This window comes from Olsenella kribbiana, from assembly GCF_036408795.1.
In the GTDB taxonomy this organism is placed as follows: Bacteria; Actinomycetota; Coriobacteriia; order Coriobacteriales; family Atopobiaceae; genus Olsenella_L; species Olsenella_L kribbiana.
Genome location: NZ_JAZGJP010000006.1, coordinates 1 through 55,821 on the forward strand (window position 1 = coordinate 1; position 55,821 = coordinate 55,821).

Consider the following 55,821-nt stretch of genomic DNA (forward strand, 5'->3'; position numbering starts at 1 on the left):
TGCATGTCCCGCTCTCCGGCATCGCAGCCACGGCCACGGTCCAGCCGAAGCTTCCTGCGAGCTTGCCTAAGCCGTTTGCAGTTCAGGGAGCCTAACTATGCCGGAGGTACTCAGCCATTATTGATTATTGTATCAACCCCCTTTGTGACCCGCTAGGACCATGCTCCCGAAGAGACGTCGTCGAGGAGGATGGCTTGGAGTCGGTAATCGTGGCACTCAGATACGGCGGCGTGACGCTTGCCGGGGTCATCGCCAGCGACTCGAAGTCGCGCGCGGTGATGGAGCGGAAGATCGACGAGCTCACGCGCAGGGTAGAGAAGCAGAACTGCCTCGTGGAGCACGTACCTGCTCGCGCGCAACGTGGCGATCCTCAAGAACGACGTCGACGGCCTCGAGAGAAAGGCGGACAGGGATGGCTGAGTTCCTAGGAGGAAACGAGTGGTACTGGCGCCTCACGCGCACGGTGGTCCATGGCGTCCTGGGCGTCGTCGTGGCAAACCTGGACATGCTGGTGGGGGCGGCCACGCTACTGACGGAGTGGAGGGCGCTTGTGGTCGCCCTGGTGATGGCGGAGCTCGGCAAATGGCTCGAATCCGCTCATGCGCCCTCCTTATGCCGCCGGCGTCTTGAGGACGGCGATGGCCTTCGGGTCGATGACCGCCTAGGCAAGCATCATCTCTGTGCGGTAGGCCAACTGGTTGTGGGTCTTGCGGTCGGAACCGCTCTGGTCCGGGTCGCCGTACTCGATAATTTCGGCCATCATGTCGCGGACGATGCCCCACTTGATGGTGAAGAAGTCGCCGCAGAATGCGAGGACGTGCGTGTCGGCTTTTGCAAGCGCTCCGTTCACGGTGCCGGAGACGGAAGCCTTGATGCCGTCGAGGCTCCCTACCTGAAGGTTCATGGGCACCTCGGGATAGAGGCGTGCCATCGTGTTCGGGATGCGGACCTTGCGGATATCGGATGCGAACTTCCTCGCGAGCGCGATTCCGTTGATGTCGTAGACGGAGTTCACGGCATCGGCGAGGCTGTCGAGGTTCGTCGGCACAGCGCTCTTGGAGTCATAGGTGACCTGAGTCGCGGTATCGGAGAGCTTCGTGTAACCGGTGAGCGCGGCCTTGGTCTTCGGGTTGATCGCATGGTACACGACGTAGTCCAGGGCACGGCCGAGCGCCTCCGCCTGGTTGTCCTGGATGCGGGAGACGATCTGGAGCTTCGCATCGTCGTCTGCCCACTGGAGCTCGTTTGTGACGCGGGTCGTCACGACGAGCTTCACGCGCTTCGCCGTGACGGAGCCAAGCTCCTGCTCGTAGGAGCCCTTGACGGCGCCCTCGTCCACGACCTCTGCCTCGGCGACGCCATCGAAGGTGATGTACTCCTTGTCGAGGAAGAGCTGCGGCTCGGACGGGCTGAGCTGGGCGATGGTGGAGGTGCCCTTTGCCTTGCTGACGGTCGCGACTGCGACGCTCTTCGGCAGTGCGATCTTTGCTGCTGTAAGCGGCATTGTGTTTCCTTTCGTCTTCTATTTCTGTCCGAGGAGCTGGTTCACGAATTCGAGCTTCTCGTCTGTGCTGCCCTTGGAGGCAGGCTGCTTTCCGGTCTCGCCGAGCACCGGTGCCGTAGGCGCCCGGTATGCCTCGGCGATGGCCTTGGCCGATGCCATGAGGGATTCCTCGTCGGTCCCTCCGAGAATCGCCACGATCTCGGGAGAGACGCCGGTCTCCTTGGAGACCTTCTCGCGCACCTTCTGCAGCTCGTCTGCTGCAGTCCTCTTGGCCGCTGCATCCTCGAGCTCGCCGATCTTCTTCTCGGCTTCCTCGAGCTTTCCTGCCTTCTCCTTGAGGCTGTCATAGTCCGCATACTGCTCGCGGACCTTGGTGCGCTCTCGCTCCAGGCGTGCCTTGATGGCGCGGTCGAAGTCTTCCTGAGTCTCGATAGGCTCGAATTCCATTCGGTTCCCCTTCCATGTCCCGTCCGCTCGGACGTGATCGAGCCAGGATTGTCCGCCCCTGGCAGCGTGATGCCATGGTCACCGCCCATGGCGGCGTATATAGAAGCAGCCACCGAGAGGTGGCTGTCTTCGTCGTATTGATTTGTCATCTGTTCGGGCTACGAAAAACTTGCTAGAGGCTTTCGGTATATCTGTTCAAGCGCAGCGTTGCAGCGTCCTCGCAGAATCGAAATTCTTGGCATTTATTCCTTGAGGTTTGAGTAATCGCCAAGAGTCAGCGGCGTATCATCAGGAACCTCTTCGAACTGGTCGACTGGGAATAGGCCATCATCGTCGATATGAGGAGATGTGATGCGGTATGCCTTTCCACGAGGAGTGTCCTCGACGCCGTCGACCTGATAGACGCCATTCTTCGCCAGGACGACCTTGTAGTAGCTTCCGATATAACGCACTCTAGTCATTTCTCCTGCGCGCCCATCTCTTGAAGTAGAATTCCTGCCTGCCGATATCAGGATGTTCCATCCAATGCACTTCTGCTAGCGCAATTCTACCATTGTCGTCTGGATCGAATATCCATCCTTCGCCAGCAACATGAGACCACTCCTCAGGCTGACCTCCGTACTCGTCAGCAAGCCTCTGGGCAACTCTCAGCTCCTTGCTTGGACTGCTTCCACGTCCGGCAAATACCTTCTTTATCTCTATCTCGCTTCCGGGGAAGAACACGGTATCATGGCCGCTTGGCATGTGCACAACGTAGTCTGTTGCCGCTTTTGCTCCGACTGCCCTTCCTGCTATGAAGCTGAGATCAAGCCCAGAGGATACAAACGCCCTGAGCGCTCTCTTCTCTGCTGGTTCGACCTGCATTGCTTCTATCTTTTCAAAAGCCTTCCATTGCTTGAATAGTGAGTCAGGGTCATACCCCTCTACGCTCGTATCGAATCCGCGTGTCACATGCACGCCATTCTTCCAGTAGTCCCTTATCTCAGGCACTCCTGGCACGACCTTGCAGCGGCAGTCAGCATGCCAGTGTGCAAAGGCACCCGCAGTTTCCTCTGACCAGTAGATGAAGCCTCTCGAGGCAAGCATCGTGCAGAAGGCACACGTGTGGTTCCCCATCGGAACCCTTGCAAACCTGACTCCGCTCTTCCGGTCACGCTTGACGTTGTCCATCACCGTGTCGTTCGCCCTGCGTGCCACCTGGTTCTTGGCAAGCCTTCCAAGCTCCGACTTCATGCTGTCTTCTGCAGAGGGCTCCGGGAACTCATCGGATACGAGCTTCATGACCTCATCGGTCGCATACCGGATCCTCCGGTCATTGATGGCCTTGCCTGTTACAGTAAAGTACCTTCCATGGTTGTAGATCTCCAAGCCTTTGGCATGGTTGGCGCGGCCGATGGCGCCTGTCCTCTCGGGACTTGCTCCGCAGATGATATGGATGCCTGTACCTGATGGGCTGATCTCGGTGTAGCTGTCTATGCTATCAACAATGTCCTGCGCCCACTGCTCTATCTTTCCGTCGTGCACGCAGTCATCGAGATCGATTCCGACGAGCCCTCCATCGAGCTCGATGCCCAAGCCTGTATATCCGTTGCTGTCTGCAGCCTCGATTGCTTCGTCGAGGGTTCCCCAGGTGCTCCTGTCATTGGCCTTGGCGTTTCCGCCATGAGGAGACCTTGGTATCTTCCTGCCGTTGACGTTGTCCCAGCACACCCATTGCGCCAGGTCTCCGAGCGCCTTGAGAGCGTCTGGCAGGTCCGTCATATCGCGCTCCCATCGTCCTCGTCGGCGATGAGGCCGGCAATCCATCTGCATTTGCGGTCGATGGCATCCCTCGTCTCGTCGGTGACGTCCGGTATGGATGCCGGATCGAGGCTGGCTGACGAATTCTCGACGCACTGGTCATAGAACCTAGCACCGAGCTCGCACGCGGCATTGCCATATGAATCGAGCTCTGCCAGGACGATGGCCTTCATCTCTTCGCGGATCTCCGCGATTGATGCATGGAGGTTCTTGGCCCTCCATGCATCGAATGCAGCCTCTGCGCTCTTCTGCGCCTTCAGCTCAGCCTGCGAGAGGGCGCTGTCATATTCCTCAATCTCCTTGCGGCTGATGGTGCTCATAAGCCGATCGCCGTCTGTGCAATGAGCTGGCTGGCCTGCGACCTCTTGCGGTCGCTCCTGAGCCTCTGGATCTGCTCGTCCGTGAAGCCGAACTCCTCGAGGGCCACATCGGAATCGGCAAGCCAGGGAAGCGCCGATATCATCTTCGTCATCGCGTCTGCCTGGCTGACGATTGACGGCATGGCAGGATTGCGGAACTTCGGCTGGATCGTGAGCCCGCGTGCGAGCTCCGTCCTGAAGTCCGTCCCTTCATGGATTGCAAGCGCCATGAGCGCCACGTTCCTGAGCGCCTCCCCGTTGTCGGCATTGAGGTTCTGCGCCTCGATGACGAGCGGCTCCTTGGCTGCATAGATGGCCTCAGCGCTCGATGGGTTGTCCTGGACGATTCCGAGCTCGGAGACAGGGACATTCGTCTCTCCAGAGAACCTCGCCGCGAGGCTCCTCATGTAGTCGATGTGCGGCTGCATGCTGCCCTGCGCGAGCTGCCCGAACTGCGGCACGTCGCCGTCATCGTCCTTGCGCACTGCGAAGATGTTACCGATATAGGCATCCCACTTCGACTTGCCGTCGAGGCTGTCCTTGTCTGCTCCCAGCAGGTACTTCTGCGGGGAGGTGAAGAACTCATCAGAGATCTCCGAGCGCACGGAGGAGCGCATGGCATCGTCCGCGATGTTCATCACGCTTCTCGTGATGCGCGACCTGCCGAAGGGATGGTCGATCGTGGCGTCGAACGCCATGGGCTCGATGAGCGGGCGCCCATGCTGTGCGGGATGTACTGCGCCACCCATCCGGCCTGTCCGGGCGTCCTCACGATGCGGATCACGTTGGCATCGGTGAAGATGTCCACCCAGGTGGACTCGTGCTGGCTCCTCGGGCTCGGGTCGCGGTCAACGACCACCATGCCGGCCCTGATGCGCTTGGGCCTCCAGTCCCAGAGGGCGGAGGCGCTCGTCGCAGGATGTGCCGTCACGATGGCCTCGGGCTCTCCCCTGGAAGCGTCCCCTGCCGTGACCGAGAGGAACGCGCAGCACAGCTTCAGCTCCTCGCGGACGGCGCGGCGGTAGTACACCTTGAGCTGGTTCTGCGCCACCAGCCGCTGTAGGTACGCCGAAGCCTCCTCGTCGTCGCATACATAGCCGTCGAACTGGCTCCTGTCGGATAGGGCGGTGACCGCCTTCGCCGGCCATCCTATCACCTGCTCCAGGCGGGCGAGGTTGGGGGGACCGATATTCCGAGGTCGCGCGGCATCTGGTGCATGGAGTAGTAGCCATCCCGCAGCCAGTTCCTCGAAAGGTGCCGGTGCCATGTCAGCACGAGGTCGCGCGCGGTCTGCCGATCATCGTCGAGGAGGCCGTCCGCTGAGGCTATCTGGTCGATGTAGCGCGAGCTCACCATACGGTAGCCCTCCATCCAGGACGCCTCTTCGTTGTCATCGCTCTCGAGAGCGCAAGCGATGCGCTCTCGAGAGGCGCCGATATCGCGGCCGACCCATCTCCGAAGCCGAGGCCGCCGGCAGAGCCGATCTTCCTTCTGATTTATCTTTTCGCAGAGGCATCGAGCGCCTCGCTGGCCAGATGCCTTAGAACTCCCGAATGCACCGCGTCGGATAGCAGCGACGATGCCCTTGCCTCGCGTGCCCTGCGGTCGACAGATGATGTCGAGCGCCCGAGGTTCTGCGCCATCTGCCTGACAGACAGCTTCCCGCAGTTCTCGCGGATGTATGCCAGCTCGACGGCAGGCCATGGCCTCGGTGACCCTCTCGTATGGGACATTTCCAAGCCTCCTTTGTGTAAAAGCCTCAATGCGCACTTAGATTTCTAGCGGAGATGTTGTATGGAGAATCGCATCAGGGAGCTGAGGGAAGCACGGAACCTGACCAGGAGGCTGTTAGCCGATTGCGCCCATGTGGGCTATGACGCCCTTGCCAAGTGGGAAGAGGGCGAAAACGAAATTGCGCTGGATAAGGCAATCTCGATTGCAAAGACACTGTATTGCAAGCTGTCTAATCTCGTCTATACAGCACCCAAGCACGATTACCAGCTCGACCGGCTCTGCCGCAATTACCGCGACATGTCTGATGAGGGCAAGCAGGCACTTGCGGCCACCAACGACGCATTGCTTTCGGTCTTCGAAAATCGTGCGACAGGGGTCGCTCCATTGACCCATCCGATTAGGATACAATTTAGGATGATGTTTCTGATATTTGGACATCGTCCATAAATTTCGGCATTATTTACCGCTTTGCTGGATATACAGCCTGGAAAGTGTGCCGCCTTGCAGTAGTGAGCGGTAGTGTCCCCTTTCTTTGGGAGGCAATATGGATGCGTCGATCATAAAAACGGGCATGACGCTCGGATGGGGCATGCTGGATGATGATGCGCGTGCCTATCTCGAGCTGGAGAAGATATCCGCAACAGGGAACACGCGATTCCAATGGCCGCGGCCAGGAGGAAAGCTTGTCATAGAGCTTGAAGCCAGGGACGACCATCGGGACAGATTCTTTCTCGATATCGGAGAATGCAGGAGGACTGCCACCATCGCTGTCGGGCTCCTGCCCGAGAGGAAGTCAAAGATGCAGACGAGATCAGCCGACAGGCCGCTAATCCGCATTGACTATGCAAGCGATCCCGACATGCTCGTGCATACGAACCCGGACGGCAAAGTGATTGTAGGAAGCCATATGCACATCGATGTAGACAATCCGAATCGCATGTCCTGGGCATTTCCTCTGGACCACCAGACTATACTTAGCCCAGATACCGATATTGGCAGCGTCGCAGGAATCTTCTTCGCATTCATGGACGCATGCCATATAGACAAGTCCATTAGCGTGGAGCAGCTGCTGGGGGTGTGACATGGACGTCAGGGAAGCCAACGCAATCATCGACGATTATGCAAGCCGTCTGCGCAAGGGAATGTCTGTCGCGCAGCAGGGCGATGGCGTCTGCGTTGTCACACCCATGCTCAACCGCAACAATGACAACTTCACCATCTATATCGCCGACCACGCAGACCATGGCTATGTGATGACGGATCTTGGCGAGACGATGGAAGATCTCGAGTTCTCCGGATTCAAGTTCACCAACACCAGGATCGAGAAGGTCGATTCCATCCTGAGAAGCTTCGGAGTCGCTCGGAGCGAAAAGAACGAGTTATTTGTGACTGGCTCCAGGAGTACCATCCCCGCACGTATGAATATGCTCATGCAGGCAATGGCGTCTGTCGATGACCTGTATGTCACATCTCGCTCCCAGGTAAAAAGCATGTTTGCGGAAGATATCGAGGATTGGCTGATCGGCAATGATATCCAGGTCGTGCCATCTCCTTCCTTCACAGGCAGGTCCGGGATGGAATCCAAGTTCGACCTTGCCATCGGAAAGAGCAAGCGCAGCAATATGCGCCTCATCAAGGCTGTCAACAATCCGCAGAAGAGCGAGATCCAGAATGCGCTCTTCCTCTGGCAGGATGTGAGCGCATGCAGGACCGACTGCGACGGATATGTATTCATGAACTCGTTGAATACTTCGTCCGGATCCGTGTCCGATGAGGTCATAGAGGCCGTGAAGGCATACGATCTCGTCCCCGTGATCTGGGGTGTCGATGAAGACAGATACCTCGATGCCCTGGCTGCATAGGCTGCAGCAGTTCGTAGCAAGTACGCAGTAGTTCGCATTAATAACAAGCAATGCAAATGATGGAAGGCCCATGCATCCCGGGGGCCGGCGCAAGCATACCAAGGAGGGGCCATGAGCAGGCATGTGGGAGTACGCGAGCTGAGGCCGGGAGTCTGGGAGGTCTACGCGATTTGCGGATACACCCAGACAGGAAAGCGCGGGCGTATATCCAGGACCATGATGGCACCGAGGCGCAGGCGGTCGAGGCAAGGTCCAGGCTGCTGGCCGACATGGACAGGTACCCCACCCTGGGCGACCCGATGATAATGGACGAATACTACTGGAGCTATTTCAACCCCAACCGGCACGCCACGACGACGGCAGTCAACGCGAAGACCCACGATTCCATCTACCGCGTGCACATCTCGCCGCTCCTTGGCAGCATGGATATCGGATCCATCACCTACCTCGACGTGAAGCGCTGGATCTCCCAGCTCCCTCCCCAGTCGGCGCTGAATCATGTCCGAACCTTGAGGAGCGTGCTTGCACAGGCGTCATATGATGGCATCATCCCCGAGTCGCCAATGGAAGGCAGGCGATTCAGGATGCCCATGGGCCGGGATACCACGCCTAGGCCGGTCTGGGTAGCGCGCGAGGTGATGGATGCGCTGTCGCGTCCGGCATTCAGGCAGTCTCAGCTCTTCGGGCTCTGGTGCCTGATGTGCGGAGGCGGTCTCTCGAGGTCCGAGGCGCTACAGGTCCGTACCGATACCGTCCGCCTTCGCCGATTATCTCCATGAGAGAGCGGCCACAGGCCCTGTCTGCCAGAGCATGCGGCACACGATGGCAGGGCCTGTGCCGACAGGAAGACGGCTCACGCCCGACCGGGTGCCGGAGCGCTGGAAGTCCTACTTCACGGAAGGCGGATGCCTCCACGGGCTCCCGTTCGTCTGGATCAACAGGATGCGTGCGACCTATGCGACCCTGATGCAGGGAGCAGGGATAGACTCAATCCTCATCAATGCGCTCCAGGGAAGGTCGCAGAATTCGGAGGTCCTCGATGCGAACTATCTGAATCCCTACCATCAGTCCTTCCTGTATGCATCACAATCGCTCAACCGCAGGCTCGGCTCCGGATAGCGGAAACGGAACGTTCCGTGCAAGCTCGCGGCCGATTTTTCAGGATATTCCGGTCTGGTACGGTTTTCTTGTCAACAAAAAAGCAGGCCGCTCGGGGTAACACCCCTTGCGACCTGCGGTTCTTCTGGTCGGGTGGACTGGATTCGAACCAGCGACCCCTTGACCCCCAGTCAAGTGCGCTACCAAACTGCGCCACCACCCGTTTATGTGTTGTGCCACTCGCTCGCACAGCTCTGCTATAGTAGCATGAAATCTGGAAAGCGCAAAGGACTTTTTTGATTCCTTTCTATATGACTCCCGTGAAGCTGTCGAGACCGTAGGTTCCGAAGATGCGCATGCGCTTGAGCTGCATGGGATTGTCTCCTGGCTGTACCAGGCCATACTGTGTCGTGAAGGCAAGCTGGAAGCCGGCATCCTTCACTGCCTCAGGAGCGATGTCGGATACATCTCCGAAGGGATAGGCAAAGGCATCCTTTGTCTTCAGGATCTGGGCAGATCTGTCGAGGTCGGCCACGATATCTTCTTCGCTCATATCGAAGATTCTCCCGCCATGACCCTTCTGCGTATAGCCAGCGCGGTGCATGTCATATGAGTGCGACTGGAACACGACATAGGGGCTTGCATGCTGCGACAGCTTGTCCTGGACATCTGCATCTGAGCAGATGAGGAAGGACGTAGCCGGAATCTTGTGCTTTTCGAGCTCGGGTATCGCGAGATTCAAAAATCCCTGCGTTCCGTCATCGAATGTGAGCGCGCAGGACCTGTCAGGCAGGGAGTGCTTCCCCTCGATGTAGGCTGCAAGCTCTGCCCAGGACGGATAGTAATAGCTGTGGTCATTCAGCCACTGAAGCTGCTCGTCGAGGCCTGTCGTGGAGATCATGTTCTGGTTCGTCGTGGCACCTTCAGGAGGGTTCGCCGGATCGTAGACATCGTGGTACATGAAGACCGCTATGCCATCTGCATCCCATCCCCCATCGACTTCATCCATCACATGGACCGTGCGGGTCGCCGTCGCGACATATCCCGCTGAGTCTGAAACCGTGTAGGTGATGGTGTAGTCCCCTGCCTTCTGGGCATCCACCGTCCTTGACGCCGTCACCTTGTCCGTGATCTGTCCATCCGCAGCGTCATGCGCGTAGCAGCCGCCCTCGACATAGCTCTCGCCGCGCTTCACATAGGTATCGGCAGAGCCGGCAAGGGTCATGACGATACGGCCGTCATTGGGAAGGCCTGTCGAATCTTCAGAGGAATCTTCGGCCTCATCCGTCGTCTGCTCTTCGGCAGCTGTGGTGTTCTGCTCTTCCGGCTGCTTGCCTTCGTTCTTCATCAGCCCATGGCCGGCAGCCACGACACAGAGCGCTACCGCGACGGCAGCAATGATGAAGGCAGCTATATGCCTGCGCCTTCTGCTTTCCTGCTTGACCCTGCGCTCTGCATAGCCCCTGGCCTCCTCTGCACGCGAATGCCGGGGCTCATACGGCTTCTCATCCGGACCTGTCTGCCTCATATGGCTAGCTGCCATGCTGCGTCTCCCATCCTGAATGCACGCTGACAAGCTTCATGATAGCGGGCGCAGTTGGCCATATCTAGCCATGCCGCCAGGCTGGCACAGAGGGCAGGGCGCCTCCATTCAGAAGAGCAGGGAAGCCGCACATAGCATGCGGCTTCCCTGCTGAATTCATATGAATCCGCCTTCTCAGAAGAAGCTCCTGCCGTCGAGCATATCCTCGTCGAAGGGGATGCCGGCAAGCTTCATGGCAGTCGGTGCCTCGTCGATGAGACGCAGGCCCTGGTATCGGCCTGGCACGACACCGGGTCCCATCATGATGCAGCAGGGCTTCTCTGCGCGCTTGCGATTGCCTCGGACCATATCCTCAAGGCAATCCTCATCCGTCCCCATCCCGAGATGGCTCTGGCTGCCGCAGGCGACTGGAGCTTGCCCTCGGACCACACAACGCCCGTGGTCTGCGCTGCAGCGCTCATGGCACTCATCTGGCTCGGGAGGAGCCCCGATCATCCTGCAGCTAAGATCTCCCTCTGCCCTCTGTCGACCATCCTTGTTTCGCTTTCGCGCGTCTTCCTCGGCGTACACTATGTAACAGATGTCCTTGCTGCTGTGCCGCTCGGCTCCATCTGTGCCTGTGCAATCCGGATGGCAGCAAAGCATTTCAAGCCGCTTTCGCACCAGAGGATTTACGGTTCACCGCCACGCAAGCAGCAGTCTGTGAAAGGCACCCTATGCAGAAACCGACTACCATAAAGCAGCGTCTCCGCCTCTCCAACATCTTGTCGCTCATCGTGCCACTCGCGGTCTGCATCGTCGTTGCGCTGTCGTGTGCAGCAGTCTTTCTCTTCCAGCTCAGAGGCGGCCTCGATCTCGAAATATCGGATGCCGAGGACATGGTCGCGCTCGGCCGCATGGTATCGGAGGCTTCCGGTGCCGTGCTCGAGTCAGGCGTGGAGCAGGCTGCACTCGATGAGATAGCACAGTCTGTTGCAGGTTCAGGAGCCATCCTCCAGGTCTATGGGGAGGACGGCTCGGTCCTCTATTCTTCGGGCACGCCATCACTGGAATCGGAACTCCTCGCCTCTGCGCGCACGCTCGACGATACAGATGGTGTCCTCGTCTCTTCAGCTGGCACGAGTCTCTATCTCCACCAGGAAGGAAGCTACGACGTCGCACTCTTCGGGCACTACGCGGAAGTCCGTGGCCATGTGCTCAAGCGCGCCTTTGCAATCTCCTTCTCGATCGTCGTCGCAGCAGCTGCCGTCACCATCCTCCTTCTTGACCGTGTCTCGAAGCACCTTGTCCTTGACCGCATCGTGGAGCGCCTCGACGAGCTCCAGGAGGGCGTCTCGCGCATCGCTCAGGGAGATCTTTCCTTCCGCCTGCCAGAAGAGGACGAAGACGAGTTCACTCCCATCTGCCATGACTTCAACACGATGGCAGATGCTCTCATGAAGGCAGATGAGCGCTCGGAAGCCAATGCGCGCTCCCGCCAAGAGCTCATTGCCGGCATCAGCCACGATCTCAGATCTCCTCTGACATCGATCCAGGGCTATGTGGAGGGCCTGCTCGACGGCATTGCCAAGACGCCGGAGCGCGAGCGCCGCTACCTCGAGACGATCGACCGCAAGGCACAGGAGCTCTCGCACCTCGTCTCCGAGCTCTTCCTGTTCTCGAAGCTCGACCTCGATGACTACCCGGCATCCATCGAGGAGGGCAACCTCTCGAGCGCCGCCTCTTCTATCTTGAAGGACATCCGCGAAGGCGACACTGCCGAGAGCATCACGATCGAGGAGGACCTGGAAACGCCAGTCCTTTGCCGCTTCGACCGCGAGCTCCTCTTCCGCTGCATATCGAATGTTGCCGGGAATGCACAGAAATACGCGCCCGGCGCAACGCTCCACATCTCTGCAACCACCACGGCAGATGGCGCAGTGCTCGAGCTCGCCGACAACGGCCCTGGAGTTGCACCAGAGACGCTGTCCCATCTCTTTGATGTCTTCTATCGCACCGATCCGGCACGCCAGCATCCGGAATCCGGCTCCGGTCTGGGCCTTGCGGTCGTCGCCCGTGCCATGCAGCGCATGAACGGCAGGGCAGAAGCTGCCAAGACACCTGGTGGTGGCCTCACGATACGTCTCACCTTCCCGAAATTCTAGGAGCAGATATGTCCCGTATACTCATCGTCGAAGACGACGAAGACATCGCCGAGCTTGAGCGCGACTATCTTGAGGCAAATGGCCTCGAGGCAGAGATTGCCGCGGATGGCCCCACAGGCCTCTCCAAGGCGCTCTCAGGCTCTTTTGATGCCATGATTCTCGATGTTATGCTTCCCGGCATGAACGGGTTCGATGTCTGCCGGAAGGTCCGCGAGAAGTCGGCCTTGCCTATACTTCTCGTGACAGCACGCACGGAGGATATCGACCAGATCAGAGGCCTCGGTCTCGGGGCCGATGGCTACGTCGTGAAGCCGTTCTCCCCTTCTGTCCTTGTGGCCCGCGTGAAGGCGCTCCTCGCCACGGCAGCGCGCAGAAATGCCGATACAGAGGCAGCTGAGCCTTCCTCCCTGATCGAGGCGGATGGAGTCAGAATCGATCCTGACAGCCACGAGGTGAAGGCACGAGGGAAAGATGTCGAGCTCACGAACCGGGAATACGAGCTTCTCCTCTTCCTTATGAAGCACCAAGGCACAGTCTTCTCCCGCGATGCCCTCTACGAGCGTGTCTGGGGCGAGGAAGCCCTGGGGGATGGTGCGACCGTGACGGTCCATATCCAGCGGCTGCGCGAGAAGATCGAACCCGATCCTTCGAACCCGAAGATCATCCAGACCGTGCGCGGCGCAGGCTACATCATCCGTCGCTGACCTCGAGTTTATGAACTGTTTATCCTGCGTTGGGAGAGCCTTGAGCTTTGCTCCGTACCATGAGGACACTACATGGCGCAACCTAAGGAGCTTTCCCATGCAGGACGCAATCTTCGCCTTCATGCTGCAGTTCGGCTATCTTGCCGTCAGTGCCCTCATCTTCCTCGAGAACGTCTTTCCGCCGATTCCGAGCGAGCTCATCCTCCCGCTTGCCGGCTTCTTCTCGAATGCCGGCGCGCTCTGGCTTCCGTTCGCCATCCTCGCAGCAACCGCCGGGTCTCTTGCCGGTGCCTATGTGCTCTATGCTGTCGGCACCAGGCTCGATAAGCGCCGCATGGAGAAGATCCTCTCTTCACGTCCCGCACGCCTTCTCGGCTTCGAGAAGGGCGATGTGCAGGCTGCCTTTGGCTGGTTCGAGACGAAGGGCGCCAAGACCGTCTTCATCTGCCGCTGCGTCCCTGTCGTGAGGAGCCTCATCTCGATCCCTGCCGGCATGTCGCACATGGGAATCCTGAAGTTCAGTGCCATGACCTTCGCAGGGTCGCTCATCTGGAATGCGATCCTCTGCACGCTCGGCTATCTTGCAGGAGATGCCTGGCAGAATGCCGCATCAGGCGCCGCTTCCGTCGTCGATCATGTCACCTATATCGTTCTTGCCGCTATCGCCGTGGCGGCGCTGTTCTGGTTCGCGAAGAGGATCCTTCCGAAGATCAAGAGCCAGGGCACCGGTGGCACAGGCCCTGTCATAGAATAGCCGTCTACAAAGGAGGGCCGGATCGCTCCGGCCCTCCTTTCGTCTCTTGGCCCTCAGGCATTCCTCGTCGCGACGATATCGATCCCGGTTCCTGCGACATCTGCAAGCACCGTGTCGCCGATATGCACCGGCGCCTTTATCTCTGTCTTCGCAAGGGCTGCCATCACATCGAAGATCTTGCCCTTCGGCACGGGCTCTGCAGTCTTGACCGATACCATCTTCGAGGTAGCAGAGCCTTCCACCGGAACGGACGTCGTGACGATGCGTACCGGATTCGTGAGCTCCTGCCTCGCATAGATGTCGCCACGCTTGCAGGTGTTGCCCGTGACAGAGACGATGCTGTCTCCGTCGAACGTGACCGTCACCTGGCAGCCGAGGGGGCAGTTGATGCAGGTAAGCGTCTTCTCCTCCATGATCATGCCTCCTCGAGGACGACGCGGATGCTCTCGGCATCTGGATGCTTTTCCAGGTCAGCCTTCTTGAGGATGACCTGCTCCATCTCGCCTGGCGCCACAATCGGGCGCTTCTTGTGCGCGATGCGCGCGCCATCAACATAGACCGACTCGAAGACATTGCGCTTCACGGCACCGACACGGAAGCGCACGGTAAGCTTCTCATCCATGGAAGCAGGGTCGACAGTCGCAGGCACCGTGTAGCGCACGCCGCCTTCCGGCACGAGCGGTATGCCCGCATGCTCTTCTGCAGGCTCTCCGGCCTTCACATAGGCAGCTGCATGCGCACCTGCTGCAGCAGCCTCCTCCGAGACGTAGTCCACGAGATCGTGCACGTGCAGGACATTGCCGCAGGCAAAGACGCCCGGCACGTCGGTCTCGAGCTGCTCGTTCACGACCGGGCCCTTCGTAACCGGAGAGAGTGCGACGCCTGCCTTCTGCGAGAGCTCGTTTTCCGGAATGAGGCCGCAGGAGAGAAGGAGCGTATCGCACGTGTAGTGCTCTTCGGTCCCCGGAATCGGCTTCAGATGCTCGTCGACTTCAGCGATCCAGACGCCCTCGACACGCTTGTCGCCTTCGATCTTCACGACGGTATGGCTAAGTTTGAGCGGGATGCCGAAGTCATCGAGGCACTGCACGATATTCCTCTTGAGGCCGCCCGAGTATGGCATGAGCTCAGCGACGACCTGGACATGTGCTCCTTCGAGCGTGAGCCTGCGGGCCATGATGAGGCCGATATCGCCCGAGCCCAAGATCACGACCTCGTGTCCCGGAAGGACGCCTTCGATGTTCACGAGATGCTGCGCGCATCCTGCCGTATAGATGCCGGCAGGACGGGTGCCCGGGATATTGAGGGCACCACGTGGACGCTCTCGGCAGCCCATTGCAAGGATCACAGAGCCTGCTTCGATCTGGATGGGGCCGAGCTCGGGGCTCACGGCCGTGACGACGCGCTCATGGCTGATATCGATGACCGTGCATTCGAGCAGGCACTCGATGCCGCGCTTCTCTGCCTCATCGATATAGCGCTGCGCATACTCGGGGCCGGTGAGCTCCTCATCGAACGTATGGAGACCGAACCCGTTATGGATGCACTGGTTGAGGATGCCGCCGAGCCTGTCTTCGCGCTCGAGGACGACGATGTCTTTGAGTCCCGCATCATAGGCAGAGATGGCAGCAGCAAGGCCGGCAGGACCGCCGCCGACGACAACACAGGAACGCTTCATCAGCGCTCGCCTCCTTCCCCATAGCAGTCCTTGTCGTGGCCGACCACGAACTCGGAACCCTTGCCCTTCTTCGTTATGCTCTCGAGCGTGAGCTCTGGCACCTCGCGGGCCAGGATATCCATGACCTTCGGCGTGCAGAAGCCTCCCTGGCAGCGTCCCATGCCGCAGCGCACACGGCGCTTGATGCCGTCAAGGGACCGGGCTCCGCAGGGGCGCTCTATTGCATCGACGATCTCGCCCTCGCTCACTTCCTCGCAGCGGCAGACGATCCTGCCATAGGCGGGATTCTTCTCTATGAGCACGCGACGCTCCTCGATAGGCAGTGCTGCTGCATGCACGATGCCCTGGCGCTTCGTGGCATAGCTGCCTTCTGGCTTCCGCTCAAGCTTCAGGATGTCAGAGACGATGCCAGCGACAGCTTCGCCCAAGGCAGGCGCCGAGGTAAGGCCCGGAGATTCGATGCCGGAGCAGTCGACGAAGCCCGGCGCATCCTTTGCCTCGCCGACGAGGAACTCATGCTCAGGCCTATGGGCGCGAAGGCCTGCGAAGGAGGTGATGACCTCGCGGAGCGGCAGATCCTTCACGGTCTTGGCAGCGCCCTTTCTGACGGCGTCGAGCCCCTCTGCGGTCGTCGCGGTATCGTCCTCGTCTTCCTGATCGGTCGCCGTGGGACCCAGAATGAGGTTCCCGTGGCAGGTAGGCGTCACGAGGATGCCCTTGCCCATCTTCGATGGCAGGCAGAAGATCGTGTGGTGCACATGCCCTCCTGCCCGCTTGTCGAGCAGGAGATATTCGCCGCGTCGCGGCACGATCTTCATCTTGTCGGCAGAGACCTGGTTGTGGATCTCGGCAGCATGCGTGCCGGCGGCATTCACGACCGTACGTGCATGGAAGGCTCCCTCGGCTGTCTCGATCTTCCAGAGGCCATCTGCCTCTTTCGAGAGCGTCTTGGCCTCGCAAGATGTAAGGATGGTGGCGCCGTTCGTCTCTGCAACCTCAGCCTGTGCAATCGTCAGAAGGAACGGGTCGACGATCCCTGCGGTCGGCGCCCAGAGCGCGCCCACAGCCTCATCTGAGATATTCGGCTCCATCTCGACGAGGCGGTCGCGCCCGATGACCTCAAGGCCCTTGACGCCGTTCTTCTCGCCGCGCTCCTTCAATGCTTCGAGCTTTGGCATATCCTCCACGTCCGTGCAGACGACAAGAGAACCGATGCGCTCAAACGGCACATCGAGGTCCTCGCAGACCCTGCCCATCATCTCGTTTCCGGCCACGTTGTACTTTGCCATGAGCGTGCCCGGCTCTGCGTCATAGCCCGCATGGACGATAGCGGAATTCGCCTTCGAGGTGCCGGAGCAGACATCGTCTCCACGCTCGAGGACGAGGATGCTGCACTGGCGCTCTGAAAGATTGCGCGCAATGGCCGTGCCCACAACGCCTGCGCCGATGATGCAGACATCATATACGTCATTCATGAAAGCATAACCCCCTCTCGTTGGAAGAAAGCCGTACTTCCTTCCCCGAGAGTGAGTCTATGCAATGTCAATCCGCGGCACTGCCACTTTTCGGCAATGCAGCCCATTGGCTTCTGTAGAGGTTCGCATAGAAGCCGCCCTTGGCAAGCAGCTCGTCGTGCGTGCCGCGCTCGATGATGTGGCCGCCGTCAATCACGAGGATGCAGTCGGCATTCCTGACCGTCGAGAGGCGGTGCGCCACGACAAGCGAGGTCCTGCCTTCCATCATGCGGTCGAAGGCATCCTGCACCTGGAGCTCGGTACGCGTATCGATAGAGCTCGTTGCCTCGTCGAGGAGAAGTATCGGAGGATCTTGAAGCATGACGCGGGCAATGCAGAGAAGCTGGCGCTGTCCCTGCGAGATCGTCCCGCCATCCTCGCCGATTACCGTGTCATAGCCCTGAGGCAGCTGCTGGATGAAGCCGTCGGCATGTGCCTGGCGTGCGGCAGCCTCGACCTCTTCGATGGTCGCATCGGGCCTGCCATAGGCGATGTTGTCGCGCACCGTGCCTTTGAAGAGCCACGTATCCTGAAGGACCATGCCGAAGGCAGAGCGAAGCGAGGCACGTGTGAGCGTCTGCGTGTCATGGCCATCGACCTCGATCGAGCCCGAATCCACGTCGTAGAAGCGCAGAAGCAGGTTGATCAAGGTCGTCTTGCCGCAGCCTGTAGGGCCGACAAGCGCAAGGCGCGTGCCCGGCTTGGCCGAGAACGCGATGTCCTGGAGAAGCTTTGCATCCTTCCTGTAGGAGAAGCTCACATCCTTGAAGGCAAGCTCCCCCTTCGGATCCTCGAGGACAATCGCACCGTCTGCATCGGGCTTCTCTTCCTCGGCATCAAGCAATGCGAACACGCGCCTGGCCGAGGCGAAGGCTGTCTGGACCTGCGTCACGATGGCAGAGATCTCGTTGAAGGGCTTCATGTACTGGTTAGCATAGGTAAGGAAGCTCTGCACCTGGCCGACGGTCAGAGGAGATGGCCAGCCTGTCACGACCGCAGAGATGCCGACAGCGGCAACCGCGGCGTAGATGATGTTGTTGACCAGACGGGTCGAAGGGTTCGAGAGGGAGCTTATGAACTGAGCCTTGCGGCCGGCCGTATAGAGCTTCCCGTTGATGTCCTCGAATGCAGCAATGCTTCTCTTCTGGTAGGCAAAGGCGCTCACAAGCTTCTGGTTCGAGATCATCTCTTCTGCATAGCCGGTAAGCGAGCCCTGGAGCGCCTGCTGCGCAGCAAAGCTCTTCGCAGAGCCGCGGGCAATGAGCCATGCGACGAGGATGGAGAGCGGCGTCAGCACGACGACGATGCAGGCCACCGGCACCGAGAGCGAGAACATGAAGATGAGCGTGCCCGCAATCATCACGATGCCATTGAAGAGCTGCGTGAAGCCCTGGACAAGGCCGTCTCCCACCGCATCGATATCGTTGATGACACGGGAGAGCAGGTCGCCATGAGCATGGGTGTCGAGGAAGGAGAGCGGCACGCGGTCGAACTTGTTATAGGCATCGATGCGCAGGTCTCTGACCGTCTGGTAGGCAAGCCGGTTCGTGCCATAGCCGCCTGCCCAGTTCGCTGCGGCAGCAACAGCGATTGTGGCCGCAAGGCGGATGAGGATAGGCTGAAGCGCCGCAAAATCGACCGTCACAGCCGATACCATGGTATCGATGGCCTGGCCGATCAGTATTGGCACGATGAGCTGTGCCACGACAGAGATGACAGAGCACGCAAACGAGGCAAGCGCCAGCGCTGCATAGGGCTTCACATAATGTGAAAGGCGCGCAAGCACGGTCTTTACCGGCATGTCCGGTGCATCGAAGCGCGGGTCGTGGCTTTCTCCCTGAGCGCCTGCTGCGGCAGAAAGCATGGCCTTGGCAGAGGCGCCTCCCTGGTAGGCATTAGGCATGGTCTGCCTCCTTTCCAGCAAGCTGCGACGAGCAGATCTCGCGATAGATGTCGCAGGTGCCGAGGAGCTCCTCATGGGTGCCCAGGCCTTCGACCTTGCCATGATGAAGGACGAGGATCTGGTCTGCACCCATGACAGCAGAGATGCGCTGCGAGATGATCACGCAGGCCGGATGCTGAGGAAGAGACCTCAGCGCCTCGCGCAGACGGGCATCGGTCGCGAAGTCGAGGGCAGATGCCGAATCATCGAGCACGACGAGCGAAGGCGAGCCGACAAGAGCCCTCGCAATCGTCAGGCGCTGCTTCTGGCCGCCGGAGAAGTTCCTGCCGTCTGCCTCCACGACAGAGTCGAGACCAGCCTCCTTCGCACGGACGAAGTCTGCTGCCTGCGCTGCCCGAAGCGCTGCCCAGAGCTCCTCATCTGTCGCATCAGGCACCCTCCAGGTCAGGTTCGAGCGGATCGTGCCCGTCACGAGATGGGCGGTCTGGGGAACGCTTGCCACTTCATGCCTGAGCTCGTCCAGGGGCCATGCACGCACATCCTGCCCGAAGACGGAGACCGTGCCTTCCGTTGCGTCATAGAGCCGCGGGATGAGGCTCGCAAGCGTCGATTTGCCGGAACCTGTGCCGCCGATGATGCCCAGGGTCTCTCCCTGGCCAAGCGTGAGCGTCACGTCGGAAAGCGCCGGCTTGCCGGTGCCATAGGAGAAGCCTACATGATCGAGCACGAGCGCAGGAGCTGCTGCATCGGCCTTCGGCACTGCAGCATCCTTGGCATCTGCGACGGAAGGCTTGGCTGCAAGCACCTCAGCAATCCTTTTCCTCGAGGCAGCCGCTCGGTTGAAGATGATTGCGAGGTTCGCGACATAGGCGATCGCTATGAGGACCTGCGTCATGTAGTTCACGAAGGCGACGATCTGGCCCTGCTGGAGGACGCCTGCCTCTACCTTGAAGCTGCCCGCCCAGAGCACGCAGACGACGCCGAGGTTCATGAGGAGATAGGCGCCGGGGTTCAGGAGCGCTGCAAGCTTTCCGACGGTGATGGCAGTATCGGCCTGGGAGACAGCAGCCGCACGGAAGCGCTTCTCCTCTTCCTTCTCATGCCTGAAGGCGCGGATGACACGGACGCCCGAGAGCGCCTCGCGTGTCACGAGCGAGATATGGTCGAGCTTCTTCTGCATGAGCGTGTAGTACGGAATCGAGCGCTTCATCACAAGATAGAAGACCAGGGCGACGAGCGGCGTCACAGCGAGGAAGATGAGGCCGAGCGTCCGGTCGATCATGATGGCAGCGGCAAGCGAGCCGACAGCCAGGATCGGCCAGCGGATGAGCTGCCGTATTGCCATGGCGGCCGCCAGCTGGATCTGGTTCACATCGTTCGTGATCCTCGTCACGAGAGACGGGGTGCCGATGCGGTCGATCTCGGCAGCGCCGAAGCTGTTGATCTTCCTGAAGAGCGCATTCCTCATGTCCGTGCCGACGCCCTGCGAGACCTTCGAGGCGACATGCTGCGTCACGAGCGTCGATGAGTATCCTGCGCATGCCATGCATACAAGAAGGATGCCGCGCCGCACGACATACCCTGCGTCATGCGTCGCGACACCCACATCGATCATATCGGCCACGATAAGTGGCGTCATGACATCAAAGACGACCTCGACCGTCTTGAAGAGCATGCCGACGATGGTCCTCAGACGGTATTTCCTCCAGAGCTCCTGCTCCATCCGCACTCCCGTAAGCTACTCGATGCCGAGCGTGTCGGAGAGCTCCAGCCACTCGTCTTCGAGATCCGATATTTCCTTCTCGGCAGCGGCAAGCTCGTTCTGGAGCTCCATGAGGTGCTCGTAGTCGGTAGGGTCGGCTTCTGCCATCTCCTTGCGGATGCGGTCAGGCTCCGCCTGCCTCTTTTCGAGCTTTCGTGCCACAGCGTCGAAGCGCTTCCTGAGCTCGCGGCGCTCTGCATTCGAGAGTGCAGGCTCAGACGGGCTCTCCTGTGCCTGGCTGCCATCTGACATTGTAGTTTCAGAAGAGGGTGCCTGGGCATTCCTGTTTTGTGTGGCTGCATTCAGAAGACGAAGGTATTCATCGGTACCGCCCGGGACATGGCGGAGATGGCCGTCGATGAGGGCGAACTGGTCATCTGTCACACGCTCCATGAGGTAGCGGTCATGGGAGACAAGCAGGAGCGTTCCTGGCCACGTATCAAGCAGGTCTTCGAGGACAGCAAGCATGTCCGTATCGAGGTCGTTGCCAGGCTCGTCGAGCACGAGCACGTTCGGCTCGTCGAGCAGCACGCACATGATAGCGAGACGGCGGAGCTGGCCGCCCGAGAGGTCCTTGATGAAGGTCGGGAACTCGCGGCGGGCAAAGCCAAGGCGTTCGAGCAGCTGCTCGGGGCTCTGCGGCTTGCCGTCGACGACATAGTACTTCTTGTAGGTGGCAAGAAGCTCCTCGACACGCCAGTCATCCTTCTTGTGGAGCTCGTCGAGGTTCTGGGAGAGGATGCCGAAACGGACCGACTTTCCGATCTTCACATAGCCACGGCTTGGCTTCATGCGTCCGCACATGACCTTGAGAAGCGTCGACTTGCCGGCGCCGTTCTCGCCGAGGATGCCGTAGCGGTCGCCCGGTCCGATGAGCCAGGTGAGGTCCTGGATCACCGGCGTATCGCCGTAGCCGGCGGTGACATTCTTCATCTCGATGACGAGCTTGCCAAGACGCGAGACGGCAAGCCTCTTGAGCTCGACCGTGTTCCTCAGAGGGGGGTCGTTTGCGATCAGGGCCTCTGCTTCTTTGATACGGAACTTCGGCTTCGACGAGCGTGCCTTGGCTCCATGGGCAAGCCAGTTGAGCTCCTTGCGCAGAATGTTCTGCCTTCTGTCTTCCGATGCCTGCGCCATGCGCTCGCGCTCGACACGCTGCTGGATGTAGGCAGAATAGCCGCCCTCGAAGGGATCGATCGTGCCGTCATGGACTTCCCACATATGCTCGCAGACCTCATCGAGGAACCACCTGTCGTGCGTCACGACGAGGAGGGCTCCCGTGCCTTCGGGCCACCTTCTCTTCAGATGCTCGGCCAGCCAGGTGATGGCATGCATATCGAGATGGTTCGTCGGCTCGTCCATGAGCATGACATCCCAGTCGCCGACAAGAAGGCGGGCAAGGTCGCACCTCCTGCGCTGTCCTCCGGAAAGGTCGCCAATCCTTGCATTCCAGTCGACGCCGACGAGAAGCTCATCGATGATGGAGCGGATCTTCGGATCCGATGCCCACTCATATTCCGGCACATCGCCGACGACGCTGTGAGCTACCGTATCTTCGTCGTCGAGCTCGTCCGACTGTCCGAGATAGCCGACCGTGATGTTGCCGCGGCGCACGATCGTGCCGTCGTCTGGCTCGATCCTGCCCGCAATGAGATCCAGGAGCGTCGACTTGCCGTCGCCGTTCCTGCCGACAATGCCGATGCGCTCGCCGGCATTGATGCCGATTGTCACATCCTTGAGCACCTGCTTGCCCGGCCATTCCTGGGACAGGTGCTCGCATCCGATGAGTATTGCCAAAACGTTCCATCCCTCTTCATGAAAAGGGCCTCTGGCGAGGCCCTCTCTCGTTCATTCCTAGAGAAGCTCCTGCAGCTGATCCAGGATCTTCGCGGCAACCTCCGTCTTCGGAAGCACCGGGAGCTCGATCGTCCTGCCAGGCAGGATGAAGGAGACCTTGTCCGTATCCGACCCGAAGGCAGAATCCGCACGCGAGACATCGTTTGCAACGATCATGCTGGCGCGCTTTCGCTCGAGCTTCTCGCGCCCATAGCGCTCTGCATCGCCGGTCTCCGCTGCAAAGCCGCAGACGATCCGGTCTCCCTTCGTGGCGCCCAGATCTCTGAGGATATCCTTCGTCTCCACAAGGGCAATCGAATCGAGCTGCTCCAGCCCCTTCTTGAGCTTGTGGCTGCTCGGCGCTGCAGGCGTATAGTCGGAGACGGCAGCGGCACAGATAGCGATATCGGCATCCTTCCACGCAGCAAGAGCTGCGTCGTGCATCTCCTCGGCGCTCGTGACGCTCACACGCTCCACGCCGTAAGGACAAGGAAGGCTCACCGGTCCCGAAACGAGCGTGACCTCGGCTCCGCGGCGGGCTGCCTCGGCAGCAAGCGCGTAGCCCATCTTGCCCGAAGAGGCGTTCGCGATATAGCGGACCGGGTCTATCGCCTCATGCGTCGGCCCTGCCGTGATGAGGATGCGCTTGCCGGAAAGCCCCTCAGTCCTCTTCAGGACCATGAGCGCCGCCTCGGCGATCTCCTCGACAGGAGGAAGCTTGCCTTCGCCGATGTCGCCACAGGCAAGACGGCCCGACGAGGGGGCCATGACCTTGATGCCGTGCTTCCGTGCCAGCGCCACATTCTCCTGCGTCGCGGGATTGCGCCACATATGCACGTTCATGGCCGGTGCCACGAGCACAGGAGATGTCGCAGCAAGGATGCTCGAGGTCACCGCATCGTCTGCCATCCCATGGGCAATCTTTGCCAGCACATTCGCGGTGCAGGGGCAGACAAGCTGGAGATCCGCCCACTCGGCGCTGTCGATGTGAGGGATTGCCGTAGGCGCAAAGTCGAAGAGGTCCTCGAGCACGGGATAGCGCGTGAGACCTTCGAATGTCGCCTTGCCGACGAAGCGGGAAGCGCCTTCTGTCATGGCCACATGGACTTCGCAGCCGGCCTTCTGGAGAAGCCTCAGGACCTCTGCCGCCTTGTAGGCAGCGATGCAGCCCGTGACATGCAGCAGGACATGCGGCACCTTCTCCTCTGCCATCTATTCCTCCTCGGTGCCGGTCACCAGGATGCGGTGGCAGTACGGGCACTCGCAGATCTGGCCCTTGCGGGCGATGTCGCCGAAATCGGACGGCTGGAGCGCGACACGGCAGATCGATGGCTTGTTCCCATGGAGCGTCTCCACAGCAAGGCCGCCGAAGCGCGTCGAAGTCTCGCTGTACTTCTTCTGCATCTCGGGCGAGATATGGGAAAGGACGCGCCTGCGCTCCTCTGTGAGCTCCTTCACGGACTCCCTGATGCCTGCCGTCACATCCTGATAGGCACGGGTCTGGTTCTCGGTCTCCTCGTCGAGGCGAATCTTGAGCTCGCCGGCATGCGCCTCGGCATCGAGCATCTTCTGCAGATTCTGCTTCAGGCCTTCATGCGTGAACTCATACTTCTCGCGACGCTTTGCAAGCATCGTGAGCTGGTTCTCGAAGTCCTGAAGCTCGCGCGGCGTGTGGCCGTCCTCGTTCGCTTCGGCCGTGACCTCCTCCTCATGCTGCTTCAGGCGCTCCGTCATGTCCTCGTTGTCTTTGAGCTCGAGCTCGGCATCCTTGCGCTGGCCCACGATCTTTGTCATGTCCTGCGCAAGCTTCTTCTGGGCCTGCTTGATGGCTGCGAGCTTCTTGAGCTGCGGAAGCTTCCTGATCTCCCCGTCGTACCTGATGAGCGAAAGATCGATCTCCTGCAGACGTACCAGCGCTTGTGCCTCATTCATGGATTCTCGCCTTTCCTTCATCCACTAGTTGTTTGCAGCCACAATGCCGATGAGGGCATCGGCAAAGCGGTCAAGGTCTTCATCGGATACGCGCTCGTCGAACGAGATCCTGAGCGCACCCAATGCATCGTTTCTTGCTATGCCCATGGCAGAGAGCACATGGGAAGGATCCAGAGATCCCGAGGAGCAGGCAGATCCTGCCGATACCTCGAAGCCTTTCTGGTCGAGCTTCAAGATCAGGGTCTCGGAGTCGAGCCCTGGCACGTAGATGCTCACCATGCCCGGAAGCCTCGTATCGTCGATCTGAGCCGTGGTCGTCGGCTGGATGCCAGTTCCGGGAGCGCAGATCTTCTGGAAGAGCCTGTTTGCCTTGGCAGCGCAGGCGCTCCTGCGCTCCGCCAGATGGTCGGTCTGTGCCTTTGCAGCTGCTGCAAAGGCGAGCGCTCCCCTTACATCCTGCGTGCCTGGTCGCTTTCCCGCCTCCTGGCCGCCACCGAAGTTCTGGGGACGGAACGGGCATCTCATGCGCAGGGCCAGAGCGCCGATACCGACAGGGCCGCCGATCTTGTGGGCAGCGATGCTCACCGCATCGCACGTGTCGATAGCGAGCGGTATGCGTCCGAATGCCTGCACAGCGTCCGTATGCATGAGGGCACCGGCTTTGTGGGCGATCTCTGCAAGCTCTGCAACAGGCTGGATGACGCCGGTCTCATTGTTTGCCGACATGATGGAGACGAGGGCGCAGTCAGGGCCTACGGCACGCTCGAGCTCCTCCGGCGCAATCCTGCCATCACGTCCCGGGCGCACGAGCGTGACCACAAATCCACGGTCCTTGAGTGCAGGCACGACATCGAGCTCCGAGTCATGCTCTATGGCAGAGACGACGACACGCGTACGCTTCCGGTCCCGTGCACGGGCACCCTCGGCGATACCGTAGAGGGCAAGGTTGTTCGATTCCGTGCCGCCCGATGTGAAGACGATCTCGCCGGGGCGGAAGCCGCCGCCAAGCGCCTTTGCTATCTCGCGCCTGGCCCCTTCGAGAGCCATGGCCGCCTCGCGTCCGAGCGTATGGAGCGAGTTGGGGTTGGCACCCGCATAAGGTGCTTCAGCATAGGCAGCCTCTGCCGCCTTTGCCTCAGGCACCATCGGCGCCGAGGCTGCATAGTCCAGATATACGTATGAATCCATGGGTATACGCCGCTTTACGCTTTCCTGCCAAGCCCGGCTTGCGCAGCCTGGGCAATCTCTGTCATTGCCTTGTGGCGGTCCTCTGCCTTGAAGACGGCAGACCCGGCCACGAGCAGGCGTGCGCCTGCAGACGCGACCAGCCCTGCGGTCTCTTTCGAGATGCCGCCGTCGACCTCGATCAGAGGATGTGCCCCATGGGCTTCGGCAAGACGCAGGATGGTGCGGATCTTCTCGGGTGTCTCAGGGATGAACTTCTGCCCGCCAAATCCTGGGTTCACCGACATCACGAGCACCATATCGACCGTCGGCAGAAGCGCATCGAGCGCATAGGCAGAGGTGCCCGGATTGAGGGCAATGCCCGCGAGCTTTCCAGCGGCGTGAATCTCATCGACAATGCGCTGCGCATGCTTTGCGCACTCCACATGGAATGAGACCATGTCGGCGCCTGCCTCGAGATAGGAGGCAACCTCCTCATCGGGGTTCGAGATCATGAGGTGGACATCTACCGGGATATCCGTCGTCTTCTTGAGGGCTCTCAGAACCGGATGTCCATAGGAGATTTCAGGCACGAACGAGCCATCCATCACATCGAAATGGATATAGCGCGCCCCAGCCACCGTCTTCACCTCAGGGCCCAGATCCATCAGATCTGCCGAAAGGATAGACGGAGCGATTCCGATCTCGTCGAGCATGCCGCCCCTATTCTCTTGCGCTACAGCCCGTAGAACTCCACACGGGGACTTCTCCCCAGAAGGGTTGCAATGGCTGCATCTACTGGTGTTCCTTCATACAGGATAGCGTGAACGGCTCCTGTTATGGGTGCCTCGATACCCTTTTCACAACAGAGCTTCCAGACGCTCTTTGCAGCTCTGGCACCCTCGACGACCATGTGGGTGCGTGCCTCATAGGCTTCCAGACTCTCGCCGGCTACGAACCCTTCGCCGAAGGTCCGGTTCCTCGAATGCTCGGAGGTGCAGGTCGCGACAAGGTCGCCCATGCCGGCAAGACCCATGCAGGTGAGCGGATTTCCGCCGAGCGCTGCCACGATGCGGCTGATCTCTGCAAGCCCTCGTGTCATGAGGACAGCAAGGGTGTTGTCGCCGGCATCGAGCCCGACCGCGCAGCCGCAGGCGATAGCGATCACATTCTTGACGGCACCGCACACTTCGACGCCGACAAGATCGTCCGATACATAGGCACGGAAGTTCGGCGAGACCATGAGCCTCTGGAAGAAGGCGGCACAATCAGGATTGGCAGAGGCGATGACCGCAGCAGATACCTTGCCGAGGCAGATCTCTTCGGCGTGGTTCGGGCCCGAGAGGCAGGCAATGCGCTCCGGATGCCCCACGGCATTCCCCACGACTTCCGTCATGAGCCTGCCCGTCGCTTCCTCCATGCCCTTCGTGAGGACAAGGAGCGGAAGCTCTGAAGAGATGATGTGGGCAAGCTCGGATGAGACATGCGCCAGATGCGATGAAGGCACGACGACAAGAGCCGCATCTGCATCCTTCACGCATGCAGAAAGATCGGTCGTCGCATGGACATTCTCCGGCAGCACATAGCCCGTAAGATAGCGCGGGTTCCTGTGCTCATGCTCGATGCCAGAGGCGACTGCCTCCGAGTGTGCCCAGCCCATGACCTCATCAGCATGGAGCGCGACAAGGCCTGCCGCTGCCGTGCCCCAGGAGCCGAGGCCTATGACCGCGACCTTCATTTCGCGTCCTTGCTCTCATGATGGAACGAGAACTTGCGCTCCTCGCCGTGGACGAGCTTCTTGATGTTCGCGCGATGTGCCCAGACGACGATCGCGGTGATTATGACAAGCGGGCAGATCGTGGCTGGCGCATAGCCGAAGACCGCTCCCCAGATCGGAAGCGACACGGCTGCCATGGACGAGCCGAGCGACACATAGCGGGAAGGCACCGCAAAGACGACGAAGACGACAAGGAGTCCCAAAGCGACTGCCGGGATATAGCCAAGCGCTGCACCGAAGCCGACAGCGATGCCCTTGCCTCCATGGAAATGGAGATAGGGCGAAAAGACATGTCCGCAGATGGCAGCAAGGAAGATGATGGATGCCATCCATCCGAACTCCCCTGTCGGCGCCACCATGGAGGCATTGCCTGCAAAGACCGCCATGCAGAATACCTTCTGCCAGATGAAGGTCGAGAGGAATCCCTTGAGCGCATCGAGCAGGAGCGTGAGCCCTCCTGCCTTGGCTCCGACCGAACGTGCGACATTCGTCGTGCCGATATTGCCCGACCCGACCTTCCTCACGTCGATATGGCCCTCCTTCGAAGCGATGAGGAGGCCGAACGGGATGCCGCAGACGAAGTAGGTGACAACGGCCGCAACGAGGAGCAGACAGTATCCTCCGGCATCTATCATTTCTGCGCTTCCTTCCTTCTGAAGTTCAGGCGAATCGGCGTTCCTTCGAGCTCGAACTCATCGCGCAGGCGGTTCTCGATGAAGCGGCGGTAGTTGTCGTTCACGAGCTCAGGGCTGTTGCAGAACAGGGTGAAGACCGGCGGCTGGTAGCCGGTCTGGGTGACGTAGTTGACCTTGAGGCGCTGGTTCTTGTGGACGACGGTATAGCCGGTCTCGCGCAGGCGCTCCATGAGGCTGTTGAGCTTCGAGGTCGGGATATGGATCGTGCGGGCTTCCTGCACCTTGTCGGCAAGTGCCAAGATCTTGTCGATCGAGCGGCCGGTCTTGGCAGAGACCCTGAGGTAGGGTGCCCAAGGCATGAAGGCAAGGCGCTGCTGGATGGTGCGGAGCGCTTCGTCCCTTGCATGGTCGTCCTTCATGAGGTCCCACTTGTTGAGAAGGACAGCGATGGCGCAGCCGCGATCGATTGCCATCTCGGCGACCTTCTGGTCCTGCTCTGTCACGCCTTCCGTCGCGTCGACGACGAGAAGGGCCACATCCGCACGGTCGATTGCCTGAAGGCCACGGACATAGGAGTAGTACTCGACATCCTCATGCACGAGGTTGCGCTTGCGCATGCCGGCCGTATCGATGAGACGGTACTTCCTGCCCTCGCGCTCGATGACCGTATCGATTGCGTCGCGGGTCGTGCCAGCCACATCGGAGACGATGGAGCGCTTCTTGCCGATGAGGTCGTTCGTGATGGAGGACTTGCCGACATTCGGGCGGCCGATCAGGGCGATCTTGAGCGTCCCGTCGTCGATCTCCTCAGTCCCTGTCCCGTCATCTTCCGGGAACACGGCGATGATATCGTCGAGAAGATCTCCTGTGCCGATGCCGTGCGAGGCAGAAAGAGGCCTCGGCTCTCCGACACCCAAGGAATAGAATTCCCAGAGGTCCGGCTCGTTTGCCGGGTTGTCGCACTTGTTGCAGACCAGGAAGACCGGCTTGTCGCTCCTGCGCAGGATCTTCGCCACTTCCTCATCCTCGTCTGTCACGCCCGTCGTGGCGTCGACGACGAAGACAATGGCATCGGCCTCTTCGCAGGCCGTGAGCGCCTGCTCGCGGATGCCTGGCGCGAACACGTCCTTCGACTTCACGGATTCGATGCCGCCGGTATCGACGAGCACGAAGTCACGGCCAGACCAGTCCGCCTCATGATAGGAACGGTCGCGCGTGACGCCGCGGGACTCATGGACGATTGCATCGCGCTTGATCGCGATGCGGTTGACGAGGGTCGACTTGCCCACATTCGGGCGCCCTACGACAGCGACGATCGGCTTTCCCATATTCACTCCTTAAGCGCGCTCAGCGCGCCTCGCTAGCTCACTTGCCGGCGAGCTCTTCTATCCTTGCGCGCACGGCATCTATCTGCTTCTGAGGGGTCGAAGCTCCAGCGGCGATGCCAATGGTGGAAGCACCGGCGAGCCAGCTGCCTTCGAGCTCAGATACGTCTTCGATATGATACGTTCTCGGACACCTATCTGAGCAAATCTCCGCAAGATGCGTGGTATTTGCCGAGTTGCGGCCACCGATAACGACCATCGCATCGGCGCGCGAAGCAAGCTCTGCCGCCGCCTTCTGGCGCCTCTCCGTCGCCTCGCAGATCGTGTTGTAGACACGGAGCTCCTCGACAAGCGGCACGAGCTCGGAGACGACCTCCTGGAGGCGGGCCTTTGTCTGCGTCGTCTGGACGACGATGCCGACACGGCGGGAGAGCTTCATGCTCTCATAAGCCTGCCTGACATCGGCAGCACTGTTGACGACAAGTGCACCAGGAGCATGTCCGAGCGTGCCTTCCACCTCAGCATGTCCCCGCTCGCCGAGGACGAGCACCGTGTAGCCGTCGCGCGAGAGCTGCTCTGCAAGATGGTGGACCTTCTGCACATAGGGGCAGGTCGCATCCACGACATGCACGCCGGCTGCCTTTGCTTCCTCGACAGCCTCCGGCACGACGCCGTGGGCACGGATGATCAGGGTCGATCCCTGGGCCTGGCGGGGGCTCTCGGCAACACCGACACCTTCCGCCTCGAGCTCGGAGACGACCTTCGGATTGTGGATCAGAGGCCCCAGCGTCTTCACGGGGCCCTCTACCTCGTGGGCTGCCTTCTCGGCCAGGTCGAGCGCGCGGGCGACCCCGAAGCACATGCCGGCCTCAGCCGCTATCTCGATCTTTGCCATCTCCTACCTCTTTCCGGGATGCTCCTGGCGAAGCTCGTCTCTGAGCGCATAGACGCGCTCCATCGAGACCTTCTCCATCGCGGCAATCTGCTCCTTGCGCTTCTTCACGCCGAGGGACGAGAACTCGATCGGATCTCCCGCCTTCATGAAGACACGCTTCGGACGCGGGAAATGCTTGCCCTTCGGCGTGATGTCGCGGGCACCGACAATCGCGATTGGCTGCACGCAGGTGCGCGCCATCTGGGCGATCAGGGCAAAGCCGCCGTGGATCGTGACGGGCTGGTCGTCGGTCTTGATGCGGGTGCCTTCGGGGAAGATGAGCACCCAGTCGCCTGCCTCGAGCGCTCGCCGCGCACGGCGGATTGCCTTCACGTCAGCCGTGCCACGCACGACAGGGATGCAGCCATAGCGGGAGAATGCCCAGGAGACGAGCTTGTTCTTGTCGAACTCGCTCTTCGAGATCGGGCGGGTCCTGATGCCGTGATGATAGAGTGCGATAGCGACGACGACCGGATCGAGCATCGATACATGGTTCATCACAAGGACACGGCCCTTGTCGCCGGGCTTCCAGCCGCCCCAGAGCTTCTCTGCCTCTTCGATCTTCCAGGGGAAGAAGATCTTCGTCCAGATCCAGGCACCCGTCATCGAGATGGCAAGCCACGCGCGCGACGGCCACGGGAAGGCGCGCATCGGATGCTCGTAGTACTCCTCGGCAGGAAGCCTCCTGAATGCCTTCATGGGCTCTGCCTTCTTCGGTGCCTTCTTCTTGGGAGCTGCCTCCTTTGCAGGAGCGGGCGCTGCCTCCTTCACGGGTTCAGGCTTCGCATGCTCCTTCGCTTCAGCCTTGTCCATGAGGGCAGAGATCTCGTCCACGACCTCCTCCACTGTCATCTCTGACGAGTCGATCGTGACAGCGCCAGGCGCCGGCTCGAGCTTGAACGAGGCGCGGGAGGAGTCTGCCTTGTCGCGGCGTGCCATGTCCTTCAGGATGGCTTCCTCCGACTGCGGATCGACGGCAACCGCCTCCCCCTTCGCCGTATCGCCACCCGCACGCTCGACCGCACGGCGGTGCGCCCTGGCTTCGGGATTCGCAACGAGGAATACCTTGACTTCGGCATCAGGGAAGACGACCGAGGCGATATCCCTTCCTTCAGCCACGACATCGCCCTGCGCACCGAATGCCTGCTGGCGCCCAACCATATCGGCCCTGATCTCAGGGATGCCCGCGACGACAGAGACATCGCGGTCGACCTCGGCCGTGCGTATTGCATCGCTCACGTCCTCACCGTCGAGAAAGACCTGTGTCTTCTCGGCAAAGGGGCCGAACTCGATCTTTGCTTCCTTTGCACAGGCGGCAAGCGCCTGGGAATCCTTGAAATCGATGCCCTTGCGCTCGGCACGCAGGGCGCAGGCGCGATACATCGCTCCGGTATCGAGATAGGTCAGTCCACGCTTCTTCGCCAGCGCCTTTGCGACTGTCGACTTGCCAGAGCCTGCCGGTCCGTCGATAGCAACCCTCACTTGGCATCACCATCCCAGTTGTCGAGATCCTTCACGACATCCTCTTCGACGCGGCGCTTGACCTCTTCAGGCGTAAGGCCGAGCGCAGCAAGGAAATATCTCTTTCCATCGTAGGAGAGAACGAACGAGGAGACATTGGAAATCTGGATACGCCAGAAGCGGTCGGCCGGCGTTCCGTAGATGGCACGCAGGATGCTCCTCGAGATCCCGCCATGCGTGAGGAGCACGGTGCGTCCCCGCACGCTCTCGAGGTCGTCCAGGAGCGACTGCACGCGTGCGAGGGCATGCTCGTAGGTCTCCCCGCCCGGAGCCGTGATGGAGTGCCCCTCGGCGTCGAGCGCCCACGGGAAGGACCAGCCGCGCTTGTGCGCCTCCTGGGCAGAGAGGCCCTCGGCCTCGCCGAAGTCCATCTCGATGATGCGGTCCTCTACCTGAGGCTCGATGCCCAGGCGCTTCCCGGCTGCATAGGCAAGCTTCGTGCAGCGCTGGAGCGGCGAGGTCAGGATGCGGTCAGGCTTCCAGGTGACGATGGCATCGACGGCACGGCGTGCCTGCTCCTCGCCCTTCGGGCTCAGATCCACATTGCGCCTCCCCGAAAGGGTCTGGTCGAGATTTGCCGTCGTCTGCGGATGGCGCATCACGAGGATGCGCTGGAGTTCCTGTGCCATGCTAACTATTGCCTCTTCCTGTCCTGGATGATCTTCTCGAGCGATGCTATCTCGCCCTCGTCGAGAAGCCTCCATGAGCCATATGAAACATCCTTGAGCTCGAGCGGCCCGAAGCCATCGCGGTGGAGGAAGACCACCTCGTGCCCCACAGCCTTGAGCATGCGCTTGACCTGATGCTTCCTGCCTTCATGTATCGTGAGCCCTACGACGGTCTGGCCGACGCGTATGCCTTCGGGCGTCACGGCGTCCCAGGCCTCGCTTCCACGTTCCGGGAAGTCGACCTCTGCCGGCTGTGTCCACCCGTCATCGAGCTCCACTCCCTGCTCGAGCGCGCGCCTGTTCTCTTTCGTGATCCTTCCCTCGACGAGCGCCACATAGTGCTTCCAGACATGCTTCGAGGGATGCAGGAGCTGCTGCGAGGCATCGCCATTCGTCGTGAAGAGCAGAAGCCCCGTCGTGTCCTTGTCGAGGCGTCCGACTGGAAAGATTCCCGGATACTGCTTCTGGGGCACGAGCGTGCGCACGCAGGGACGTCCCTGAGGGTCGTCCATCGTCGTGAGATAGCCCCGTGGCTTGTAGAGCATGAGGTAGACCGGATGCTCTGCAATCTCTACCCGCCTGCCGTCGACGCATACCACATCGTGGCTCGGATCGACACGGCTGCCAAGCTCTGTCACGACCTCGCCGTTCACGGTGACGCGTCCCGCGGTCATGAGGTCCTCCGATCCCCGCCTGCTGGCGACGCCGGCGCGGGCCAGGAACTTCTGCAGCCTCAAGGGGTATTGGAAATCCGTATCCGTCACTCCTCATCCCCTCCTGCTTCTTCCTCGTCGTCTGCAAGCTCGGCACCGTCCAGAAGCTCGCGCTCGTCGTCGATGTCTTCTGCGGTCTCTTCGAGGGTCGATGCGATGGAGCTGCCCGAAAGGCGTTCGCGGATGAAGCGCTTCGACTCCTCGTCGGGAGCGAAGTCCTCGAGCGGCGGCAGGTCCTTGAGGCTCCTGAGCCCGAACTGCTCGAGGAAGGCACGCGTCGTCCCGTAGACGATTGCATTCGCATGCTCGGGCGCACGTCCCAGCTCACGGACCAGCCCCTTCTCGATGAGCGACGAGATGACGGAATCCGAATTCACGCCACGCACGGCCTTCACGCCCTCGCGCGTGACCGGCTGGTGGTAGGCAATGACGGCAAGGGTCTCGAGCGCAGCCTGCGAGAGCTTCCTCGTGTCCCAGCTCAGGACATAGCGCTCCACGATATCGTGGTAGGCAGGATGCGTGAAGAGGCGCCAGCCGCCTGCGACCTCGCGCAGCTGGAAGCCACGGTTCGCGTCGGCATATTCTGCAGAGAGCTCGGCAAGCACGCCTGCCGCCTCTCCTGGCTGTATCCCCAGGATCTTTGCAAGATCTACCGCAGAGAGCGGATCTGACGACACGAGCAGGATCGCTTCGGTCGCACCCTTCACGGATGCATCGTCGAGATGTGCGAGATCTTCCACTATGAGTCCTCCTCGAATTCATCGAGATCGGTTGCAGGGTCGTAGGCTGGAGCGCCTTCGACCCTGGAGATCTCGATCGGAGCGAAATTCTCTTCCTGTCTGACGGTGATGGAGCCCCGGTGATAGAGCGTGAGCATCGCAAGGAAGGTCGCGACGACCTTCTCCGGGTCCTTCGAGCCCTCGAGGAGCTCGTCGAATGAGCAGTGTCCGCGGGAGCGCGTGAAGCGGTCGACCGATGCCATGACCAGAGCGAGCGAGATCCGCTTCGGAGCGATATGCTCCGCCTCGAGCAGGAAATGCTCGTGGCGCGAATCGAGGTCGGCACAGATGACCGCAAGGCTCGATATCGTGATGCCCTTCGTATAGTCAGGCATGAGGCCCAGAAACTCGGGGTCGGCGCCTGCCGTTCTCGGCAGCATCCTGCTCTCTGCCTCCATGCGCGACGAGAGTGCAGCTGCCGCATTCCTGATCTGCTTGTAGGCAATGAGGCGGGCGATCAGGACCTCGCGTGCCTGTGTCGGATCGAGGTCTTCGAGCCCCGTATCGTCGAGGTCGTCAGGATCCTGGACTCTTGCCGGCTCTTCTGGCACAAGGGATGCCGCCTTGATATCCAGAAGCGTCGAGGCGACAAGGACGAAGTCGCTTGCGACATCGAGGTCGAGGTCGCCCATGCGATTGACCTCTTCGAGGTACTGGTCTGCGACCTCAGAGATGGAGATGGAGCCGATTGCGACCTTCTTCCTCGTGACAAGCTGGAGAAGGAGGTCGAACGGCCCCGAATAACCTTGCGTCTGGACACGGAACGACACGCTCTCACGCCCCCAGAAGCAGGCTGTAGAGCCTGTCCGCCGTGACGTTGAGGTAGATGCCGAGCGGATCTGCATGGAACACCATGGGCACGAGATAGAGGACGATGATGAGGATCGGCATCGCGTACTGCTGGATCGCGTAGTACTTCTGGCGTGCCTCGCCGTGAAGCAGCGGCATGATGATCTTCGACCCATCAAGCGGCGGCAGCGGAATCAGGTTGAAGAAAGCAAGCATGAGGTTCACGTAGACATAGCTCGAGAGGATATACAGCAGCCAGTACGCCGGGCCATAGAGCGAAAGCGGCAGCACCGGATAGAGGATGTCGAAGAGAAGGGCCCCGATGAGCGCCTGTAGGATGTTCGAGGCAGGCCCCGCAATTGCGACCAGCACCTCATCGCGGTCAGGATGACGGAGATTGCGGGGGTTGTAGGGCACCGGCTTTGCATAGGCAAAGACCGGCCCTTTGAGGAGGACCATGATGAGCGGCAGGACAATGGAGCCGAAGGGGTCGAGATGCGCCTTCGGGCTGAGCGTGAGCCTGCCCGCATTCTTGGCCGTCGGGTCTCCGAGCTTGTAGGCCACCCAGCCATGGGCCACCTCATGGACCATGGCAGAGAACATCAAGAGCGCGACGGAGATCGCTGCCGTGATTATTGTCATCAGCTGATACATCGTGCCATCTCCTCCATCTTCGTCGAGGGCTAGATGCGCCGGGAAAGCCAGGCGCAAAGGTGCGAGAGAGCAGTCGAGGCTGCTGCCATGATCAGGAAGTCGCCGCGCAGGCTTCCTCCTGTCGGAAGCGGAAAGACGAGCATGCCGCGCCAGACAGAAGGCACGAAGGCTGCAGCCGCATTCGTGAATCCGACCAGCAGGAGGCGGTTCGTTCCCGCATAGAGCGCAACAGCAAGAACGATAGCCACCCATATGATCGCCATGACCCTGAAGGCCAAAGACAGGATAGGGAGCGCTCTCTCTTTCACTCCTGGCCTGCCTCCTCGATCTTCGTCGAGAGCTCGAGCCACTCGTCCTCGAGGGCCGGAATCTTCTTGCTGAGCGCTGTGTATTCCTTCATGCACTCATCGAACTTCTTGGCATCGTTGTAGAGCTCCTCTGATGCCATCTCAGCCATGAGCTCGTCGTAGCGCTTGCGGGCAGGCTCGAGGGCTGCCTCGACCTCCTTCAGGCGCTTGCGCTCCTTCCTGAGCGCACGGTTGAGCGCATTTCTGGCCTCTGCCTCGGCGCGGCGCTGCTCCTTCGTCTTCACGTTGCGGCCAGTCTGCTCCGTTTCAGGCGCAGGCGCCTTCTTCTGCGGAGCCGCCACGACGCCGGAGCCTTCCTCATCCTCGGCGGCACGTGCCTCGAGCTCTGCCTTCTTCCAGAGGTAGTACTCGTAGTCGCCGTCGTAGATCGTGACCTTGTGGTCGCGGACATCGATGACCTTGTTCGCGACAGCACGCACGAGATGCTCGTCGTGGCTGATGAGGACGATCGTGCCCGGGAAGTCCTTCAAGGCCTCCTCGAGGACATCGACCGAGTCGATATCGAGGTGGTTTGTCGGCTCGTCGAGCAGAAGCAGGGGATCTGGCTTCACGAGCATCTTGGCAAGTGCCAGACGCGCCCGCTCGCCGCCGGAAAGGACGCTCACGTGCTTGTCCACATCGTCGCCGTGGAAGAGGAAGGCACCAAGCAGGCGCCTCTCCTCCGATGTCGTCCAGCCCGGTGCTACCGCATCGATCTCCTGGAGCGCCGTATGCGCAGGATCGAGCTCCTCGAGCTGGTGCTGGGCGTAGTAGGACTCCGTCACGTTCTGGCCCAGCTCGACCGTGCCCTCATCGGGCGTGAGCTTGCCATTCATGAGCTTCATGAGCGTGGACTTGCCGGCGCCGTTCGGGCCCACAAGCGCCACATGGTCGCCACGGTAGAGGCTCACATTCACATGGTCGTAGACATGGTTCGTACCGAACGATTTCGCGACATCCTTCATGGCGATCACGGTATCGCCTGTGCGCGGAGGATCGGGGAACGAGAAGTGGACCTGCTTCTGGCCTTCCGGCAGGATCACCAGCTCCTTCTTGATTTCCTCGATGCGCTTCATGCGCTCCTGCGCCTGTGCTGCCTTCGTCGGCTTGTAGCGGAACTTGTCGACGAAGACCTGCATATGGGCAATCTCGCGCTCCTGTGCCGCACGCTTCGCACGCATCTGCTCGAGGTTGTCCTCGCGCTGCTTCAGGTACGAGTCGTAGTTGCCGACATAGGTCTGGATCTTGCGGTTCTCGATCGAAGCCACATGGCTCACACAGGCATCCATGAAGGAGCGGTCGTGCGAGACGATGAGGACTGCTCCATCATACGAGGAGATGAAGTGTTCGAGCCACTGGACGCTTTCGAGGTCGAGGTGGTTTGTCGGCTCGTCGAGGAGCAGCAGGTCGGGATGGCGGAGAAGGAGCTTCGAGAGCGCGATGCGCATCTGCCAGCCGCCCGAGAAGTCGACGGCAGGCTTGTCGAAGTCCTCGACAGGAAAGCCGAGGCCAGCGAGAATCTGGCGGGCGCGGGCATCGAGCTCATAGCCGCCGAGATGCTCGAAGCGCTCCTGGGCATGTGCATAGTCCTCGAGCATATGGTCGAGGGCAGGCCCTTCCGGCGTGCTCGAGATCTCCTTTTCGAGCTCGTGCACGCGCTTCTCCCAGCGCCTGATCTCGGTTGCCGAATCGATGACCTCCTGGAGAGCTGTCTTCGTGCCGGAGATCTTCGTCTCCTGCTCGAGGTAGCCGACCGTCGTATCCTTCGCGAAGGAGACTGTTCCCTCATCAGGCGTCTCCTGACCCATGAGGATCTTGAGGAAGGTGGTCTTGCCTGCTCCATTAGGGCCGACAAGCGCCCAGCGCTCGCCAGCATTGAGCTGCAAGGTAGCGGCCGCGTAGAGAACGCGGCCGCCGAATGACTTTGTGATCTTGTCCGCAAGAACTATCACGTGGAAGACTCCTACTTCTGCACGGTCAGATGGATTGCGAATCCAGCGATCTCATGCTTGAAATACACAAGGTATGTCGAGCCGTCCGGATTCTTCACGCGGGAATCCTCGTTGATCTCGAAGCCGCGGGACTTGAACCACTTCTCCGCAGCGTCGATATCGTCCACGTGGAAGCCGATATGGCCCTTCGTGCCACGGCCACGGCCGGGACGCATGACCTCGATAAGGTCGCTCGCGAAGACGGAGGCCGGCGAGATGACCTGACGGGCAAGGCCCATAAGGTCGGAGAATTCCTTCACGATGGCCTCGGCCTCCTCGTCAGACGAGGCGTTGATGCCGACATGTGCCACATACATGCCGAAGAGCTGCTTCGGATCTTCGCTTTCTGCCATAGCGTCCCCTTTCTAGACTTTGCCTTATCCAAAGAGTATAAGGTACGGAAAGCACGTCTGCGAAAACGCCACGTGAAGTACAGGGAAGCGCCTGGAGCTGCAGCTTTGCTGAGGCTCTCTCAGCCCTCGAGATGCTCCCGCACGGCACGTCTCGTCTCCGGCATGATGCCGCAGGAGTCGAGATAGGTATCGGCAGATCCATATCCTGCAATGAGCAGGTCCCAGGTCTCCGATATCGCCTTGATGCGGCTCTTGAGCTCGGGGCGCACGCGCATCTTCTCGGGAGGCTTTCCGGACATGACCGCCTTGTCGACCTCGCGGGCGCCACCGAAGGAGTAGGAGTAGTCGCAGATGATGTGGTCGCGGTCGACGCCGCAGAGGCCCAAGAGGAGCATGGAGGTCACGCCGGTCCTGTCCATGCCAGCAGCACAGTGGAAGAGCACGCAATCATCTGCGCCTGCCTCTGCGAAGAACTCGAAGATCTCCTTCACGGCAGGCTTGTTCGCAAGGATTGTGCAGTAGCTCTCGGCGAGATATCCCGCAGCACCCGTGCGGGGCATGAGATAGGGATCGCTCATGTTGTAGTCGAAGAGCGGTACATTGATCCAGGAGATGTCAGGATCTTCTGCAAGCGGACCATCGCCCCGGGCCACTTCGGCCTCTCCTCTGAGGTCGACGACATGCGTGACGCCGTAGCTCTTCAGGAAGTCGCAGTCGGCAGCTGTGGCTGTGTCCAAGGCACCCGAACGGAGGAACCGGTGAGGTAGCGTGAGTCCGCCTTCAGCAGGATATCCGGCAAGCTCGCGGAGGTTAAAGATCGATGTCGCATCCTCGAGGCCGAAGGCATCGCTGCCCTGCGTGCCGGATTCCGCATTCTTGCCATGCCGCTTCAGGAACTCGAACATCGGCAGACCATCCTTCCCACAAAAAAGAGGCCAGCAGCGCTGGCTGCCGGCCTCGATCTTCTGGTGGGCCCAGCAGGATTCGAACCTGCAACCCAGGGATTATGAGTCCCCTGCGCTAACCGTTGCGCCATGAGCCCGAAATAGAGAAAAAAGGCGACGGCCTGAGCCGCCGCCCTCATATTCCTGGTGGGCGATGCTGGATTCGAACCAGCGACCCCTTCCGTGTGAAGGAAGTGCTCTACCCCTGAGCCAATCGCCCGTGCGGGAGTGATATTAGCAGATTCAGCCTCTTCAGTCCATCCAGCCGGATGAAATGCAGCGCCTCGCTGCCCTCCCATAGCAAGCAGGCCACTAAGTGGCCTGCGGAGTAATCATGGTGGAGAATAGGGGATTCGAACCCCTGACCTCGTGACTGCCAGTCACGCGCTCTCCCAACTGAGCTAATTCCCCATGCGGTGCGGGAATTACTATAACAGAAGCTCGATTCCGGTCAAGCACGATTTTCGCAAGTTTGCGCCTTCACGCTTTCTCGACATGCCGGAAATCGCTGTCCAGCCCATCCGCTCCCCTGCGCGCGATGCCCTTCAGGCGCTATTTGGCCCGAGCACGGCTTACGCACAGGCCAATGTGGTACAAGGACCTAGAAGCTCGATTACACCTGAAAGGAATCATCCTATGACAGAGAAGCAGAAGTTCCTGAAGATCTGGAGCCTTGCCAGCATGTTCGCAGGCCTTGTCCTTGCTATCGTCGGTATCGTCGCTGCCTGCCTCGGCAATGGCATGGCATACGGCGTGCTCGGCGTGGACGGGCTCGTATGCGCCATCTCCGGCTTCCAGGGAGGACGTGCTGCCAATACGCCGTCTCGCACGAAGGGCATCATCCCGATCTATATCGTGGCCTGCGCCCTCGGCGTCGTCTCTGTCATCCTCTATGCCGCAGGCCTCTTCGCACCCAATCCAGGTGTCGTCTTCCCCTTCCTTGCCATCCTCGTCCTCGCCGATGGTCTTATCGGCGCTCTTGCCGGCAACCGCGTCTATCAGGAAAGCCTGAAGTAGCGCTTTCGCGAATAGGTACAGAAAGGCGCCCAGAAGCCTCTGAGAGCTTCTGGGCGCCTCTTTCATGCGCTGTATGTCTGACGCAGCGTCTTTCAGTGCTTAGGCACGCTTCGAGACGATGGCATCCACGAGCTCGTCGACTGCATCGTCGATTGCAATCTCCTGTCGCTCGCCCGTTGCGCGCTCCTTGATTTCGACGACACCGTTCTTGATGCCACGCTTGCCGCAGACGACCTGATACGGGAAGCCGAAGAGGTCTGCCTCGTTGAACTTGACGCCTGGACGCTCCTTGCGGTCATCGACGATGACCTCGATGCCACGCTCGACAAGCTCGCCGGCAAGCTTCTTTGCGATCGGCCACACGAGCTCGTCATGCGTATCGAGCGGCACGATCTCCACCTCGTAGGGAGCGACGCTCACCGGCCAGATGATGCCGTGCTCGTCGTGGTGCTGCTCGACGATGGCCTGCAGCGTCCTGCCGACGCCGATACCGTAGCAGCCCATCTGGAACGGCTTCTCCGTGCCATCCTCATCCGTGAACGTAGCGCCCATGGTCTCGGAGTACTTCGTGCCAAGCTGGAAGACCTGGCCGACCTCGATGCCACGAGCAATCTTGAGCGGAGCGCCGCAGTGCGGGCAGAGGTCGCCCTCCTTTGCGGTGATCAGGTCTGCCCAGTTCGAGATCTCGAAGTCGCGTCCCTGCTTTGCATGGATGAAGTGGAAGTCCTGCTCGTTGGCGCCGACAGCCCACCACACGGAGCTCCTGAGCGTCTCGTCGGCGTAGACCTTCACGTTCTCGGGCAGGCCGATCGGCCCGATGAAGCCCTTCACAAGGCCATACTCCTTGAGCTCTTCGTCTGTCATCAGGTGATACTCGCCGAAGACATGGCCTGCCTTCACGTCGTTCAGGTCATGGTCTCCCGGCACGAAGACGACGACCGGACACTTGTCGCCGTCGACGAGGGCAAGCGCCTTGCGCGTGCCTGCCTCGGGGACCTTGAGGAAGGCAGCAAGATCTGCGATGGTGCTGCAGGAGGGCGTCTCTGCCTTCTCGAGCTCTCCAGCCTCGCCCTCGACGAGGCTGATCTTGGCCGTTGCCGCCTCGGTGTCTGCTGCAAAGCCGCAGGCATCGCAGTAGCAGATCTCGGCCTCGCCGGCATCGGCAAGCGCCATGAACTCGACGGAGGTGTCGCCGCCGATCTGGCCGGAGTCGGCCACGACCGGAAGGGCCCTGAGCCCGACACGGCGGCAGAAGCTTGCATAGGCTTCCTTCTGCTCCTCGTAGCACTCGCGCATGGACTCGACGCTCGCGGAGAAGGAATAGGCATCCTTCATAATGAACTCGCGGGAGCGCATGAGGCCGAAGCGCGGCCTGCGCTCATCGCGGAACTTGTCCTGGATGTGATAGAGCATGACAGGCAGCTGCTTGTAGCTCTTGAGCTCGTTCGTCACGAGATCGGTATAGGTCTCCTCATGCGTGGGGCCCAGCGCATACTCATGGCCATAGCGGTCCTTGAGACGCATGAGCTCGGGGCCATAGGCATTCCAGCGGCCGCTCTTGCGCCAGAGCTCGGCGTCGGTCAGGATCGGCGTCATCATTTCCTGGCAGTCGATCTTGTCCATCTCGTCGCGGATGATGTTCTCGATCTTCAAGATCGATCTCCAGGCAAGCGGCAGATAGGAATAGAGGCCGACCGAGCCACGGCGGATCATGCCGGCACGAAGCAGCAGCTTGTGGCTGGCAAGCACGGCCTCCGTCGGGTCTTCCTTGAGGGTCGGCGCATAGAGATTGCTCATGAGCTTGTAGGTATTCAATGCATGTCCTTTCGGCATCCCACACATACAGGTTTCATTCTAAGCCTTTTGAGCTGCCGGATGGCCCATCGATGCCGCTCTTGGACACAAGCACATGCCGGAGAGAAGAAAGGCTCCCGAAGGAGCCTTTCTGGAAGTTCCCCTTATTCCTTTGCCTGCGCCTCAGGGAAGCGTTCCTTGATCTCATCGAAGAGCGCATCGACCATCTGGTCTTCAGGCACCTTCTTGAGCGGCTTTCCCTCGAGGAAGAGAAGCCCCTGCCCCTTGCCGGATGCGATGCCGATGTCGCAGCTCTTTGCCTCGCCCGGGCCATTCACGACGCAGCCCATGACAGCGACAGAAATCGGTGCCTCGATCTTCGAGAGGCGCCTCGAAACCTCGTCGGCAAGGCCGATGAGGTTCACCTGGCAGCGTCCGCACGTCGGGCAGCTCACGAGCTCAGGATGGAGACGGCGCATGCCGAGGGCCTGGAGAAGCTCCCAGGCAACGCGCACCTCCTCTTCGGGCTCAGCCGTGAGCGACAGGCGGATCGTATCTCCTATGCCCTCCTCAAGAAGGATGCCGACGCCGACCGAGTTTTTCACGGTGCCCTGCCTGAGCGTGCCTGCCTCGGTCACGCCGACATGGAGCGGAATGTCGGGGAGCTCGCGCGAGAGCGCACGGTAGGTCGCAAGCGTCGTCGGCACATCATGTGCCTTGGCAGAAAGGACGATATCCTTGAAACCTCGATCCTCGAAGTGCTCGACGAAGGAGACCGATGATGCCACAAGCTTTTCGGGCAGCGCCAGCTTCTCGTCAGCGTCCACCTTCGGGTCGAGAGAACCGGCATTGACGCCGATGCGGATCGGGATGCCAGCCTCCCCCGCCGCCTCGACGCAGGCGTCGACCCGCTCCCAGGAGCCGATGTTTCCTGGGTTGATGCGGAAGGCGGCAGCGCCGCGCTTTGCCGCCTCGATAGCAAGCTTGTGGTCGAAGTGGATATCTGCAATCACAGGAAGCGGAGACCTAACGCAGATCTCCTCGAAGCCATCAAGCGCTCCTGCATTCGGGATAGCGACACGGATGATCTCGCAGCCCTCAGAAGCCAGGCTCTCGATCTGTGCCAGCGTCGCCTCTGCATCATCGGTCTTCGTCGTGCACATCGACTGCACCGATACCGGCGCGCCGCCGCCGACGGCGACCGTACCTACGTGCACCTGGCGTGTTCTTGTACGTGCTGCTTTCTCGCTCATGCCTGCATCTACCCCACTACGAATCTCAGGATGTCATTTCTGAGTACAAAGACGAACACGAAGAGGAAGAAGGCAAGCCCTGCATAGGAGATGCCGATCTGCGCCTTCTGGGGAAGGTTCTTCCTCACGATCTTCTGGCCGATCTCGATCACGATCTTCCCGCCATCGAGCGGGGGGATCGGCAGGAGGTTCATGAAGCCAAGCGACATAGAGATCATTGCCATGAACAGCATGAGCTCCCAGACGCCTTCGGATGCCGCCTCTGATGCCATGACCGATATGCCCATGACGGAGGTGGACTCGTTGAGCACCTGCATCGTCTGCGACGGCCTGATGAGCGATATCGCAGCATCTGCCACCTGCTTCGCATAGGAGAACGAAGCCTGGAAGGAATCGGCGATGCTCAGATGCACGGTCTTCGAGGGTGCGACGATGCCGAGCGTCGAAGATGGCGCGCTCTCATCCTGATCGACATAGAGCGTCTGTGCGGCTCCATCGCGCTCGATCTCGAGCGTGAAGTCAGAGCCATCTGCAAGACAGGGCTGGAGCGCCGATACGAGGCTCTGCCAGTCCGTGACTTCCTCGCCATTTATTGCCGTCACGGTATCCCCCGCCTCCAGGCCCGAGACTTCAGCAAGCGAGCCTGAGACGACCTGTCCGATCGTGTTCTCGTTCACGCTGACCGTGACGCCTACAAGCGAGAAGCCAGCCATAAGGACGACGAGAGCAAAGATGAGGTTGATAAGAGGACCTGCGAAGAGCGTGAAGACGCGCGCCCAGAAGCCGTGGCCTGCATAGGTATGGGACTTCTCGGCCGCAAGAAACGATGCAGCATCCCCTTGAGGAAGCCTTGCCTCCCCTGCCTCGGTCGCGCCCGGAAGCGTGAAGTCGCTTTCGCGGTCATACTCCGTAAGGCACTTTGCGTCCCTCTTCACGGTCTGGAAGGCTTGAGGCCAGTCGCGCTGTCCCGGCTTCTCGCCGAGCTCAGGGTTGTAGTAGGGCTCGATCGAAGCCCAGTCGACAAGCATCGAGAGCATCCCATAGGCTTCATCCTCGGTGCAGCCAAGCTCGGACGCAGCCTCCTCGGCGCTCAAGCGCCCTTTCTGCTGCACAAGCCAGAGCATGTCTGCCAGACGCTCGTGAGGCTCGCCTTCCATGCCGCAGATGCGCGTATAGCCGCCCAGAAGTATCGGTGTGACGCCGACCTCCGTGCCATAGCGGCGGCTCTTGCGGAACAGCTTGAAGCGGCAGGGCATGCCGAGATAGAACTCGGTCACGCGCATGCCGCACATGCGGGCAGCAAGGAAATGCCCGCCCTCATGGATGAAGACAAGGAATGAGAGGGTAATCAACCCCCAGAAGACAGCAGATGCGACGCTCATGCTAGCGCCTCCTCCCGAGATAGCTGCGTGCAGCTGCACGGGCGCAGGCGTCGACCTCCTCGAGCTGCTCGACACTCTCGACAGGCTCGATCTTCGCGCCATCCATCACGGCACGGACGGTGTCCTCGATATCGAGGAAGCCGCAGGAACCATGGCGGAAGGCAGCATTTGCCACCTCGTTCGCTGCATTCATCACACAGGGAAGCGTACCCCCTCGGCGATATGCCTCTCTGGCAAGCGCAAGGCACCCGAAAGTCTGCATATCTGCTTCGCCGAACGTGAGCGGCTGCTCTTTGCCCCAGGAGACGCGCTCTGCCTCGGGCGATGCCCAGCGTCCAGGATAGCTCAGGGCATAGCGGATGCAGCTCCTCATATCGGAAGCACCCATCTGCGCCTTCACGGAGCCATCGACAAACTCCACCATCGAGTGGATGCGGCTCTGGCGCTGGATGAGGACATGCACCTGCGCCTCGTCCACATCGAAGAGACGGCAGGCTTCGATGACCTCGAGGCCCTTGTTCATGAGCGTCGCAGAATCGATCGTGATCTTCGATCCCATGGACCATGTCGGATGCGCCAGCGCATCTGCGACGGTCACTTCACGCAGACGCTCGCGCTCCATCCCATAGAACGGACCTCCCGAACAGGTGAGCCAGATCGTCTGGATAGTGCCCTTCTCCTCCCCCTGAAGGCACTGGAAGATGGCGGAGTGCTCTGAATCGACCGGCACAAGCTGGCCCGGCCGAAGGAGCGGCATGATGAGGTCGCCGCCGACGACGATGGATTCCTTGTTCGCGTAGGCAAGGCGCTTTCCCGCCTTGGCTGCGGCATAGCTCGATTCGATGCCAGCGAAGCCGACGACCGCCGATACGACGCAGTCCACATCGTCCCTGGTCGCAAGCTCTACGAGCGCTTCAGGGCCGACGAGCACCTTCGTGCCCTCGGGCAGGTCTTCGAGCGCAGCATCATGGGCATGGGCCGGATCGGTCACGGCAATGAGGCGGCAGCCGAACTCGTGCGCTGCGGCTGCAGCGACATCGGTCCTCGTGTGTACCGAGAGGCAGACGATTTCGGTCTTGTCCCTGTGATGCCTCACGACATCGAGCGTCTGCGTGCCGATGGAGCCCGAGGCCCCAAGCACAGCCAGACGCAGCTTCCTTCCTTCCGGCACCAAAGCCGTCTCAGAAGTCGTCTTCAAGCTCAAAGGATTCCTCCTAGGAAAAGTATGAAATAGGCCGCAGTCGCACCGAAGAGCATGGAGTCGGAGCGATCGAGAAGGCCACCGTGGCCAGGCATGATGTTGCCGGAATCCTTGACGCCGACACCGCGCTTGATCCTGGACTCGAAGAGATCGCCGACAACGCCGCCGATGCCCGAAAGAAGGCCGCCCGCAAGGGCCAGCGGCCACGTGACGCCACAGACATGGAGCGCTGCAGTCAGGAGCCAGACGATGAGAGAGGCGCACATGCCGCCGGCAAAGCCTTCCCATGACTTGTGCGGGGAGATGCGTGGCGCCATCTTATGGCGTCCGATCCTCGACCCGACCAGATAGGCCATTGCATCATTTGCCCAGATGGAGCCCATGACGCCGAAGGCAAGGAGCGCTCCTTCGAAGCCGGGGTCCACATTCCTGATGAGGACGACGCTCGAGAAGAGGAAGCTCGTATAGATCGGCCCGAAGATCGTCGTCGCGACATCGGCGATGTTCGCACGTGGCGTCACGACATACCAGCCCGCGACAGCGAAGCAGAGAATGATGAGAAGGGCCATGAGCGACTGGTAGCCATTGAACTGCGCAGCCAGAGGGAAGAGCACTGCTGCGCCAAGGCCGATGGCCTCGTTCGGCATCCTGCCAGACATGCGGCACATGCGGAAGAACTCGGAGCAGCATAGCCATGCCATGCCCGCCACGAGAATCATCGTCGCATGAGGGCCGATGAAGAGGCCTGCAAGCACGACGATCGCGTAGATGATGCCGGAGGTCGTCCTCGTCAGGAGCTTCTCCGTGCCGAGGCGCACCTTCTGGCCGCGGAGCGTGCCGGCAATGCGTGCCGGCTCCTTCGCCTGGCGCTTCCGCTCGAGCGAATCGATGCCGCGGTCAAGTCCACGGCTCTCCCGGCTGTGTCCGCTCTCCCCCTCATGTCCGCTCATGCGTTCTGGACCCCTCCGAACCGCCTGTTCCTCCCCTGGAACGAGCGGATGGCGCGCAGGAAGTCCCAGCGCGTGAAGTCGGGCCAGAAGACATCGGTTGCATAGAATTCGGTATAGGCAAGCTGCCAGAGCAGATAGTTCGAAAGCCTCAGCTCGCCGGACGTCCTGATCAGAAGATCGGGGTCGGGAAGCCCTGCCGTATAGAGATGCGAGGAGAACATATCTTCATCGATCTCTTCCGGTGCAATGCTCCCGGCACAGGCAGCCTCTGCAAGCTGGCGTGCCGCACGCACTATCTCCTTGCGTGCACCATAGTTCACGGCAAGCGCGAACACCATGCCTGTATGATCAGCGGTCTCGTCGAGGCCCTCCTGGAAGACGTCACGCGTCTCCTGAGGAAGCGACTCGATGTCGCCCAGGAAGCGGAGCTTCACGTTCTCCTGGTGGAAGAGCGGAAGCTCATGCACCAGCGTCGTCGCGAAGAGATGCATGAGGAGATCCACCTCATGCTGCGGACGCTTCCAGTTCTCGGTCGAGAAGGCATAGACGGAAAGCACATCGAGGCCAAGCCTGACGCTCGTCGTCACGGCTTCGCGCAATGATGAGACGCCTGCGACATGGCCTTCGGAGCGGTCAAGGCCACGCGCCTTCGCCCAGCGGCCATTGCCGTCCATGATGATCGAGACATGACGCGGGATGCGCGCAAGATCGATATCGGAAAGGGCAATATCGTCTGGCGCATCCGCATAGTAGGCTTGAAGCTTTTCGGAATCGATCTGCACCTAGATCTCCATCACTTCGGCAGTCTTCGTCTTGAGCATAGAGGAGACCTTGTCCACATAGGTATCGGTGAGCTTCTGGATGGCCTTCTTCTCGCGCTTCACGTCGTCCTCGGAGTAGCTGTCATCCTTCTCCGCCTTCTCGTTCGCATCGCGGCGGACGTTGCGGATGGAGACCTTTGCCTCCTCGGCGTACTTCTGGCACTCCCGGACAAGCTCCTTGCGGCGCTCCTCCGTCGGCTGCGGGAACGGAAGCCTGATGCACATGCCGTCGTTCGACGGGGTAATGCCGAGATCGGATGCCTCGATGGCCTTCTCGATCGAGCGCAAGGACGACTTGTCCCACGGCTCGACGACGAGCATGGCAGCCTCGGGGACCTTGACGCCAGCAAGCTGGGTCACAGGCGTCTTCTGGCCGTAGTAGTCAACCATGATGTCATCCAGCACATGCGGGTTTGCCCTGCCTGTACGGACACGGGAGAAATTGTCCTGGAGTGCCTTCAGGCACTTCTCCATATGGCTCTTTGCGTAATCGGTGATCTCGCTCACTCTATGCCTCCTCTACGACGGTGGTGCCAACCGGCTCGCCACACAGCGCTTTCTTGATGACGCCAGGGGTCTCGATGTTGAAGACCAGGATCGGCATGTGGTTGTCATGGCAGAGCGCCGTGGCAGTTGCATCCATGACTTTCAGGTCCTTCGTCAGGACATCGAGATAGGTGATGGTATCGTACTTCTTCGCATCTGGATACTTCACAGGATCCTTGTCGTAGATGCCATCGACCTTCGTTGCCTTCATGAGGACTTCGGCATTGATTTCGCAGGCACGAAGCGCTGCTGCAGTATCCGTCGTAAAGTAGGGATTTCCGGTGCCAGCCGCAAAGATCGTGATGCGGCCCTTCTCGAGGTGCCTGATGGCACGGCGGCGGATATAGGTCTCTGCGACCTGGCGGATCTCGAGGGCGCTCATGACGCGGCAGTCCATCCCATGATGCTCGAACGTATCCTGCAGGGACAGGCAATTGATGACCGTAGCCAGCATGCCCATGTTGTCTGCCTGAGCACGGTCCATGCCCTGTGCCGCTCCGGAGAGCCCACGGAAGATGTTGCCGCCGCCGATAACGATGGCAATCTCCTCGCCGTCTTCCCAGATCGGCTTTATCTCTTCAGCAAGCCTGTTCATTACCTTGGGGTCGATGCCGAAGCTCTGGGAGCCCATGAGGGCCTCGCCTGAAAGCTTGAGGAGCACCCGCTTATACTTGTAGCCGGACAAGATATCCTCCACTCAGCTCAATCCTATGCGTGTCTTCGGGCACGCAGGTCAATAGGTGATTGTACCAAAGCGGCGCATATATGAACGGGCCCAGTAGGACCAACGGTCTCGCGCCATAAAAAAAGAGCCGGCCCGAAGGCCGGCTCTCATTTTTCGAACTACTCGCCGAACTCGAAGCGGTCGAACTTCACGACCTCGATCGTGTCGCCGAGGGACTTGGAGACCTGGCTTGCAAGCTGGCCGACCGTGACGTCGGGATTCTTGACGAACTCCTGCTCGGTCAGGACGGACTCCTTGTAGAACTTCTCCATGCGGCCCTGAGCGATGCGCTCCTGGATGGCCTCGGGCTTGCCGGACTCGGCTGCCTGTGCCTTGTAGATGCTCATCTCGTGCTCGATGGTCTCGGCAGGGACATCCTCGCGACGAGCGCTAATCGGATTCACAGCCGCAACGTGGAGTGCGACGTCGTGGGCGAACGTCTTGAACTCCTCGCTGGCGCCGGTCTCAGGCTTCGTGAAGGAGAACTCGACGATGACGCCGATCTTGCCGCCGTTGTGGATGTAGGAGCCGAAGGCGCCATTCTCCGTGGAGCGGGCAACGAAGCGCAGGACCTTCATGTTCTCGCCGAAGAGGTGGATCTGCTCGGTGAGCTCGTCAGCGACGGTCGTCTCGGCCATCGGAAGAGCCTTCAGAGCGTCGACGTCAGCAGGGTTGTTCTCTGCAACGACCCCAGCAAGCTTCGTGGCGAAGCCGACGAACTTCGGGTTCGTGCCGACGAAGTCGGTCTCGCAGGAGAGCTCGAGAAGAGCTGCCTTCTTGCCATCCTCAGAGATGTAGGCAGCGACGGTGCCCTCGTTCGTGTCACGGCCAGCGCGCTTGACAGCCTTTGCGACGCCCATCTTGCGAAGGACATCGACGGCCTTGTCGATGTCGCCGTCAGCCTCGACGAGTGCCTTCTTGCACTCCATCATGGGGGAGTCAGTCATCTCACGGAGCTGCTTGACCATGGCGGCGGTGATCTTGGTTGCCATGTGACCTCCTTAAAGCGTAGTTACTTTGCGGTTTCTAGCTACTTACTCTGCAGCAGGCGCCTCTGCAGCCGGCTCGGCTGCACCTGCCATCTCGGCCTCGGTGATCTGCTCCTTGCCCGTGCCAGCGAGGATTGCGTCGGCAACAAGCTCGGTCAGAAGGGCGACGGAGCGGATAGCGTCGTCGTTTGCAGGGATGCCGTAATCGATCACATCAGGATCGGAGTTCGTGTCGAGAAGGCCGACAACAGGGATGTGAAGGCGGTTGGCCTCGCGGACAGCGAGCTCCTCGCGCTTCGTGTCGACGACGAAGAGTGCCTGCGGAAGGGACTTCATATCACGGACGCCACCGAGGTTGCGCTGGAGCTTCTCGAGCTCCTTGCCGAGCACAGCCTGCTCCTTCTTCGGGAGCGTAGCCATGCGGCCGTCCTCGACCATGGCCTCGAGCTCTTCCATGCGGTCGATACGGGAACGCATCGTCGTGAAGTTCGTGAGCATGCCGCCGAGCCAGCGCTCAGCGATGTACGGCATGCCGCAGCGCTCGGCCTGGGTCTTGATGGCCTCCTGAGCCTGCTTCTTCGTGCCGACGAACAGGATGGTGCCACCCTTGGCAGCGGTCTCCTTGAGGAACGTGTATGCCTGGTCGGCATCGATGACCGTCTGCTTGAGGTCGAGGATGTAGACGCCGTTGCGCTCGCCGAAGATATAGGGCTTCATCTTCGGGTTCCAGCGACGCGTCTGGTGGCCATAGTGGCAGCCAGCCTCGAGCAGGGTCTTGAGATTGATCTTGACAGCCATGTTCAAACCTCCATTGGTTCTTCCTCCACGTGATGTCAGCCCCGGAGCACCACCCTCAGCCTGGCTTGTGGCTGCGGGCACCATGGCCTCCGAGTAGTCACGTGTGCGACTTTTGCCGTGCGGACGCACAGCAAGTACTTAGTATAGCAGCGCTTCTGCTTCCCGTCTCTGGCAAATGCTCTCCACGGGTCCTGCATGATTTTTCAGGCACAGGATCAAAACCTCCACGCAGCCTCCACAGATTCTACCCTCTCGGATGCGCCGTGTGCGTCGCATCCTTGAGACGGTCGATCGAAAGATGCGTATAGATCTGTGTCGTCGCAAGCGATTCATGTCCCAGGAGCTCCTGGACGCTCCTCATATCGGCACCGCCCGAAAGCAGCTCCGTCGCGAAGGCGTGTCGGAGGGAGTGGGGCGTATAGGTCGGATCGATCCCCGCCTCGGCCGAAGCCTCTCTGAAGCGCCTGCGCAAGGCATCGGCACTCATGCGGCGTCCGCGTGCCGAGAGAAAGAGCGCGTCTGTCATCACGGGGCTCTCTTTTGCAAAGAGCGGCCGCGCTTCCCTCTCGTAGCGCTCCACGGCGGCAAGGGCGCTTCTATATATGGGCACGATGCGCTCCTTCGAGCCCTTGCCGAAGAGGTGCACAAGCATCTGGTCAGAATCGATATCCTTCTGATCGAGGGCGGAAGCCTCTGAGATGCGTGCGCCAGTCGCATAGAGGAGCTCGAGGAAGGCCCTGTCGCGCAGGCCTTCTGGCGTCTCGGAACAGGCCTCGATGAGACGGTCAGCCTCGCTGTCCGTCATTGCATGGGGCAGGCGCTTTGCGCGTTTCGGGCCAGAGACGGCCTCAGCCGCATCTGCCGCGATCTTCCCCTCGCCCAGGAGCCACTTGTAGCAGGAGCGCAGCGCGCTCAGGTGCCTGTCGATCGTCGTCGTGGCATATCCCGCCCGCTTGAGCTCGAAGAGATAGCTCCTGAGCTGGCGGTGCGTCACCTCATGCGGAAGCACTCCCTCGCGCTTTGTCCAAGCGATGTAGGCAGCAAGGTCTGTGCGATAGGCCCGCACCGTCTGGGGCGAGAGGTTCCTGATCTCGCCGAGGTACTGCAGGAATTTTTCCGCTTCGTCCGCAAAGCGCGTCTGGTCCTCCGTGCGGGCATCCGCAGCCTCTGTCATGCTTCGTTCTCGAAGAGGTCTCTGCGCTCTTCCATGAAGGCATCCATCTGGCCAATGGCACGGTCGCGGTAGGCCACATAGCGTTCGCGCTTCTTGAGCGACTGGTCTGCAAGAGGTGGCACGAGACCGAAATTCACATGCATCGGCTGATAGTCCTTCGTCTCCGGATCGGTCGCGTAGGCGACAAGCGCACCGAAGGCCGTCTCGGGCGGAAGCGTGACGAGAGGCTTGTCCGTGATGTCTGCGTAGGTATTGAGCGCCGCAAGCAGGCCCGAAGCGATAGCCTCGGCATAGCCTTCCGTGCCGCAGATCTGCCCGGCAAGGCGGATATTCGTGCCAGGGATGCCGAAGGTACGGTCGAGGACCTTTGGCGAGTCGACGAACGTATTTCTGTGCATGACGCCGTAGCGGAAGAACTCTGCCTCCTCAAGTCCTGGAATCAGGCGGAAGACCCTTTTCTGCTCGGGCCAGGTAAGGTTCGTCTGGAAGCCCACCATATTGTAGGCAGTGCCAGCCTTGTTCTCGGCTCTCAGCTGCACGGCCGCCCAGGGACGCCTGCCAGTACGTGGATCCTTGAGGCCAACCGGCTTCAAGGCACCGAAGCGCAGGGAATCGACACCCGTGCGTGCCACTTCCTCGACCGGCTGGCAGGCGCAGAAGAGATCTGACTGCTCGAAATCGCGAGCAATCACGCGCTTGGCCGAGATGAGCTCGTCGTAGAACCTCTGATACTCCTCCTTGTCCATGGGGCAGTTCAGGTAGTCCCCTGAGCTCTCTTCCTCGTAGCGCGACTGCGCAAAGACACGTGTGCGGTCGATCGTCTCGGTGTCGACGATGGGGGCTGCTGCATCGAAGAAGGAAAGCGCTGCACCGCCGAGCTTGTCAGACAGTGCCTTGAAGAGCGCATCCGAGCAGAGCGGGCCCGCGGCGATGACAGCAGGGCCTTCCGGCAGCTCGCACACCTCTTCGCGGACAAGTTCGATCAGAGGCTCCGCCTCGACCATCTCGGTCACCGCTTCCGAGAACCCATCGCGGTCCACGGCAAGCGCGCCGCCTGCCGGCACTGCATGCTCCTTGGCAGCAGCCAGGACATATGACCCCATCGTCTCGAGCTCGTGCTTGAGGAGTCCGGCTGCACTCTCGAGCCGTGTCGCCTTGAGCGAGTTCGAGCAGACAAGCTCAGCACAGCGGTCAGTATGATGTGCCACCGTATTGTTCGTCGGGCGCTGCTCATAGAGCTTCACAGGCACGCCCCTATGGGCGAGCTGCAATGCGCATTCCGACCCTGCAAGTCCTGCTCCTACGACTGTGACCGTATCTGTCATCCGTCTGGCTCCGCTTCCATGAGGCGATACGCCTTCTCGCTCGGTGCGAAGCATCCGTCCGGAAGCTTCGTCACGAGCCCCATCTCTTCATAGGATGAGAGCGTATCGGCGACTGTCAATTCATCGAGACCTATCTTACCCGCGAGATCCTGCGGGCGCATCGGAGAGGCCACGAGCGCCGAAAGAACACGTCCCCAGGCTGGCATGCCAGACCGGGTGAGCCTGCGTTCGCATCCATAATCGCTCGAGAGCACCTGCTCGAGGCCGAGCTCGTCTGCGATGAGGCCGCAGCCATTCTGGATCAGATAGTTCGTTCCCTGGGAAGTCGGCGAGAATATCGAGCCTGGCACGGCGTAGACGCTTCGTCCCATATCCATGGCAGCTTCCGCTGTTCCCATGGTCCCGGATTTCCTGCCTGCCTCGCAGACAATGAGGACGGGCGAGAGTGCAGCAATCAGGACATTGCGCTTGGGAAACGTATAGCGCTTTGGCCCTTCGCCCCACCTTTCGAGCGAAATGACACAGCCAGCGCCTTTCCTTGCCGCTGCAAAGATATCATCCGAAGACCTTGGGTAGACACGGTCGGCGCCACATCCTGAGACGATGACCGTACGTCCGCCTGCCTCGAGCGCTCCCCTGCTTGCCTGGGCATCGCAGCCAAGCGCCCCTCCCGAGACGATGCAGAGACCCGCCTCAGCCGAGACCCTTCCTGCCATATGCGCGACCTCGAGCCCATAAGGTGTCGCTCTCCGAGCCCCGATGATGGAGATGCAAGGCCCTTGGAGCGCCTCCGGGTCCCCTATGCCGTATATATGCGGCGCCGTCTCATAGCCTTCCTGCACCAGGGCCGGATAGCCAGCATCATCTGGATCGAGCTCGAAGCGTTCCTCCCCGCTCATCGCAGACTGCCTTCGTCTTCATCTGAGCAGTAGAAGGCAAGCTGGTCTGGCTCGTCCGACCAGAAATAGACGCCGACAAGATGGCGGATGCGCGCATGCTTCGGAGCGAAGATGCCCAGCGCCATCAGGTCGTAGCGCACCGAAGGGACGCGATGGTCTGCAAGCCACAGGAGCGCTTTCCTGCGGCAGCGCCAGAAGTCGTCCGACGTGACCGTCAGTTCTGGTATGGACATCTGCTCTTCGATATCGGCGACAGATACCATGTCCGCAAGGATGGTCTCGCCGTCAAGCGTGCAGCAGATATCCGGCGTATCCTTGCTTCCATCTCCCAGAGAGAGGATGTCTGCCTCCCGGTAGCGGAAATAGGATGCAGCGATGCGTATGCCCTGTTGATGGAGCGAGGCGCCTTCTTCGGTGCCTTCATCTCCAGCATGCCAGAAGACCGCCGGCCTTCCGCCGAACTCCCTGGCTTCCTTTTCGCCCAGCTCTTCTGTGCCATTCCCACGCTCTGCCATAGAGGCTCCCTTCTTTCGCTCTAAGGACTATGGCAGAGACGTCTTGCACAGATGGAAGCCTTCGCTGCCACGGACCTCGCAGGAAACTGGCAGCTACCCCAGAGGTGCTGGTCAGAAGCATGGCTGCAAGCGGCTCAGGCAGAGAAAACATCAGAAGAGCCTGGTGCCCTCCACAAAATTGCTGCAGAACGATGCCCGGTGATAGGGTGTGAGGCCATATTTCCTGATGGCATCGATGTGCTCCTTCGAGCCATACCCCTTGCAGGCATCCCACCCGTAGGCAGGATATTCCTCCGCAAGCTCGCACATGAGATGGTCTCGCGTGACCTTGGCGACGATGGAGGCTGCAGCGATGGCAGCGATGCGTGCATCGCCCTTCACAAGGGTCTTCTCCTTCGGGTGGACATGCACCGGGTTGCCATCGATCAGGACGCAGTCAGGCTCGACACCGCAGGAAGCGATCGCCTCTGCCATGGCACGCCTCAGGCATGCCGACATGCCGAGAGCATCTATCGTCTCGGGCGGGATATGGGCCATGCCGATAGCGATGGCGACATCTGCAATCTCTGCCGCAAGCACTTCCCTCTTCTCTGGCGTCAGCTGCTTCGAATCATTGAGGCCCCAGATCTTGGGATCTGCTGGCAGGATGACGGCACCGACGGTCAGAGGTCCTGCTATGGCGCCACGTCCGACCTCGTCGACGCCGATGACAAGCCCAGGGCCACCGAGCTCTTCCTGGAGGGCATACATCTGCTCGACACGCTCACGTTCTGCTGCCTCCTTCTCGTGCCGTCTATCTGCGCGCGCAAGCGCGTCCTGGACCTGCTTTCTGCTGTCATCCCTATAGAGCTCTTCGAGGGCGCCAAGCTCCTCGAAGCTCGCCTCATGCAGCTTCCGTGCTATATCGCGTGCAGGCTCTCTCTTCTCCACCAGCGGCTCCCTCTATAGCAGAAGAGGGCCTCATCGGCCCTCTTCCTTCCGTGCTTGTGTGCTTAGGCACGCTTCTCGCGGATGCGAGCAGCCTTGCCGACGCGGTCGCGCAGATAGTAGAGCTTTGCGCGGTTGACCTCGCCGTGACGGACAACCTCGAGCTTGGCGATCTTCGGGGAGTTCACCGGGAAGGTACGCTCGACGCCGATACCGAAGCTGATCTTGCGGACCGTGAAGGTCTCGCGTGCGCCTGCGCCGCTCATGCGGATGACGTCGCCCTGGAAGACCTGAATACGCTCGCGGTCGCCCTCCTTGATGCGGTAGTGAACCTTCAC

At 60.5% G+C, this 55,821-nt stretch carries 61 protein-coding genes and 4 tRNA genes (1 of these 65 only partly in view); 10 read left to right on the forward strand and 55 right to left on the reverse strand.

Annotation, left to right across the window (positions count from 1 at the left end; translation table 11 throughout):
- Window positions 1-661: 661 nt before the first annotated feature.
- The 9 genes from VXJ24_RS05300 to VXJ24_RS05340 form a co-directional block, all read right to left on the reverse strand.
- A complete protein-coding gene (locus tag VXJ24_RS05300; RefSeq protein ID WP_330971880.1) occupies window positions 662-1,504 on the reverse strand; it encodes a phage major capsid family protein in 843 nt (280 codons plus the stop codon).
- A gap of 18 nt (window positions 1,505-1,522) precedes the next feature.
- Window positions 1,523-1,951: a capsid assembly scaffolding protein Gp46 family protein gene (locus tag VXJ24_RS05305; RefSeq protein WP_330971881.1), complete on the reverse strand. Its 429-nt coding sequence runs from the start codon at window positions 1,949-1,951 to the stop codon at window positions 1,523-1,525.
- A 242-nt stretch (window positions 1,952-2,193) separates the two neighbouring features.
- Window positions 2,194-2,403 carry a hypothetical protein gene (locus VXJ24_RS05310; RefSeq protein WP_330971882.1) on the reverse strand — a complete coding sequence of 70 codons (210 nt, stop codon included), beginning with the start codon at window positions 2,401-2,403 and terminating at the stop codon, window positions 2,194-2,196.
- Between the two features lies 1 nt (window position 2,404).
- Window positions 2,405-3,712 (reverse strand): VG15 protein, encoded by a 1,308-nt coding sequence (locus VXJ24_RS05315; RefSeq protein WP_330971883.1) that lies wholly within the window; start codon window positions 3,710-3,712, stop codon window positions 2,405-2,407.
- Window positions 3,709-4,071, reverse strand: coding sequence for a VG15 protein (locus VXJ24_RS05320; RefSeq protein ID WP_330971884.1), 363 nt, complete (start codon window positions 4,069-4,071; stop codon window positions 3,709-3,711). The genes VXJ24_RS05315 and VXJ24_RS05320 overlap by 4 nt, the downstream gene beginning before the upstream one ends.
- The gene (locus VXJ24_RS05325; protein WP_330971885.1) at window positions 4,068-4,859 is read right to left on the reverse strand and encodes a phage portal protein; all 792 of its coding nucleotides are present in this window, start codon (window positions 4,857-4,859) and stop codon (window positions 4,068-4,070) included. The genes VXJ24_RS05320 and VXJ24_RS05325 overlap by 4 nt, the downstream gene beginning before the upstream one ends.
- Window positions 4,748-5,266 carry a hypothetical protein gene (locus tag VXJ24_RS05330; protein ID WP_330971886.1) on the reverse strand — a complete coding sequence of 173 codons (519 nt, stop codon included), beginning with the start codon at window positions 5,264-5,266 and terminating at the stop codon, window positions 4,748-4,750. Before VXJ24_RS05330 ends, VXJ24_RS05325 begins: the two co-directional genes overlap by 112 nt.
- Complete coding sequence (locus VXJ24_RS05335) at window positions 5,263-5,481, reverse strand: hypothetical protein (protein ID WP_330971887.1); 219 nt, start codon at window positions 5,479-5,481, stop codon at window positions 5,263-5,265. The genes VXJ24_RS05330 and VXJ24_RS05335 overlap by 4 nt, the downstream gene beginning before the upstream one ends.
- Window positions 5,482-5,606: 125 nt before the next feature.
- Window positions 5,607-5,843, reverse strand: coding sequence for a hypothetical protein (locus VXJ24_RS05340; RefSeq protein WP_330971888.1), 237 nt, complete (start codon window positions 5,841-5,843; stop codon window positions 5,607-5,609).
- Window positions 5,844-5,904: 61 nt separating this feature from the next.
- Between VXJ24_RS05340 and VXJ24_RS05345 the strand changes: the two genes are divergently transcribed.
- From VXJ24_RS05345 to VXJ24_RS05365, 5 genes are all read left to right on the forward strand, one after another.
- The gene (locus VXJ24_RS05345) at window positions 5,905-6,291 is read left to right on the forward strand and encodes a helix-turn-helix domain-containing protein (RefSeq protein ID WP_330971889.1); all 387 of its coding nucleotides are present in this window, start codon (window positions 5,905-5,907) and stop codon (window positions 6,289-6,291) included.
- 97 nt (window positions 6,292-6,388) lie between these two features.
- Window positions 6,389-6,925 carry a DUF6978 family protein gene (locus VXJ24_RS05350; protein WP_330971890.1) on the forward strand — a complete coding sequence of 179 codons (537 nt, stop codon included), beginning with the start codon at window positions 6,389-6,391 and terminating at the stop codon, window positions 6,923-6,925.
- Between the two features lies 1 nt (window position 6,926).
- A complete protein-coding gene (locus tag VXJ24_RS05355; RefSeq protein WP_330971891.1) occupies window positions 6,927-7,706 on the forward strand; it encodes a DUF1829 domain-containing protein in 780 nt (259 codons plus the stop codon).
- Window positions 7,707-7,876: 170 nt separating this feature from the next.
- Window positions 7,877-8,485: a hypothetical protein gene (locus VXJ24_RS05360; protein ID WP_330971892.1), complete on the forward strand. Its 609-nt coding sequence runs from the start codon at window positions 7,877-7,879 to the stop codon at window positions 8,483-8,485.
- Window positions 8,486-8,540: 55 nt separating this feature from the next.
- On the forward strand, window positions 8,541-8,825 hold the full coding sequence (locus VXJ24_RS05365) for a hypothetical protein (RefSeq protein WP_330971893.1): 285 nt from the start codon (window positions 8,541-8,543) through the stop codon (window positions 8,823-8,825).
- A gap of 125 nt (window positions 8,826-8,950) precedes the next feature.
- On the opposite strand, the gene VXJ24_RS05370 is transcribed toward VXJ24_RS05365, so the two are convergent.
- From VXJ24_RS05370 to VXJ24_RS05380, 3 genes are all read right to left on the reverse strand, one after another.
- Window positions 8,951-9,027 (reverse strand) — tRNA-Pro (locus VXJ24_RS05370).
- Window positions 9,028-9,111: 84 nt separating this feature from the next.
- Window positions 9,112-10,347 (reverse strand): polysaccharide deacetylase family protein, encoded by a 1,236-nt coding sequence (locus tag VXJ24_RS05375; protein WP_330971894.1) that lies wholly within the window; start codon window positions 10,345-10,347, stop codon window positions 9,112-9,114.
- A 174-nt stretch (window positions 10,348-10,521) separates the two neighbouring features.
- Window positions 10,522-10,650 carry a hypothetical protein gene (locus tag VXJ24_RS05380; protein WP_330971895.1) on the reverse strand — a complete coding sequence of 43 codons (129 nt, stop codon included), beginning with the start codon at window positions 10,648-10,650 and terminating at the stop codon, window positions 10,522-10,524.
- 30 nt (window positions 10,651-10,680) lie between these two features.
- Between VXJ24_RS05380 and VXJ24_RS11485 the strand changes: the two genes are divergently transcribed.
- The 4 genes from VXJ24_RS11485 to VXJ24_RS05395 all read left to right on the forward strand — a co-directional run bounded on the left by VXJ24_RS11485 (window position 10,681) and on the right by VXJ24_RS05395 (window position 13,949).
- Window positions 10,681-11,085, forward strand: coding sequence for a phosphatase PAP2 family protein (locus VXJ24_RS11485; protein ID WP_430623814.1), 405 nt, complete (start codon window positions 10,681-10,683; stop codon window positions 11,083-11,085).
- Window positions 11,064-12,491: a sensor histidine kinase gene (locus VXJ24_RS05385; RefSeq protein ID WP_330971896.1), complete on the forward strand. Its 1,428-nt coding sequence runs from the start codon at window positions 11,064-11,066 to the stop codon at window positions 12,489-12,491. Before VXJ24_RS11485 ends, VXJ24_RS05385 begins: the two co-directional genes overlap by 22 nt.
- Before the next feature lie 8 nt (window positions 12,492-12,499).
- Complete coding sequence (locus tag VXJ24_RS05390; RefSeq protein WP_330971897.1) at window positions 12,500-13,195, forward strand: response regulator transcription factor; 696 nt, start codon at window positions 12,500-12,502, stop codon at window positions 13,193-13,195.
- Window positions 13,196-13,292: 97 nt separating this feature from the next.
- Window positions 13,293-13,949, forward strand: a complete 657-nt coding sequence (locus VXJ24_RS05395) for a DedA family protein (protein ID WP_330971898.1) — start codon at window positions 13,293-13,295, stop codon at window positions 13,947-13,949.
- Window positions 13,950-14,002: 53 nt separating this feature from the next.
- Here VXJ24_RS05395 and VXJ24_RS05400 read toward each other — a convergent pair whose 3' ends face one another.
- The 27 genes from VXJ24_RS05400 to VXJ24_RS05530 form a co-directional block, all read right to left on the reverse strand.
- Window positions 14,003-14,362 (reverse strand): DUF1667 domain-containing protein, encoded by a 360-nt coding sequence (locus VXJ24_RS05400; protein WP_330971899.1) that lies wholly within the window; start codon window positions 14,360-14,362, stop codon window positions 14,003-14,005.
- A gap of 2 nt (window positions 14,363-14,364) precedes the next feature.
- A complete protein-coding gene (locus tag VXJ24_RS05405; RefSeq protein WP_330971900.1) occupies window positions 14,365-15,627 on the reverse strand; it encodes an NAD(P)/FAD-dependent oxidoreductase in 1,263 nt (420 codons plus the stop codon).
- Complete coding sequence (locus VXJ24_RS05410) at window positions 15,627-17,102, reverse strand: NAD(P)/FAD-dependent oxidoreductase (protein WP_330971901.1); 1,476 nt, start codon at window positions 17,100-17,102, stop codon at window positions 15,627-15,629. The genes VXJ24_RS05405 and VXJ24_RS05410 overlap by 1 nt, the downstream gene beginning before the upstream one ends.
- Window positions 17,103-17,169: 67 nt before the next feature.
- Window positions 17,170-19,044: an ABC transporter ATP-binding protein gene (locus VXJ24_RS05415; RefSeq protein ID WP_330971902.1), complete on the reverse strand. Its 1,875-nt coding sequence runs from the start codon at window positions 19,042-19,044 to the stop codon at window positions 17,170-17,172.
- Window positions 19,037-20,767 carry an ABC transporter ATP-binding protein gene (locus VXJ24_RS05420; protein WP_330971903.1) on the reverse strand — a complete coding sequence of 577 codons (1,731 nt, stop codon included), beginning with the start codon at window positions 20,765-20,767 and terminating at the stop codon, window positions 19,037-19,039. Before VXJ24_RS05420 ends, VXJ24_RS05415 begins: the two co-directional genes overlap by 8 nt.
- Window positions 20,768-20,782: 15 nt before the next feature.
- The gene (locus tag VXJ24_RS05425; RefSeq protein ID WP_330971904.1) at window positions 20,783-22,603 is read right to left on the reverse strand and encodes an ABC-F family ATP-binding cassette domain-containing protein; all 1,821 of its coding nucleotides are present in this window, start codon (window positions 22,601-22,603) and stop codon (window positions 20,783-20,785) included.
- A gap of 57 nt (window positions 22,604-22,660) precedes the next feature.
- Window positions 22,661-23,854: a bifunctional phosphopantothenoylcysteine decarboxylase/phosphopantothenate--cysteine ligase CoaBC gene (gene coaBC / locus VXJ24_RS05430; protein WP_330971905.1), complete on the reverse strand. Its 1,194-nt coding sequence runs from the start codon at window positions 23,852-23,854 to the stop codon at window positions 22,661-22,663.
- Window positions 23,855-24,574 carry a zinc ribbon domain-containing protein gene (locus VXJ24_RS05435; RefSeq protein WP_330971906.1) on the reverse strand — a complete coding sequence of 240 codons (720 nt, stop codon included), beginning with the start codon at window positions 24,572-24,574 and terminating at the stop codon, window positions 23,855-23,857.
- Window positions 24,575-24,598: 24 nt separating this feature from the next.
- On the reverse strand, window positions 24,599-25,762 hold the full coding sequence (locus VXJ24_RS05440) for a cysteine desulfurase family protein (RefSeq protein ID WP_330971907.1): 1,164 nt from the start codon (window positions 25,760-25,762) through the stop codon (window positions 24,599-24,601).
- Window positions 25,763-25,776: 14 nt separating this feature from the next.
- Complete coding sequence (gene rpe, locus VXJ24_RS05445) at window positions 25,777-26,454, reverse strand: ribulose-phosphate 3-epimerase (RefSeq protein WP_330971908.1); 678 nt, start codon at window positions 26,452-26,454, stop codon at window positions 25,777-25,779.
- Between the two features lie 20 nt (window positions 26,455-26,474).
- Complete coding sequence (locus VXJ24_RS05450; protein ID WP_330971909.1) at window positions 26,475-27,476, reverse strand: NAD(P)H-dependent glycerol-3-phosphate dehydrogenase; 1,002 nt, start codon at window positions 27,474-27,476, stop codon at window positions 26,475-26,477.
- Complete coding sequence (plsY, locus tag VXJ24_RS05455; protein ID WP_330971910.1) at window positions 27,473-28,150, reverse strand: glycerol-3-phosphate 1-O-acyltransferase PlsY; 678 nt, start codon at window positions 28,148-28,150, stop codon at window positions 27,473-27,475. Before plsY ends, VXJ24_RS05450 begins: the two co-directional genes overlap by 4 nt.
- Window positions 28,147-29,478: a ribosome biogenesis GTPase Der gene (der, locus tag VXJ24_RS05460; protein WP_330971911.1), complete on the reverse strand. Its 1,332-nt coding sequence runs from the start codon at window positions 29,476-29,478 to the stop codon at window positions 28,147-28,149. The genes plsY and der overlap by 4 nt, the downstream gene beginning before the upstream one ends.
- Window positions 29,479-29,515: 37 nt before the next feature.
- Complete coding sequence (gene ispH / locus VXJ24_RS05465) at window positions 29,516-30,370, reverse strand: 4-hydroxy-3-methylbut-2-enyl diphosphate reductase (RefSeq protein ID WP_330971912.1); 855 nt, start codon at window positions 30,368-30,370, stop codon at window positions 29,516-29,518.
- 3 nt (window positions 30,371-30,373) lie between these two features.
- Entirely contained in the window at window positions 30,374-31,891 is a 1,518-nt protein-coding gene (gene cmk, locus VXJ24_RS05470) for a (d)CMP kinase (RefSeq protein WP_330971913.1), read from the reverse strand.
- A complete protein-coding gene (locus VXJ24_RS05475; protein ID WP_330971914.1) occupies window positions 31,888-32,559 on the reverse strand; it encodes a histidine phosphatase family protein in 672 nt (223 codons plus the stop codon). Before VXJ24_RS05475 ends, cmk begins: the two co-directional genes overlap by 4 nt.
- A gap of 5 nt (window positions 32,560-32,564) precedes the next feature.
- Window positions 32,565-33,362 (reverse strand): pseudouridine synthase, encoded by a 798-nt coding sequence (locus VXJ24_RS05480; protein ID WP_330971915.1) that lies wholly within the window; start codon window positions 33,360-33,362, stop codon window positions 32,565-32,567.
- Window positions 33,359-34,051, reverse strand: a complete 693-nt coding sequence (scpB, locus tag VXJ24_RS05485) for an SMC-Scp complex subunit ScpB (protein WP_330971916.1) — start codon at window positions 34,049-34,051, stop codon at window positions 33,359-33,361. Before scpB ends, VXJ24_RS05480 begins: the two co-directional genes overlap by 4 nt.
- Entirely contained in the window at window positions 34,051-34,860 is an 810-nt protein-coding gene (locus tag VXJ24_RS05490) for a segregation and condensation protein A (RefSeq protein ID WP_330971917.1), read from the reverse strand. The genes scpB and VXJ24_RS05490 overlap by 1 nt, the downstream gene beginning before the upstream one ends.
- A 4-nt stretch (window positions 34,861-34,864) precedes the next feature.
- Window positions 34,865-35,533: a site-2 protease family protein gene (locus VXJ24_RS05495; RefSeq protein ID WP_330971918.1), complete on the reverse strand. Its 669-nt coding sequence runs from the start codon at window positions 35,531-35,533 to the stop codon at window positions 34,865-34,867.
- A 29-nt stretch (window positions 35,534-35,562) separates the two neighbouring features.
- A complete protein-coding gene (locus tag VXJ24_RS05500) occupies window positions 35,563-35,841 on the reverse strand; it encodes a hypothetical protein (RefSeq protein WP_330971919.1) in 279 nt (92 codons plus the stop codon).
- Window positions 35,838-37,832, reverse strand: a complete 1,995-nt coding sequence (locus VXJ24_RS05505; RefSeq protein WP_330971920.1) for an ATP-binding cassette domain-containing protein — start codon at window positions 37,830-37,832, stop codon at window positions 35,838-35,840. Before VXJ24_RS05505 ends, VXJ24_RS05500 begins: the two co-directional genes overlap by 4 nt.
- 11 nt (window positions 37,833-37,843) lie before the next feature.
- A complete protein-coding gene (locus tag VXJ24_RS05510; protein ID WP_330971921.1) occupies window positions 37,844-38,224 on the reverse strand; it encodes a VOC family protein in 381 nt (126 codons plus the stop codon).
- 119 nt (window positions 38,225-38,343) lie between these two features.
- On the reverse strand, window positions 38,344-39,129 hold the full coding sequence (locus VXJ24_RS05515) for a tyrosine-protein phosphatase (RefSeq protein WP_330971922.1): 786 nt from the start codon (window positions 39,127-39,129) through the stop codon (window positions 38,344-38,346).
- A gap of 61 nt (window positions 39,130-39,190) precedes the next feature.
- A tRNA-Ile gene (locus VXJ24_RS05520) sits at window positions 39,191-39,266 on the reverse strand.
- A gap of 47 nt (window positions 39,267-39,313) precedes the next feature.
- A tRNA-Val gene (locus VXJ24_RS05525) sits at window positions 39,314-39,388 on the reverse strand.
- Between the two features lie 115 nt (window positions 39,389-39,503).
- Window positions 39,504-39,579 (reverse strand) — tRNA-Ala (locus tag VXJ24_RS05530).
- 225 nt (window positions 39,580-39,804) lie between these two features.
- Here VXJ24_RS05530 and VXJ24_RS05535 point away from each other — a divergent pair.
- Window positions 39,805-40,185 (forward strand): hypothetical protein, encoded by a 381-nt coding sequence (locus VXJ24_RS05535; protein ID WP_330971923.1) that lies wholly within the window; start codon window positions 39,805-39,807, stop codon window positions 40,183-40,185.
- 99 nt (window positions 40,186-40,284) lie between these two features.
- Here the strand turns inward: VXJ24_RS05535 and VXJ24_RS05540 are convergent, their stop codons facing one another.
- The 16 genes from VXJ24_RS05540 to rplS form a co-directional block, all read right to left on the reverse strand.
- On the reverse strand, window positions 40,285-42,000 hold the full coding sequence (locus VXJ24_RS05540) for a proline--tRNA ligase (protein ID WP_430623813.1): 1,716 nt from the start codon (window positions 41,998-42,000) through the stop codon (window positions 40,285-40,287).
- A 143-nt stretch (window positions 42,001-42,143) separates the two neighbouring features.
- Complete coding sequence (gene ispG, locus VXJ24_RS05545) at window positions 42,144-43,232, reverse strand: flavodoxin-dependent (E)-4-hydroxy-3-methylbut-2-enyl-diphosphate synthase (RefSeq protein ID WP_330971924.1); 1,089 nt, start codon at window positions 43,230-43,232, stop codon at window positions 42,144-42,146.
- Between the two features lie 8 nt (window positions 43,233-43,240).
- Window positions 43,241-44,614 carry a M50 family metallopeptidase gene (locus VXJ24_RS05550; RefSeq protein WP_330971925.1) on the reverse strand — a complete coding sequence of 458 codons (1,374 nt, stop codon included), beginning with the start codon at window positions 44,612-44,614 and terminating at the stop codon, window positions 43,241-43,243.
- Between the two features lies 1 nt (window position 44,615).
- Window positions 44,616-45,818, reverse strand: coding sequence for a 1-deoxy-D-xylulose-5-phosphate reductoisomerase (gene dxr / locus VXJ24_RS05555; protein WP_330971926.1), 1,203 nt, complete (start codon window positions 45,816-45,818; stop codon window positions 44,616-44,618).
- Window positions 45,815-46,765 carry a phosphatidate cytidylyltransferase gene (locus VXJ24_RS05560; RefSeq protein ID WP_330971927.1) on the reverse strand — a complete coding sequence of 317 codons (951 nt, stop codon included), beginning with the start codon at window positions 46,763-46,765 and terminating at the stop codon, window positions 45,815-45,817. Before VXJ24_RS05560 ends, dxr begins: the two co-directional genes overlap by 4 nt.
- Window positions 46,762-47,547: an undecaprenyl pyrophosphate synthase gene (gene uppS / locus VXJ24_RS05565; protein ID WP_330971928.1), complete on the reverse strand. Its 786-nt coding sequence runs from the start codon at window positions 47,545-47,547 to the stop codon at window positions 46,762-46,764. The genes VXJ24_RS05560 and uppS overlap by 4 nt, the downstream gene beginning before the upstream one ends.
- Entirely contained in the window at window positions 47,548-48,093 is a 546-nt protein-coding gene (frr, locus tag VXJ24_RS05570) for a ribosome recycling factor (RefSeq protein ID WP_330971929.1), read from the reverse strand.
- A gap of 1 nt (window position 48,094) precedes the next feature.
- Entirely contained in the window at window positions 48,095-48,817 is a 723-nt protein-coding gene (gene pyrH / locus VXJ24_RS05575; RefSeq protein WP_330971930.1) for a UMP kinase, read from the reverse strand.
- Between the two features lie 158 nt (window positions 48,818-48,975).
- The gene (gene tsf / locus VXJ24_RS05580; RefSeq protein ID WP_330971931.1) at window positions 48,976-49,848 is read right to left on the reverse strand and encodes a translation elongation factor Ts; all 873 of its coding nucleotides are present in this window, start codon (window positions 49,846-49,848) and stop codon (window positions 48,976-48,978) included.
- A gap of 42 nt (window positions 49,849-49,890) precedes the next feature.
- Complete coding sequence (rpsB, locus tag VXJ24_RS05585) at window positions 49,891-50,643, reverse strand: 30S ribosomal protein S2 (RefSeq protein ID WP_330971932.1); 753 nt, start codon at window positions 50,641-50,643, stop codon at window positions 49,891-49,893.
- A 244-nt stretch (window positions 50,644-50,887) separates the two neighbouring features.
- Window positions 50,888-51,817, reverse strand: coding sequence for a site-specific tyrosine recombinase/integron integrase (xerA, locus tag VXJ24_RS05590; protein WP_330971933.1), 930 nt, complete (start codon window positions 51,815-51,817; stop codon window positions 50,888-50,890).
- Entirely contained in the window at window positions 51,814-53,142 is a 1,329-nt protein-coding gene (trmFO, locus tag VXJ24_RS05595; protein ID WP_330971934.1) for a methylenetetrahydrofolate--tRNA-(uracil(54)-C(5))-methyltransferase (FADH(2)-oxidizing) TrmFO, read from the reverse strand. The genes xerA and trmFO overlap by 4 nt, the downstream gene beginning before the upstream one ends.
- A complete protein-coding gene (locus VXJ24_RS05600; protein ID WP_330971935.1) occupies window positions 53,139-54,041 on the reverse strand; it encodes a DNA-processing protein DprA in 903 nt (300 codons plus the stop codon). Before VXJ24_RS05600 ends, trmFO begins: the two co-directional genes overlap by 4 nt.
- Complete coding sequence (locus VXJ24_RS05605; protein ID WP_330971936.1) at window positions 54,038-54,556, reverse strand: hypothetical protein; 519 nt, start codon at window positions 54,554-54,556, stop codon at window positions 54,038-54,040. Before VXJ24_RS05605 ends, VXJ24_RS05600 begins: the two co-directional genes overlap by 4 nt.
- 150 nt (window positions 54,557-54,706) lie before the next feature.
- Window positions 54,707-55,486: a ribonuclease HII gene (gene rnhB / locus VXJ24_RS05610; RefSeq protein ID WP_330971937.1), complete on the reverse strand. Its 780-nt coding sequence runs from the start codon at window positions 55,484-55,486 to the stop codon at window positions 54,707-54,709.
- A gap of 62 nt (window positions 55,487-55,548) precedes the next feature.
- On the reverse strand, window positions 55,549-55,821 hold the 3' portion of the coding sequence (gene rplS, locus VXJ24_RS05615; RefSeq protein WP_330971938.1) for a 50S ribosomal protein L19. Its footprint extends 72 nt past the window's final position; 273 of the gene's 345 nt are visible here — the last part of the coding sequence; its start codon lies beyond the right edge, outside the window — the gene reads right to left on this strand; its stop codon occupies window positions 55,549-55,551.

Bases quoted from the DNA above. Each gene is read 5' to 3' on its own strand.
- rpe (WP_330971908.1), bottom strand. From the start codon at position 26,454: ATGCTCGACGAGATCGGAATCGCTCCGTCTATCCTTTCGGCAGATCTG.
- VXJ24_RS05395 (WP_330971898.1), top strand. From the start codon at position 13,293: ATGCAGGACGCAATCTTCGCCTTCATGCTGCAGTTCGGCTATCTTGCC.
- VXJ24_RS05415 (WP_330971902.1), bottom strand. From the start codon at position 19,044: ATGCCTAATGCCTACCAGGGAGGCGCCTCTGCCAAGGCCATGCTTTCT.
- VXJ24_RS05335 (WP_330971887.1), bottom strand. From the start codon at position 5,481: ATGGAGGGCTACCGTATGGTGAGCTCGCGCTACATCGACCAGATAGCC.
- VXJ24_RS05375 (WP_330971894.1), bottom strand. From the start codon at position 10,347: ATGGCAGCTAGCCATATGAGGCAGACAGGTCCGGATGAGAAGCCGTAT.
- VXJ24_RS05600 (WP_330971935.1), bottom strand. From the start codon at position 54,041: ATGAGCGGGGAGGAACGCTTCGAGCTCGATCCAGATGATGCTGGCTAT.
- VXJ24_RS05320 (WP_330971884.1), bottom strand. From the start codon at position 4,071: ATGAGCACCATCAGCCGCAAGGAGATTGAGGAATATGACAGCGCCCTC.
- VXJ24_RS05315 (WP_330971883.1), bottom strand. From the start codon at position 3,712: ATGACGGACCTGCCAGACGCTCTCAAGGCGCTCGGAGACCTGGCGCAA.
- trmFO (WP_330971934.1), bottom strand. From the start codon at position 53,142: ATGACAGATACGGTCACAGTCGTAGGAGCAGGACTTGCAGGGTCGGAA.
- VXJ24_RS05385 (WP_330971896.1), top strand. From the start codon at position 11,064: ATGCAGAAACCGACTACCATAAAGCAGCGTCTCCGCCTCTCCAACATC.
- VXJ24_RS05345 (WP_330971889.1), top strand. From the start codon at position 5,905: ATGGAGAATCGCATCAGGGAGCTGAGGGAAGCACGGAACCTGACCAGG.
- VXJ24_RS05300 (WP_330971880.1), bottom strand. From the start codon at position 1,504: ATGCCGCTTACAGCAGCAAAGATCGCACTGCCGAAGAGCGTCGCAGTC.
- VXJ24_RS05355 (WP_330971891.1), top strand. From the start codon at position 6,927: ATGGACGTCAGGGAAGCCAACGCAATCATCGACGATTATGCAAGCCGT.
- VXJ24_RS05325 (WP_330971885.1), bottom strand. From the start codon at position 4,859: ATGGGTGGCGCAGTACATCCCGCACAGCATGGGCGCCCGCTCATCGAG.
- der (WP_330971911.1), bottom strand. From the start codon at position 29,478: ATGGGAAAGCCGATCGTCGCTGTCGTAGGGCGCCCGAATGTGGGCAAG.
- VXJ24_RS05390 (WP_330971897.1), top strand. From the start codon at position 12,500: ATGTCCCGTATACTCATCGTCGAAGACGACGAAGACATCGCCGAGCTT.
- VXJ24_RS05440 (WP_330971907.1), bottom strand. From the start codon at position 25,762: ATGGATTCATACGTATATCTGGACTATGCAGCCTCGGCGCCGATGGTG.
- VXJ24_RS05420 (WP_330971903.1), bottom strand. From the start codon at position 20,767: ATGGAGCAGGAGCTCTGGAGGAAATACCGTCTGAGGACCATCGTCGGC.
- VXJ24_RS05305 (WP_330971881.1), bottom strand. From the start codon at position 1,951: ATGGAATTCGAGCCTATCGAGACTCAGGAAGACTTCGACCGCGCCATC.
- ispH (WP_330971912.1), bottom strand. From the start codon at position 30,370: ATGGCAAAGATCGAGATAGCGGCTGAGGCCGGCATGTGCTTCGGGGTC.
- VXJ24_RS05475 (WP_330971914.1), bottom strand. From the start codon at position 32,559: ATGGCACAGGAACTCCAGCGCATCCTCGTGATGCGCCATCCGCAGACG.
- VXJ24_RS05380 (WP_330971895.1), bottom strand. From the start codon at position 10,650: ATGATGGGACCCGGTGTCGTGCCAGGCCGATACCAGGGCCTGCGTCTC.
- rpsB (WP_330971932.1), bottom strand. From the start codon at position 50,643: ATGGCTGTCAAGATCAATCTCAAGACCCTGCTCGAGGCTGGCTGCCAC.
- VXJ24_RS05450 (WP_330971909.1), bottom strand. From the start codon at position 27,476: ATGAAGGTCGCGGTCATAGGCCTCGGCTCCTGGGGCACGGCAGCGGCA.
- VXJ24_RS05410 (WP_330971901.1), bottom strand. From the start codon at position 17,102: ATGAATGACGTATATGATGTCTGCATCATCGGCGCAGGCGTTGTGGGC.
- VXJ24_RS05510 (WP_330971921.1), bottom strand. From the start codon at position 38,224: ATGGCAGAAAGCGAAGATCCGAAGCAGCTCTTCGGCATGTATGTGGCA.
- VXJ24_RS05550 (WP_330971925.1), bottom strand. From the start codon at position 44,614: ATGAGCGTCGCATCTGCTGTCTTCTGGGGGTTGATTACCCTCTCATTC.
- VXJ24_RS05350 (WP_330971890.1), top strand. From the start codon at position 6,389: ATGGATGCGTCGATCATAAAAACGGGCATGACGCTCGGATGGGGCATG.
- VXJ24_RS05405 (WP_330971900.1), bottom strand. From the start codon at position 15,627: ATGAAGCGTTCCTGTGTTGTCGTCGGCGGCGGTCCTGCCGGCCTTGCT.
- VXJ24_RS05340 (WP_330971888.1), bottom strand. From the start codon at position 5,843: ATGTCCCATACGAGAGGGTCACCGAGGCCATGGCCTGCCGTCGAGCTG.
- VXJ24_RS05495 (WP_330971918.1), bottom strand. From the start codon at position 35,533: ATGTATCAGCTGATGACAATAATCACGGCAGCGATCTCCGTCGCGCTC.
- xerA (WP_330971933.1), bottom strand. From the start codon at position 51,817: ATGACAGAGGCTGCGGATGCCCGCACGGAGGACCAGACGCGCTTTGCG.
- plsY (WP_330971910.1), bottom strand. From the start codon at position 28,150: ATGATAGATGCCGGAGGATACTGTCTGCTCCTCGTTGCGGCCGTTGTC.
- tsf (WP_330971931.1), bottom strand. From the start codon at position 49,848: ATGGCAACCAAGATCACCGCCGCCATGGTCAAGCAGCTCCGTGAGATG.
- VXJ24_RS05515 (WP_330971922.1), bottom strand. From the start codon at position 39,129: ATGTTCGAGTTCCTGAAGCGGCATGGCAAGAATGCGGAATCCGGCACG.
- VXJ24_RS05435 (WP_330971906.1), bottom strand. From the start codon at position 24,574: ATGAATGAGGCACAAGCGCTGGTACGTCTGCAGGAGATCGATCTTTCG.
- coaBC (WP_330971905.1), bottom strand. From the start codon at position 23,854: ATGGCAGAGGAGAAGGTGCCGCATGTCCTGCTGCATGTCACGGGCTGC.
- VXJ24_RS05560 (WP_330971927.1), bottom strand. From the start codon at position 46,765: ATGAGCGGACATGAGGGGGAGAGCGGACACAGCCGGGAGAGCCGTGGA.
- VXJ24_RS05605 (WP_330971936.1), bottom strand. From the start codon at position 54,556: ATGGCAGAGCGTGGGAATGGCACAGAAGAGCTGGGCGAAAAGGAAGCC.
- VXJ24_RS05535 (WP_330971923.1), top strand. From the start codon at position 39,805: ATGACAGAGAAGCAGAAGTTCCTGAAGATCTGGAGCCTTGCCAGCATG.
- VXJ24_RS05400 (WP_330971899.1), bottom strand. From the start codon at position 14,362: ATGGAGGAGAAGACGCTTACCTGCATCAACTGCCCCCTCGGCTGCCAG.
- ispG (WP_330971924.1), bottom strand. From the start codon at position 43,232: ATGAGCGAGAAAGCAGCACGTACAAGAACACGCCAGGTGCACGTAGGT.